Source organism: Streptomyces sp. SID486, from assembly GCF_009865385.1.
Classification (GTDB): domain Bacteria; phylum Actinomycetota; class Actinomycetes; order Streptomycetales; family Streptomycetaceae; genus Streptomyces.
The window spans coordinates 57,672-114,134 of sequence record NZ_WWJT01000809.1 but is presented as its reverse complement, the minus strand read 5'-3'; the positions used below and the strand labels follow the sequence as shown (position 1 = coordinate 114,134).

At 71.0% G+C, this 56,463-nt stretch carries 52 protein-coding genes, 1 tRNA gene and 1 riboswitch (1 of these 54 cut by a window edge); of the genes, 31 read left to right on the top strand and 22 right to left on the bottom strand.

The annotated features are described in order from the left end of the window. A protein-coding gene (locus GT045_RS38675; protein WP_161337055.1) for a bifunctional DNA primase/polymerase crosses the window boundary here: on the bottom strand, positions 1-170 show its 5' end (the start). 496 nt of this gene lie to the left of the window's left edge; only the first 170 of its 666 coding nucleotides appear in the window; the start codon lies at positions 168-170; the stop codon falls past the left edge of the window. A 612-nt stretch (positions 171-782) separates the two neighbouring features. Here GT045_RS38675 and GT045_RS38670 point away from each other — a divergent pair. Both GT045_RS38670 and GT045_RS38665 read left to right on the top strand, forming a co-directional pair. Beyond that, positions 783-2,219: a PP2C family protein-serine/threonine phosphatase gene (locus tag GT045_RS38670; RefSeq protein ID WP_161337054.1), complete on the top strand. Its 1,437-nt coding sequence runs from the start codon at positions 783-785 to the stop codon at positions 2,217-2,219. A gap of 189 nt (positions 2,220-2,408) precedes the next feature. Continuing rightward, a complete protein-coding gene (locus GT045_RS38665) occupies positions 2,409-3,893 on the top strand; it encodes an aminopeptidase P family protein (protein ID WP_161290833.1) in 1,485 nt (494 codons plus the stop codon). 229 nt (positions 3,894-4,122) lie between these two features. On the opposite strand, the gene GT045_RS38660 is transcribed toward GT045_RS38665, so the two are convergent. Next, positions 4,123-4,569 carry an ATP-binding protein gene (locus tag GT045_RS38660; protein ID WP_161290835.1) on the bottom strand — a complete coding sequence of 149 codons (447 nt, stop codon included), beginning with the start codon at positions 4,567-4,569 and terminating at the stop codon, positions 4,123-4,125. A 187-nt stretch (positions 4,570-4,756) separates the two neighbouring features. Between GT045_RS38660 and GT045_RS38655 the strand changes: the two genes are divergently transcribed. The 10 genes from GT045_RS38655 (at position 4,757) to GT045_RS38610 (ending at position 15,335) form a co-directional block, all read left to right on the top strand. After that, a complete protein-coding gene (locus tag GT045_RS38655; protein ID WP_202529515.1) occupies positions 4,757-5,614 on the top strand; it encodes a hypothetical protein in 858 nt (285 codons plus the stop codon). A gap of 183 nt (positions 5,615-5,797) precedes the next feature. After that, a complete protein-coding gene (locus GT045_RS38650; RefSeq protein WP_161290837.1) occupies positions 5,798-6,523 on the top strand; it encodes a YcnI family protein in 726 nt (241 codons plus the stop codon). A 102-nt stretch (positions 6,524-6,625) separates the two neighbouring features. Continuing rightward, a complete protein-coding gene (locus GT045_RS38645) occupies positions 6,626-7,279 on the top strand; it encodes an SCO family protein (RefSeq protein WP_161337053.1) in 654 nt (217 codons plus the stop codon). Further along, a complete protein-coding gene (locus tag GT045_RS38640) occupies positions 7,276-7,743 on the top strand; it encodes a copper chaperone PCu(A)C (protein ID WP_161337052.1) in 468 nt (155 codons plus the stop codon). Before GT045_RS38645 ends, GT045_RS38640 begins: the two co-directional genes overlap by 4 nt. Before the next feature lie 13 nt (positions 7,744-7,756). Further along, on the top strand, positions 7,757-9,928 hold the full coding sequence (locus GT045_RS38635) for a copper resistance protein CopC (RefSeq protein WP_161337051.1): 2,172 nt from the start codon (positions 7,757-7,759) through the stop codon (positions 9,926-9,928). An 8-nt stretch (positions 9,929-9,936) separates the two neighbouring features. Then, positions 9,937-11,226, top strand: coding sequence for an iron uptake transporter deferrochelatase/peroxidase subunit (efeB, locus tag GT045_RS38630; RefSeq protein WP_161337050.1), 1,290 nt, complete (start codon positions 9,937-9,939; stop codon positions 11,224-11,226). 80 nt (positions 11,227-11,306) lie between these two features. Continuing rightward, the gene (gene pheA, locus GT045_RS38625) at positions 11,307-12,239 is read left to right on the top strand and encodes a prephenate dehydratase (protein WP_161290848.1); all 933 of its coding nucleotides are present in this window, start codon (positions 11,307-11,309) and stop codon (positions 12,237-12,239) included. Between the two features lie 540 nt (positions 12,240-12,779). Further along, positions 12,780-14,096 (top strand): serine--tRNA ligase, encoded by a 1,317-nt coding sequence (serS, locus tag GT045_RS38620; RefSeq protein ID WP_161290850.1) that lies wholly within the window; start codon positions 12,780-12,782, stop codon positions 14,094-14,096. Continuing rightward, positions 14,093-14,893, top strand: coding sequence for an HAD family hydrolase (locus GT045_RS38615; protein ID WP_161290852.1), 801 nt, complete (start codon positions 14,093-14,095; stop codon positions 14,891-14,893). Before serS ends, GT045_RS38615 begins: the two co-directional genes overlap by 4 nt. A gap of 40 nt (positions 14,894-14,933) precedes the next feature. Then, positions 14,934-15,335, top strand: a complete 402-nt coding sequence (locus tag GT045_RS38610) for a hypothetical protein (protein ID WP_161337049.1) — start codon at positions 14,934-14,936, stop codon at positions 15,333-15,335. 122 nt (positions 15,336-15,457) lie between these two features. On the opposite strand, the gene GT045_RS38605 is transcribed toward GT045_RS38610, so the two are convergent. The 6 genes from GT045_RS38605 to GT045_RS38580 form a co-directional block, all read right to left on the bottom strand. After that, positions 15,458-15,544 (bottom strand) — tRNA-Ser (locus tag GT045_RS38605). A gap of 291 nt (positions 15,545-15,835) precedes the next feature. Beyond that, entirely contained in the window at positions 15,836-16,054 is a 219-nt protein-coding gene (locus GT045_RS38600) for a hypothetical protein (RefSeq protein ID WP_161337048.1), read from the bottom strand. 77 nt (positions 16,055-16,131) lie between these two features. After that, positions 16,132-16,851, bottom strand: a complete 720-nt coding sequence (locus tag GT045_RS38595; RefSeq protein WP_161290858.1) for an ABC transporter permease — start codon at positions 16,849-16,851, stop codon at positions 16,132-16,134. Between the two features lie 11 nt (positions 16,852-16,862). After that, positions 16,863-17,774 (bottom strand): ABC transporter ATP-binding protein, encoded by a 912-nt coding sequence (locus tag GT045_RS38590; RefSeq protein WP_161290860.1) that lies wholly within the window; start codon positions 17,772-17,774, stop codon positions 16,863-16,865. 52 nt (positions 17,775-17,826) lie between these two features. Then, positions 17,827-18,735: an ABC transporter permease subunit gene (locus GT045_RS38585; RefSeq protein WP_161337047.1), complete on the bottom strand. Its 909-nt coding sequence runs from the start codon at positions 18,733-18,735 to the stop codon at positions 17,827-17,829. Next, positions 18,725-19,690, bottom strand: coding sequence for an ABC transporter ATP-binding protein (locus GT045_RS38580; RefSeq protein WP_161337061.1), 966 nt, complete (start codon positions 19,688-19,690; stop codon positions 18,725-18,727). Before GT045_RS38580 ends, GT045_RS38585 begins: the two co-directional genes overlap by 11 nt. Positions 19,691-19,983: 293 nt before the next feature. Here GT045_RS38580 and GT045_RS38575 point away from each other — a divergent pair, with 293 nt between their 5' ends. From GT045_RS38575 to GT045_RS38550, 6 genes are all read left to right on the top strand, one after another. Further along, positions 19,984-20,826, top strand: coding sequence for a M24 family metallopeptidase (locus tag GT045_RS38575; RefSeq protein ID WP_161290864.1), 843 nt, complete (start codon positions 19,984-19,986; stop codon positions 20,824-20,826). Further along, the gene (locus tag GT045_RS38570; protein WP_345942888.1) at positions 20,823-22,577 is read left to right on the top strand and encodes an SDR family oxidoreductase; all 1,755 of its coding nucleotides are present in this window, start codon (positions 20,823-20,825) and stop codon (positions 22,575-22,577) included. Before GT045_RS38575 ends, GT045_RS38570 begins: the two co-directional genes overlap by 4 nt. A 21-nt stretch (positions 22,578-22,598) precedes the next feature. Then, on the top strand, positions 22,599-23,546 hold the full coding sequence (locus GT045_RS38565) for a MerR family transcriptional regulator (RefSeq protein WP_161337046.1): 948 nt from the start codon (positions 22,599-22,601) through the stop codon (positions 23,544-23,546). Positions 23,547-23,667: 121 nt separating this feature from the next. Next, entirely contained in the window at positions 23,668-24,216 is a 549-nt protein-coding gene (locus GT045_RS38560) for an RNA 2'-phosphotransferase (protein ID WP_161337045.1), read from the top strand. Positions 24,217-24,551: 335 nt separating this feature from the next. Further along, the gene (locus GT045_RS38555) at positions 24,552-25,454 is read left to right on the top strand and encodes an LLM class flavin-dependent oxidoreductase (protein ID WP_202529513.1); all 903 of its coding nucleotides are present in this window, start codon (positions 24,552-24,554) and stop codon (positions 25,452-25,454) included. Positions 25,455-25,589: 135 nt separating this feature from the next. Further along, entirely contained in the window at positions 25,590-26,462 is an 873-nt protein-coding gene (locus GT045_RS38550; protein WP_161290870.1) for an HAD-IIB family hydrolase, read from the top strand. Positions 26,463-26,713: 251 nt separating this feature from the next. Here GT045_RS38550 and cydD read toward each other — a convergent pair whose 3' ends face one another. The 3 genes from cydD to GT045_RS38535 are packed head-to-tail and all read right to left on the bottom strand — an operon-like array spanning position 26,714 to position 32,904. Beyond that, positions 26,714-30,301 (bottom strand): thiol reductant ABC exporter subunit CydD, encoded by a 3,588-nt coding sequence (gene cydD / locus GT045_RS38545; RefSeq protein ID WP_161337044.1) that lies wholly within the window; start codon positions 30,299-30,301, stop codon positions 26,714-26,716. Positions 30,302-30,360: 59 nt separating this feature from the next. Further along, complete coding sequence (cydB, locus tag GT045_RS38540) at positions 30,361-31,380, bottom strand: cytochrome d ubiquinol oxidase subunit II (protein ID WP_161289416.1); 1,020 nt, start codon at positions 31,378-31,380, stop codon at positions 30,361-30,363. Positions 31,381-31,395: 15 nt separating this feature from the next. Beyond that, a complete protein-coding gene (locus GT045_RS38535; protein ID WP_161337043.1) occupies positions 31,396-32,904 on the bottom strand; it encodes a cytochrome ubiquinol oxidase subunit I in 1,509 nt (502 codons plus the stop codon). A gap of 210 nt (positions 32,905-33,114) precedes the next feature. On the opposite strand from GT045_RS38535, the gene GT045_RS38530 reads away from it, so the two are divergent. Continuing rightward, on the top strand, positions 33,115-33,492 hold the full coding sequence (locus tag GT045_RS38530; protein WP_161337042.1) for a cyclophilin-like fold protein: 378 nt from the start codon (positions 33,115-33,117) through the stop codon (positions 33,490-33,492). 14 nt (positions 33,493-33,506) lie between these two features. Here the strand turns inward: GT045_RS38530 and hisC are convergent, their stop codons facing one another. Continuing rightward, the gene (hisC, locus tag GT045_RS38525) at positions 33,507-34,586 is read right to left on the bottom strand and encodes a histidinol-phosphate transaminase (protein WP_161289410.1); all 1,080 of its coding nucleotides are present in this window, start codon (positions 34,584-34,586) and stop codon (positions 33,507-33,509) included. Positions 34,587-35,040: 454 nt separating this feature from the next. Here hisC and GT045_RS38520 point away from each other — a divergent pair, with 454 nt between their 5' ends. The 3 genes from GT045_RS38520 (at position 35,041) to GT045_RS38510 (ending at position 38,543) form a co-directional block, all read left to right on the top strand. Then, on the top strand, positions 35,041-36,153 hold the full coding sequence (locus GT045_RS38520; protein ID WP_161289408.1) for a LacI family DNA-binding transcriptional regulator: 1,113 nt from the start codon (positions 35,041-35,043) through the stop codon (positions 36,151-36,153). Positions 36,154-36,417: 264 nt separating this feature from the next. Further along, complete coding sequence (locus GT045_RS38515) at positions 36,418-37,497, top strand: metallophosphoesterase (RefSeq protein WP_161337041.1); 1,080 nt, start codon at positions 36,418-36,420, stop codon at positions 37,495-37,497. A 182-nt stretch (positions 37,498-37,679) separates the two neighbouring features. Next, complete coding sequence (locus tag GT045_RS38510; protein ID WP_161289404.1) at positions 37,680-38,543, top strand: hypothetical protein; 864 nt, start codon at positions 37,680-37,682, stop codon at positions 38,541-38,543. Between the two features lie 52 nt (positions 38,544-38,595). Here the strand turns inward: GT045_RS38510 and thiC are convergent, their stop codons facing one another. After that, positions 38,596-40,380, bottom strand: a complete 1,785-nt coding sequence (thiC, locus tag GT045_RS38505; protein WP_161337040.1) for a phosphomethylpyrimidine synthase ThiC — start codon at positions 40,378-40,380, stop codon at positions 38,596-38,598. After that, a riboswitch (TPP riboswitch) is annotated at positions 40,373-40,550 on the bottom strand. It overlaps the preceding gene by 8 nt. Positions 40,551-40,621: 71 nt before the next feature. On the opposite strand from thiC, the gene GT045_RS38500 reads away from it, so the two are divergent. After that, the gene (locus GT045_RS38500) at positions 40,622-42,043 is read left to right on the top strand and encodes a YibE/F family protein (protein ID WP_345942887.1); all 1,422 of its coding nucleotides are present in this window, start codon (positions 40,622-40,624) and stop codon (positions 42,041-42,043) included. Between the two features lie 92 nt (positions 42,044-42,135). Here GT045_RS38500 and GT045_RS38495 read toward each other — a convergent pair whose 3' ends face one another. The 4 genes from GT045_RS38495 to GT045_RS38480 all read right to left on the bottom strand — a co-directional run bounded on the left by GT045_RS38495 (position 42,136) and on the right by GT045_RS38480 (position 44,552). After that, the gene (locus GT045_RS38495; RefSeq protein ID WP_161295221.1) at positions 42,136-42,573 is read right to left on the bottom strand and encodes an SsgA family sporulation/cell division regulator; all 438 of its coding nucleotides are present in this window, start codon (positions 42,571-42,573) and stop codon (positions 42,136-42,138) included. Positions 42,574-42,671: 98 nt separating this feature from the next. Next, the gene (locus GT045_RS38490) at positions 42,672-43,406 is read right to left on the bottom strand and encodes an IclR family transcriptional regulator C-terminal domain-containing protein (RefSeq protein WP_345942889.1); all 735 of its coding nucleotides are present in this window, start codon (positions 43,404-43,406) and stop codon (positions 42,672-42,674) included. A 481-nt stretch (positions 43,407-43,887) separates the two neighbouring features. Continuing rightward, on the bottom strand, positions 43,888-44,100 hold the full coding sequence (locus GT045_RS38485; protein WP_161295225.1) for a DUF5326 family protein: 213 nt from the start codon (positions 44,098-44,100) through the stop codon (positions 43,888-43,890). A 134-nt stretch (positions 44,101-44,234) separates the two neighbouring features. Then, positions 44,235-44,552 carry a cupin domain-containing protein gene (locus GT045_RS38480; RefSeq protein WP_161337038.1) on the bottom strand — a complete coding sequence of 106 codons (318 nt, stop codon included), beginning with the start codon at positions 44,550-44,552 and terminating at the stop codon, positions 44,235-44,237. A 105-nt stretch (positions 44,553-44,657) separates the two neighbouring features. Between GT045_RS38480 and GT045_RS38475 the strand changes: the two genes are divergently transcribed. From GT045_RS38475 to GT045_RS38455, 5 genes are all read left to right on the top strand, one after another. Further along, entirely contained in the window at positions 44,658-45,035 is a 378-nt protein-coding gene (locus GT045_RS38475) for a phage holin family protein (RefSeq protein WP_161295229.1), read from the top strand. Positions 45,036-45,042: 7 nt separating this feature from the next. Further along, positions 45,043-45,534 (top strand): low molecular weight protein-tyrosine-phosphatase, encoded by a 492-nt coding sequence (locus GT045_RS38470; protein ID WP_161337037.1) that lies wholly within the window; start codon positions 45,043-45,045, stop codon positions 45,532-45,534. After that, positions 45,531-46,679 carry a cystathionine gamma-lyase gene (locus tag GT045_RS38465; protein WP_161337036.1) on the top strand — a complete coding sequence of 383 codons (1,149 nt, stop codon included), beginning with the start codon at positions 45,531-45,533 and terminating at the stop codon, positions 46,677-46,679. Before GT045_RS38470 ends, GT045_RS38465 begins: the two co-directional genes overlap by 4 nt. 228 nt (positions 46,680-46,907) lie before the next feature. Then, a complete protein-coding gene (locus tag GT045_RS38460) occupies positions 46,908-47,813 on the top strand; it encodes a LysR family transcriptional regulator (protein ID WP_161337035.1) in 906 nt (301 codons plus the stop codon). A gap of 154 nt (positions 47,814-47,967) precedes the next feature. Continuing rightward, the gene (locus tag GT045_RS38455) at positions 47,968-48,450 is read left to right on the top strand and encodes an NUDIX hydrolase (RefSeq protein ID WP_161337034.1); all 483 of its coding nucleotides are present in this window, start codon (positions 47,968-47,970) and stop codon (positions 48,448-48,450) included. A 49-nt stretch (positions 48,451-48,499) separates the two neighbouring features. Here GT045_RS38455 and GT045_RS38450 read toward each other — a convergent pair whose 3' ends face one another. After that, positions 48,500-49,132 (bottom strand): HAD-IB family phosphatase, encoded by a 633-nt coding sequence (locus GT045_RS38450; RefSeq protein WP_161295239.1) that lies wholly within the window; start codon positions 49,130-49,132, stop codon positions 48,500-48,502. Between the two features lie 150 nt (positions 49,133-49,282). Between GT045_RS38450 and GT045_RS38445 the strand changes: the two genes are divergently transcribed. Continuing rightward, positions 49,283-50,149, top strand: coding sequence for a GNAT family N-acetyltransferase (locus tag GT045_RS38445; protein ID WP_161337033.1), 867 nt, complete (start codon positions 49,283-49,285; stop codon positions 50,147-50,149). Positions 50,150-50,221: 72 nt separating this feature from the next. On the opposite strand, the gene GT045_RS38440 is transcribed toward GT045_RS38445, so the two are convergent. Next, the gene (locus GT045_RS38440) at positions 50,222-50,641 is read right to left on the bottom strand and encodes a heme-binding protein (RefSeq protein ID WP_161295243.1); all 420 of its coding nucleotides are present in this window, start codon (positions 50,639-50,641) and stop codon (positions 50,222-50,224) included. Positions 50,642-50,775: 134 nt separating this feature from the next. Next, a complete protein-coding gene (locus GT045_RS38435; RefSeq protein ID WP_161337032.1) occupies positions 50,776-51,984 on the bottom strand; it encodes an MFS transporter in 1,209 nt (402 codons plus the stop codon). Positions 51,985-52,129: 145 nt separating this feature from the next. Here GT045_RS38435 and GT045_RS38430 point away from each other — a divergent pair, with 145 nt between their 5' ends. Together GT045_RS38430 and GT045_RS38425 are read left to right on the top strand one after the other, a co-directional pair. After that, on the top strand, positions 52,130-52,588 hold the full coding sequence (locus tag GT045_RS38430) for a MarR family transcriptional regulator (RefSeq protein ID WP_161295247.1): 459 nt from the start codon (positions 52,130-52,132) through the stop codon (positions 52,586-52,588). A 9-nt stretch (positions 52,589-52,597) separates the two neighbouring features. Next, complete coding sequence (locus GT045_RS38425) at positions 52,598-53,050, top strand: GNAT family N-acetyltransferase (protein ID WP_161295249.1); 453 nt, start codon at positions 52,598-52,600, stop codon at positions 53,048-53,050. 180 nt (positions 53,051-53,230) lie between these two features. Here GT045_RS38425 and GT045_RS38420 read toward each other — a convergent pair whose 3' ends face one another. Both GT045_RS38420 and dnaB read right to left on the bottom strand, forming a co-directional pair. Then, positions 53,231-54,616 carry a serine hydrolase domain-containing protein gene (locus GT045_RS38420; protein ID WP_161337031.1) on the bottom strand — a complete coding sequence of 462 codons (1,386 nt, stop codon included), beginning with the start codon at positions 54,614-54,616 and terminating at the stop codon, positions 53,231-53,233. Positions 54,617-54,688: 72 nt separating this feature from the next. After that, positions 54,689-56,167, bottom strand: coding sequence for a replicative DNA helicase (gene dnaB, locus GT045_RS38415; protein ID WP_161295253.1), 1,479 nt, complete (start codon positions 56,165-56,167; stop codon positions 54,689-54,691). Between the last annotated feature and the right edge of the window lie 296 nt (positions 56,168-56,463).

The window sequence follows — 56,463 nt, the reverse complement described above, 5'->3', positions numbered from 1 at the left end:
TCCGGGTCGGGGCAGGCGCAGCGGGACCGGCCCCGCGCGTCCGGTGCCACACCGGGGAGTACCGGCCACCCCCATTCCGCCGCGAAGGTCAGGGCCGCGCCGATCAGCTCGGGCCTCCCGCCGTTTCGCCTGGCCAGGAGCCTGCGTCGCCTTCCGAGGATCTCGCGCATGAGCGCTCGTTCCTTTCCGTTGCACCGCTGGCAACACCGTGGGCTACATCACACCATGTGTCGATCACTTCACTGTGCGTATCTGATGGCGCATCACACCCCCGTGCACGGCATGGGGAACCCCAAGGGGCGAGCGTCGGTCGCGTCCGCGTCCATGGTGCGTCTGTTCAAAGGCACGGGCGCGGCACTGGGGTGGCGAAGTCTGGCGTTTTGCCGTCGCGCGTGGTTCTCTCCGCCTCCGCCACGGGAGGATGGGGCTCGGCCGTCGGTGGCTATGACGCCCGGGTCCGTCGCCAGGTTCCGGGCGGCCCCCAACCACCCCTGGCCTTCACCGAGTACGTACCCATCACGACCGTTGTGACGCTCCGTGGAGCAAGGCCAGTCGACCGCAATGGACCGATACCTGAGGCAGTTTTGAGCCAACTTGGCGGTAACGCAAGGGGTTCGGGAAAAACCCTCTCCCGCCCCCTGGACACCAGGAATCCCCGCAGGACAATGCTGGACATCCCCTCACGAGTGCGTGTACATGTGGAGACACTGCTAGCGGCGCAGAATGACATGGGGGTTTGCGATGCTTCTGAGCAATACGCACCGGTCTGAGAGCCGGACGCCATGAACGCCCCCCACCCTCCGAAAGTGGCCGGAATCGATCCCACACTCTCCACTCCCGCACACACTGTCGCGCCCGCACCTCCCGCCCCGGGTACCGGTCCCGTCCCGGACACCGCCTCCGTCCCCGCGCCGGGCACCCCCGCCCCCGGTGCCCTCCTCCAGGACCGCCTGGCCGGCTGGGTCTCCGATCTCACGACCCTCCACGAACTCACCGAGCGCCTCTCCCGCACCAGCGCCCTCGACCCCGCGCTGCACGAGATGCTGCGCGCCGGGGCCGCCCTGGTCGGCGCCCGCCGCGGCCTGGTCGTCCTGGAGCCCGCCGACGGGCTCGGCCCCCGCTCCACCCTCGGCCTCGGCCTCGGCCGCGCCGACCTCGGCCACATCGAGACCGTCCCGCGCGGCGCCCTGCCGTACGACACCGGCGGCGCCGCCGAGCTGGTCCACGCCGACCTGTTCGCCGAGGACGGCCTCGACCCGCGCCACCGCGAGGTCGCCGCCCGCCTGGGTTACGCCGCCAGCTACGCCCTCCCCCTCACCACCGAGTCCGCCGGCCGCCTGGGCGCGGCCGTCTGGCTCTACGACGAACCGGCCGAACCCGACGAGCGGCAGCGCCACCTCGCCGGCCTCTACGTCCGGCACGCAGCCGAGCACCTCGCGCGGCTGGTGGAGGTGGAACGCACGCGTGCGCGCATGGCGACCCTCGCCGAGGAACTGCTGCCCTCCCGGCTGCCCCGGGTGGCCGGCGTCCAGCTCGCCGCCCGCCATCGCGCGGGCGCGCGCGGTGGCGGCGACTGGTACGACGCGCTGCCGCTGCCGGACGCGGCCCTCGGCCTCTCCGTCGGCTCGGTCACCGGCTCCGGCCCGAGCGCGGTGGCCGCCATGGGCCGGCTGCGCGCCTCCCTGCGGGCCTACGCCGTGATGGAGGGCGAGGACCCGGTGGCCGTCCTGTCCGACCTGGAGCTGCTGCTGCGGCTGACCGAGCCCGCCCGCTCGGCCACCGCCCTGTTCGCCTACTGCGAGCCCGCCCTGCGCAAGATCACTCTGGCCGGTGCCGGGCACAGCCCGCCGCTGCTGATCGGCGAGCGGCGTACCGAGTTCGCCGAGACCTCCGTCTCCGCGCCGCTCGGCATGCTCGCCTGCTGGGAGGCGCCCAGCGTGGAGATCGAGGCGGAGGCCGGGGAGACGGTCCTGCTCTACACCGACGGGCTGCTGCACCGTACCGGCGATCCGATGGACCGGGCCTTCGCCCGGCTGCACGCCGCCGCTGCGAGCGTCCCGCGCGCGGTGCGGCACGATCCGGGAGCCGTCGCCGACCACGTCCTGCGCGCCGTGCTGCCGGACGAGCCGGAGGCGGGGTCCCGGTCCGGCCGGGCGAAGCCGGGACCGGGGGACGACGGCGACGAGGACGTGGTCCTGCTGGCGGCCCGTTTCGACTGACCGCGGAGCGCCGCCGCCCGGCACGGCTCGTCGGGCGCGGGACGCCGCCGGTCGGCATGACCGGGCATAACAGGTCATCCGGCCCCGCCCGCCACCGGTACGACCGTACGATGATGGAGGTCCCCGCTCGGTCACGAGCAGGAGCGCGCGGACCCCGGGGGAGATCAATGGCGTATCGAGGAGGATCACGTGTCCGACGAGCTCAACCCGGCTGTGCCCGACTCCGCTACCGCGGAGGGCCCCGAGACCGAGTCCGAGGAGACCGTCAAGCAGCGGAAGAACGGCCTGTACCCGGGTGTCTCCGACGAGCTGGCCGAGAACATGAAGTCCGGCTGGGCCGACACGGAGCTGCGTGACCTGAAGCCGATCGAGCAGGCCGCTCACACCGCGCGCCGCCGCGCCGCGCTCTCCGCCCGCTTCCCGGGCGAGCGCCTGGTCGTCCCGGCGGGCAACCTGAAGACCCGCTCGAACGACACCGAGTACCCCTTCCGCGCGTCCGTCGAGTACGCGTACCTGACCGGCGACCAGACCGAGGACGGCGTCCTGGTGCTGGAGCCGAAGGGGGACGGCCACGAGGCGACGATCTACCTGCTGCCCCGCTCGGACCGCGAGAACGGCGAGTTCTGGCTCTCCGGCCAGGGCGAACTGTGGGTCGGCCGGCGCCACTCCCTCACCGAGTCCGCGGCCCTGTACGGCATCCCGGCCTCCGACGTGCGCGAGCTGGCGGACACGCTGCGCGAGGCCACCGGCCCCGTCCGCGTCGTGCGCGGCCACGACGCCGGCATCGAGGCGGCCCTGACCGACAAGGTCACGGCCGAGCGCGACGAGGAACTGCGCGTCTTCCTCTCCGAGGCCCGCCTCGTCAAGGACGAGTTCGAGATCGGCGAGCTGCAGAAGGCCGTCGACTCCACCGTCCGCGGCTTCGAGGACGTCGTGAAGGTCCTCGACAAGGCCGAGGCGACGAGCGAGCGCTACATCGAGGGCACGTTCTTCCTCCGCGCGCGCGTGGAGGGCAACGACGTCGGCTACGGCTCCATCTGCGCCGCCGGCCCGCACGCCTGCACCCTGCACTGGGTCCGCAACGACGGACCGGTCCGCTCCGGCGACCTGCTCCTGCTCGACGCCGGCGTGGAGACGCACACGCTCTACACCGCCGACGTCACCCGCACGCTGCCGGTCAGCGGCACGTACAGCGAGATCCAGAAGAGGATCTACGACGCCGTGTACGACGCCCAGGAGGCCGGCATCGCGGCCGTGAAGCCGGGCGCGAAGTACCGCGACTTCCACGACGCCGCGCAGCGCGTGCTGGCCGAGCGGCTCGTCGAGTGGGGCCTGGTCGAGGGCCCGGTCGAGCGCGTCCTGGAGCTGGGTCTGCAGCGCCGCTGGACGCTGCACGGCACCGGGCACATGCTCGGCATGGACGTCCACGACTGCGCGGCGGCGCGGACCGAGACGTACGTGGACGGCGTCCTGGAGCCGGGGATGGTGCTGACGGTCGAGCCCGGCCTGTACTTCCAGGCCGACGACCTGACGGTCCCGGAGGAGTACCGGGGGATCGGTGTCCGGATCGAGGACGACATCCTCGTGACCGAGGACGGCAACCGCAATCTCTCCGACGGCCTGCCGAGGCGCTCCGCCGACGTGGAGACGTGGATGGCCTCGCTGAAGGGCTGATCCGCACACACATGGCCGGGTACCGGGGAGGTGCCCGGCCTTGTCGTACGCCGGGTACCGGGAGAGGTGCCCGGCCTTGTCGTACGCCGGCGGACCGCGACCGGTCGCGGCCGTGCGACGGAGCCGCGGGCAGGCGCGGCGACCACCGCACCGAGACCGTCGGCCCGCTCGCGCTCGCCGCGCCGACCGACAGCCACGCCCACGACCTGCCACGGGCGCGCGTCGCCCGCTAGGCCGTGAGCAGCGAGGGATCCTTCTTCCACTTGAGGATCTTGTCGAAGCTGACCACCGTCCCGCCGCGCCCGGGCCTGGCCCCGATGTGGACGTGGTCGGCGAGTTCCCGGATCAGGCAGAGGCCGCGCCCGTGCTCGGCGTCCGTCCGGGCGGGCCGCAGGTCCTGGGTGGCCCGGGTGAAACCGGAACCGGAGTCGGACACCTCGATACGGCACTTCTCACCGTCGAGGTACGCGGTCACCCGGTACGCCTCCGAGGCCCCCGGGCACGGGTTCCCGCCGTGCTCGACGGCGTTCGCGCACGCTTCGCTCAGGGCCACGGACAGGTCGTAGGAGATCTCCGGGTCGACGCCCGCCGTCTCCATCGTGCCGATCAGCAGGCGGCGCGCGAGCGGCACGCTCGCGGCCTCGCGCCGGAGATGGAGTGACCACCAGATGCTCATGCTCCAGCCTCCCGGCCGCGGCTCGACATACCGTTACCTATTGCCGCCCGTAGGCGCCCGTAAGCACTCAGTTGACGTGACTCCGCCCATACGGCCGATGCGCGGCGACCGGAATCGGTGTATGAGGGACGCCTGAGGCGACCTGCCGTATGCCACCGGTGAAGGCAGTGGGATGATGAGCCCCGCCATGACAGCCCCCCACCCGCGCACGGCGCGTCCCGGAGCCGGACTCCGGATACTGCGGGCCGCGGTGTTCGCCGCGGTCTGCGTCGCGCTGGCCGCGTGCGGGCACACCCTGGCCTCCTGCGCGGGCATGCCGCTGTGGACGCTCGGGGTGGGTTTCCTCGGATCCCTGCTGCTCGTGGCGCCGCTCGCCGGGCGCGCCCGCTCGCTGCCGGGCATCGCCGCGCTCCTCGCCGTCGGCCAGACCGTGCTGCACACGCTGTTCGGGCTGGGGCAGCACGGTGCGATGGCCTCCGCCGGCATGCCGGCGGGGTCCATGGCCCCGACCGGGACCGGCGGTCTCACGGGCGTGCTGAGCGACAGTGCGCTGGTGGAGCGCGCGGCGCGGCTGGTGTGCGGGTCGGCTCCGGCCTCCCTCACCCCGGGACACGCCTTCCGGCTGCTGCTGGACGCGCGGCTGATAGACCGCTCCGGCCGGCCGACGGCCGTCCCGGCCGGCATGGAGCATCTCCACGACGCCGCCGGAGCCTCGGCCGGTCTGCTGCCCTCGCTGCCGATGCTGCTCGGCCATGTGCTCGCGGCCGTGGCCGCCGGCTGGCTGCTGCGCCGCGGCGACCTGGCCGTGCTGCGGCTGATCGAGCTGTCGGCGCACGGAGTCACGGAGGGGGCGCTCGTCCGTTCCTTGCGCGCCGCTCTCGCTCTGGTGCGCGCCCTGTGCGCCGGCCCGCTGTGCGTCACCGGGACCGGTCCGCGCGGCCGTCGCCGGGAGAGGGACGACGCCCCGGCCCCGCACACCGCCGTACTCCAGCACACGGTGATCCGGCGCGGCCCGCCCGCCGCCGAGTTCCTCCTCGCCGCCTGACACGACGCGACCACCGCTCCAGCGCACCCGGGAAACGGAGAGCCGGACGGGAGGGCCGCCGTCGTGCGGCACGCACGTGTGCGCACACCGACATCGGTCCGGTCCACCACGAGTGGTACGGCCCCGCGCACGCGTACTCCTGATCACCAGCGCAACTCACCCGGAGTGGAGTACCCAACCGCCATGAAGGCTTCTCGCATCGCCGCCGCCACCGTCGTCGCCGGCTCGGCCGTCCTCGCCCTGTCCGCCCCCGCCTTCGCGCACGTCACCGTGCAGCCGGAGGGCACCGCGGCCAAGGGCGGTTACGCGGTCGTCGACTTCAAGGTCCCGAACGAGCGTGACGACGCCTCGACCACCAAGATCGAGGTCAACCTCCCGGCCGAGCACCCGATCGCCTCGGTGATGCCGCAGCCCCTCCCCGGCTGGAAGATCGACATCACCAAGTCCAAGCTGGACAAGCCGCTCACCATGCACGGCGAGAAGATCGACGAGGCCGTCACCAAGGTCACCTGGACGGCCGACGGCAAGGGCATCGAGCCCGGGTACTTCCAGAAGTTCCCGGTCTCCCTCGGCGCACTGCCCGAGGACGCCGACCAGCTCACGTTCAAGGCCATCCAGACGTACTCCGACAAGGAGATCGTGCGCTGGATCGAGGTGGCGCAGAAGGGCCAGGACGAGCCGGAGAACCCGGCCCCCGTGCTGGAGCTGTCCGCCGCCGCCGACGACCACCACGGCTCCGTGACCCCGGCCGCCGACGACAAGGCCGACAAGTCCGAGCAGGCGGCCGCCGACGACTCCGACGGCGGCACCGACAACACCGCGCGCGTGCTCGGCGTGGCCGGCATCGTCATCGGCATCGCGGGTGTGGCCTACGGCGTCCTCGCGGGCCGCCGCCGCACCGCCGCCTGAGCCCCGCGTTCCGCAGCGCACCGGGGCTCGTACGGCGCCTCCCACGGCGTCCCCGTACGACCCCGGTGCGCGCCGGATTTCACACTTCTGGGACATTTTCCTATGCGCAAGAAGACGTTCGCCGCGGCCGCGCTGTTCGCCGCCGCCACGCTGACCCTCTCCGCCTGCGGCAACGGGGACGACGACTCCTCACCGGTCGCCGTGGCCTCGGGCGGATCCGGTTCGAACCAGGTCGCCACCGTGCTCGACCAGCCGTTCACCAAGCCGGACCTGGTCCTGACCGACACGCACGGCAAGAAGTACGACCTCCGCGAGGAGACGAAGGGCCACCCCACCCTGGTCTACTTCGGCTACACGCACTGCCCGGACATCTGCCCGGCGACGATGAGCAACATCGCCGTGGCCAAGAAGGCACTGCCCAAGGCCGAGCAGGACGACCTGCGGGTCGTGTTCGTCACCACCGACCCCGGCCGTGACACGCCCGCCGAACTGGGCAAGTGGCTCCAGGGCATCGACTCCCGGTTCGTTGGCCTGACCGGCGACTTCCGCAAGATCCAGGCCGGTGCCCGGTCGGTCGGCATCTCCGTGGAGCCGACGACGAAGGACAAGAACGGCAAGCTCGTCTCGGTGCACGGCACCCAGGTCATCGCCTTCTCGCCGAAGACCGACGCCGGTTACGTCCTCTTCGGCGAGTCCGCCACCGCGGACGACTACACCAAGGACCTGCCCAGGATCGTCGAGGGAGCCAAGCCGTGAGGCGTCTCGCCCTGCTCACCGCCGGCGCGCTCGCCGGTGTCCTGGCCCTCACCGGCTGCTCCGGATCCGGCTCGAAGCCGGCGGCGGGCACGGCGGAGCTGTCCGTCAGCTCCTCCTACATGCCGCAGCCCGTCTCCGCCGACATGGCGGCCGGCTTCCTGACGATCACCAACGACGGCGGCACCGACGACGAGCTGACCTCGGTCAGCAGCGACGCCGCCGGCCAGGTCACCATGCACAGCACCGTCGGCGGGGCCATGACGGAGAAGTCGTCCTTCCCCATACCGGCCCACGGCCGGCTCGTGTTCAAGAGCGGGGGCAACCACCTGATGTTCGAGAAGCTGAAGCGTGCGCCGAAGCAGGGCCAGACGGTCGCCGTGCAGCTCACCTTCGCCAAGTCCGGGCCCGTCACCGTCGAGATGCCGGTGAAGTCCGCGACGTACAACCCGTCGACCGGCCACTGAGGGAGGGACCACCGTGACCCGGACCATCGCCCCCCGCCTGCGGACCCTGTTGCTGCTGTGCCTCGCCGTCACCGGCGCGCTGCTGGCGGGCGCCGGACCGGCCTCCGCCCATGCGGCACTGACCGGCAGCGACCCCGCGCAGGGGGTGGTGGTCGACAAGGCGCCCACCCAGGTGTCGCTCACCTTCTCCGAGAAGGTGGCCATGAGCGACGACTCCCTGCGCGTCCTCGACCCGCGCGGCAAGCCGGTCCAGACGGGCGGCCCCGCCAACGTCAGCGGCACGACGTACGCCGTGCAGCTCAAGAGCGGCCTGTCCAAGGGCACCTACACCGTCACCTACCAGGTCGTCTCGGCGGACAGCCACCCCGTCGCCGGTGCCTTCACCTTCTCCGTCGGGGCGCCCTCGCAGACCGTCGTCTCCGCCGGCGCACCGGCCGTGGGCGGCGGAGTCGTCGGCTGGCTCTACGCCGTCGGGCGGTACGTGTCGTACGCCGGCTTCATCGTGCTCGCCGGCGGCGCGGCCTTCGTGCTCGCCTGCTGGCAGCGCGGCGCCGGGGTACGAGCCCTGCAGCGGCTGGTCGTCGGCGGCTGGGTCGCGCTGACCGCGGCCACCCTGTGGCTGCTGCTCCTGCGCGGCTCGTACACCGGAACCGGCAGGCTCGCCGACGTCTTCGACCTCGACCTGCTCGGCCAGGTGCTGCAGACCAAGACCGGCGCCGCACTGGTCTCCCGGCTGCTGCTGCTCGCCGCGGCCGCGCTGTTCGTCGCCGTCCTCTTCGGGACCTACACCCGCCGTGAGGAGGGCACCGAGAAACGCGACCTGGCCTTCGGTCTCGCCGTCGGCGGTGTGGTCGTCGCGGCCGGGCTCGCCACCAGCTGGGCCATGGCCGAACATGCCTCCACCGGGCTCCAGCCGGGCATCGCCATGCCGGTGGACGTCGTCCACCTGCTCGCCGTCGCCGCCTGGCTGGGCGGCCTCACCGCCCTGCTGGTCGCGCTGTACCTGGCGCCCGCCGAGACCCCGGTCGAGGCCGCCGCCGTACGGCGGTTCTCCCGGCTGGCCCTGGGCTCCGTCCTCGCGCTCGTCGCCACCGGCGTCTACCAGTCCTGGCGCCAGCTCGGCTCCTGGTCGGCGTTCACCGGGACCCGCTACGGCCAGCTGCTGCTGGTCAAGATCGGGCTGGTGGCCCTGCTGACCGGCCTCGCGGTGGTGTCCCGGCGCTGGACGAACCGGCTCACGGACCGGGCCGTCACCGCCAAGGCCAAGAAGGCCCAGGCCCGGGCCCGGACGCAGGCCCAGCCCCGGACCGAGACCCAGAAGGAACAGGTGCCGGCCTCGAAGTCGCTGGGCAAGGGGTCCGGGAAGGGTGCCGCGAAGGGCGGGGTCAGCACCGCGAACGCCAAGGAGACCGGGAACGGAGAGAGCAGCACCGCGAACGGCAAGAGCGGCACCGCGAACAGCAAGGAAGCCGCGAACGGCAAGAGCGGCACGGGGAACGACCGGGTCGGCGCCGGGAACGGCAAGGAAGCCGCGAGCGGCAAGGGCAGCGCCGGGAACGGCCGGGTCGGCGCCGGGAACGGCAAGGGTTCCGGTTCCGGTGACTCCCAGCGCGCCGCCCAGCTCGCCCGGCAGCGCGCGGCCGTCGACGCCGCGCAGCGCAAGCGGCTGCGCGACGCCGACCCGAACCGTTTCGGGCTGCGCCGCTCGGTGCTCGCCGAAGCCGGTGTCGCCGTCGTCCTGCTCGCCGTCACCACCGCGCTCACCCAGACCGAGCCGGGCCGCACCGAGCAGGAGGCCAGGGCAGCCACCTCCACGTCGGCCGGCTCCGGTACGGCGGCCTCCGGTGCGCTCACCCTGGACATGCCGTTCGACACCGGCGGCACCGACGGCAAGGGCGTCGTCAGCATCGACCTGGACCCCGCGCGCGTGGGCGGCAACGAGATGCACGTGTACGTCCAGCGGCCCAACGGCCGGGCCTTCGACGTCCCGGAGGTGAAGGTCGCCTTCACCCTGGAGGCGAAGAAGATCGGCCCGCTGCCCGTGAACCCCGACCACATCACCACCGGTCACTGGTCCGCGAACGAAGTGCAGATCCCGATGGCCGGTGACTGGAAGGTCGCCGTCACGGTACGCACCTCCGACATCGACCAGGTGACCGTCTCCAAGAACGCGCAGATCGGCTGATCCACACCATGCCTGACCAGTCCACCCAGGAGACCCGTACGCCCGGCGCACCGGGCGCGCCGGGCGCGCGGCCCGCATCCGACCCGAGCGGCTTCTCCCGGCGTGCCCTGCTCGGCACCGCCGGCGCCACCGGGCTCGTGCTCGGCGCGGCCGGCGGGGCCGTGGGGTACACCGCCGCGCCCGCCGCCGCCACACCGCTGACCTCGGTGGGCTCCGGCCGGGCGATGTTTCACGGGAAACATCAGCCCGGTATCACCGAGGGGCTCCAGGCGAGCGGCCACCTCGTCGCCTTCGACCTGGCCCCGGGCGCCGGGCGCCGGGAGGCGGCGGCCCTGCTGCGCCGCTGGTCGGCGACGGCCGAGCGGCTGATGGCGGGGGAGACCGCCCCGCACGACGACACCGGCGTGGCCCGGGACGCCGGGCCGTCCTCGCTGACGGTCACCTTCGGCTTCGGACACGGTTTCTTCGGCCGGACCGGCCTGGAGAAGCAGCGGCCCGCGGCCCTCGACCCGCTGCCGCCGTTCTCCTCCGACCGGCTCGACAAGACCCGCAGCGACGGCGACCTGTGGGTGCAGATCGGCGCGGACGACGCCCTGGTCGCCTTCCACGCGCTGCGCGCGATCCAGAAGGACGCCGGCTCCGCCGCGCGGGTGCGCTGGCAGATGAACGGCTTCAACCGTGCTCCGGGCGCCACCGCCCGCCCCATGACGGCCCGCAACCTCATGGGCCAGCTCGACGGCACCCGCAACCCCAAGCCGGCCGACGCCGACTTCGACCAGCGGATCTTCGTGCCCGCCACCGGCGAACCGGCGTGGATGGCCAACGGCTCCTACGCCGTCGTCCGCCGCATCCGCATGCTCCTGGACGACTGGGAGAAGCTGTCGCTCACCGCCCAGGAACAGGTCATCGGGCGCCGCAAGTCCGACGGGGCGCCGCTGTCCGGCGGTGACGAGACGACCGAGATGGACCTGGACAAGGCGGATGCCGAGGGCGGCTACGTCGTCCCGCTCAACGCGCACGCCCGCATCACCCGACCCGACCGCAACGGCGGCGCGGCCATGCTGCGGCGTCCCTTCTCCTACCACGACGGCATCGACGCGGACGGCACACCCGACGCCGGTCTGCTCTTCGTCTGCTGGCAGGCGGACCCGCTGCGCGGCTTCGTCCCGGTGCAGCGCAAACTCGACCGGGGCGACGCCCTGTCGGCGTACATCCGGCACGAGGCGAGCGGCCTGTTCGCGGTGCCGGGCGGGGCGGCGGAGGGCGAATACGTGGGTCAGCGGCTCCTGGAGGGGTGAACCGGATCCAAACCACCCGGTCGGGTGGAAAACCTGAGACGCGGAGGACGGCTCCCCCTGCGGCCATTAGGGTGAGGGACATGCCAGCGAGCTACGCCTATCTCGGCCCGGAGGGCACCTTCACGGAGGTCGCCCTGCGCACGCTCCCGGAAGCTGCCACCCGGGAGCTGAACCCGTACGTCTCGGTGCAGTCCGCGCTGGACGCGGTCCGGACGGGCGAGGCCGAGGCCGCGTTCGTGCCGATCGAGAACTCCGTCGAGGGCGGCATCACCACGACCCTGGACGAGCTGGTCGCGGGCGAACCGCTGATGATCTACCGCGAGGTGCTGCTGTCGATCACCTTCGCGCTGCTGGTCCGCCCCGGCACGAAGCTCGCCGACATCAAGACGGTCTCCGCCCACCCCGCGGCCCAGCCGCAGGTGCGCAACTGGCTGCGCGGCCACCTCCCGGACGCCCTCTGGGAGTCGGCGGCCTCCAACGCGGACGCCGCCCGTCTCGTCCAGGAAGGCCGCTACGACGCCGCCTTCGCGGGCGAGTTCGCCGCCGCCCGGTACGGCCTGGAGGCGCTGGAGACCGGGATCCACGACGCGGAGAACGCGCAGACCCGGTTCGTGCTCGTCGGCCGCCCGGCCCGGCCGGCCGCGCCCACCGGTGCCGACAAGACCTCGGTGGTGCTGTGGCAGCGGGACGACCATCCCGGTGCCCTGCGCGATCTGCTCGGTGAGTTCGCCTCGCGCGGCATCAACCTCATGCTGCTCCAGTCCCGGCCGACCGGCGCCGGGATCGGCAACTACTGCTTCTGCGTCGACGCCGAGGGCCACATCTCCGACCGGCGGATGGCGGAGACGCTGATGGGCCTGCGACGGCTCTGTCTCCAGGTGCGTTTCCTCGGTTCCTATCCGCGCGCGGACATCACCCCGGGCGAGGCCCGGCCGATGCTGCCGGGGACGTCGGACGAGGAGTTCATGGCGGCGGCCGACTGGGTGGCGCGCTGCAGGGACGGCTGGGTCTAGCCGGTCGTACCTGCATACGAACGTTATCCACAGAAGTTTTCCACAGGTGCCCTTCTCGACCTGGGGACAAGTCGACAGGACCGGGTCATCGGGTCGACAAATCGCCCTGTACGGCCCCGCCGAGGCCATCAGCCCCTGAGTCACCCTTCGTCCACCCGTTTCCTTTGGTTCATCTTTTGGGGCGACCGTTTTCCACCCGAAAGTGGGTGTCGACTGGGTTTGACCCGGGAATTCTTCAGCCGGTCCGGACTTTCCGGAGTGATCAATTCCGGAGTCCACAGACCTTCCACACAGCCTGTGGATAACTCTTCGGAGGGTGTGGATCTCTGTGGACAACCGGTCCGCCAAATCCCCTTCCGCACAAGGGAATCAGGTCAACCGGGCACCCGGGACCTGCCCCGTCCCAGGGAGTGAGACGCTTTTCCCTTGACGCCGGGAACACGCTCGGCAATAACCGCATAACGGAACGTAAGCCACGAATCCCGACTCCCCGGAATAGTGATTCGGTGGCCGCCACCCCGCACCGGTAGCCTTGGCCTCGTGATTGACCTTCGCCTGCTCCGTGAGGACCCCGACCGTGTGCGCGCGTCGCAGCGCGCCCGTGGAGAGGACGTCGCGCTCGTCGACTCCCTCCTGTCTGCCGACGAGCGGCGCAGGTCCTCCGGCGTCCGCTTCGACGAGCTGCGCGCCGAGCAGAAGCAGCTCGGCAAGCTGATCCCCAAGGCCTCTCCCGACGAGAAGGCCGAGCTGCTCAAGCGTGCCGAGCAGCTGAAGGCCGACGTGAAGGCGGCCGACGCCGAGCGCGACGCGGCCGACGCCGAGACCCAGGAACTGCTGCTGCGCCTCGGCAACCTCGTCCACCCCGACGTGCCCGTCGGCGGCGAGGAGGACTTCGTCACGCTGGAGACGCACGGCACGATCCGCGACTTCGGCGCCGAGGGCTTCGAGCCCAAGGACCACCTGGAGCTGGGCCAGCTGCTCGGCGCGATCGACGTCGAACGCGGTGCCAAGGTCTCCGGCTCCCGCTTCTACTTCCTCACCGGCGTCGGCGCCCTGCTGGAGCTCGCCCTGGTCAACGCGGCGATCGCCCAGGCCACCGCGGCCGGCTTCACGCCGATGCTGACGCCCGCCCTGGTCCGCCCGGGGTCCATGGCCGGCACCGGCTTCCTCGGCCAGGCCGCCCAGGACGTCTACCACCTCGACAAGGACGACCTCTACCTGGTCGGCACCTCCGAGGTCCCGCTGGCGGCCTACCACATGGACGAGATCATCGACGCGGACAAGCTGCCGCTGCGCTACGCGGGCTTCTCCCCGTGCTTCCGCCGCGAGGCCGGTTCGCACGGCAAGGACACGCGAGGCATCTTCCGCGTGCACCAGTTCGACAAGGTCGAGATGTTCTCGTACGTCGCTCCCGAGGACTCGCAGGCCGAGCACCAGCGCCTGCTGGCATGGGAGAAGCAGTGGCTGGAGTCGCTGGAGCTGCCCTTCCGGGTGATCGACGTCGCCTCCGGTGACCTCGGCTCCTCGGCCGCCCGCAAGTTCGACTGCGAGGCGTGGATCCCGACCCAGGGCAAGTACCGCGAGCTGACCTCGACCTCGGACTGCACCGAGTTCCAGTCCCGTCGGCTGTCCATCCGGGTCCGCGAGAAGTCCGGCGGTGGCGACGCGGCCTCCGGCCGGGCGACGGGCGGGCAGGTCAGGCCGCTGGCCACGCTCAACGGCACCCTGTGCGCCGTACCGCGCACGATCGTGGCGATCCTGGAGAACCACCAGCTGGCCGACGGCTCCGTCCGGGTCCCCGAGGTGCTGCGCCCGTACCTGGGCGGCCGCGAGGTCCTGGAGCCGATCGCCAAGTGACCGGGTTCCCCTACCGGCTGATCGCCACCGACCTCGACGGCACGCTGCTGCGCTCCGACGAGTCGGTCTCCCAGCGCACCCGTGACGCGCTCGCCGCGGCCACCGCGGCGGGCGCCGCGCACATCGTCGTCACCGGCCGCGCGGTCCCGTGGACCCGGCACGTCCTGGACGACCTCGGCTACGACGGCCTCGCCGTGTGCGGCCAGGGCGCCCAGGTCTACGACGCCGGGAGCCACCGCCTGCTGACCTCGGTCACCCTGGACCGGCAGCTGGCAGGCGTTGCCCTGGCCAAGATCGAGGCCGAGGTGGGTCCGCTGTACCTGGCGGCCAGCCGCGACGGCCTCGACGGCGAGGTGCTGGTGGGCCCCGGCTACGCGGTCACCGGCAGGCTGCCCGCGACGCCGTTCACGGACGCCGCCGACCTGTGGACGGCGCCCCTCAACAAGATCTACATACAGCACCCGACGATGGGCGACGACGAGCTGGCGGAGGCGGCCCGGCAGGCGGCCGGCGGCTTCGTCACGGTGGCCATGGCGGGCGAGGGCGTCGTGGAGCTGCTCCCGCTCGGGCTGTCCAAGGCCACGGGCCTGTCCCTGGCGGCCCGCCGCCTGGGCCTGAAGGCCGCCGACACGATCGCCTTCGGCGACATGCCCAACGACATCCCGATGTTCGGCTGGGCGGCCCACGGTGTGGCCATGGCCAACGCCCACGAGGAGCTGCGTGCGGTGGCCGACGAGGTGACGTCCTCGAACGAGGACGACGGCATCGCGGTGGTGCTGGAGCGGTTGCTGGGCTGAACGCACCGGCCGTCCACGGAGGTTGATACGTTGGGCGGCCATGCGATCACGTGATTACGACCTCGACTTCCGCGACCGCTCGTCCCGCATACGTGCCTGGGGGATCGGGCTGCTGGCCGTGGCGGGGCTGCTGTGGACCTGGTGCGCCGTCCTGCTGCTCACGCCGTACGAGGCGGACCGTGAGGAGGGGGACCGGTACCCCGCCCAGTGCGAGTCCCGCCTGCTGACGGACCGTGGCACCGCCAACGAGGGCGTCCGCAAGGGTGACTACTGCGCGAACGAACGCGACTGGCCGGAGGTGCTGGCGGTCCTCGGCCTGTCCGTCCCAGTGTCACTCGCCGGCGCGGTCCTCTTCACGACGGGCACGGTGAACCGCATGATGAGCGCCCACGCGGAGGCGATGCGGGAACTGGACAAGATCGCCGACGCCCGGGCGGCCTGACCGCCGCCACGGAGGGCGGTCGTCGCGCGGGGTGGTGCGGGGAGTCGCGCGCGGTCGGTGCGGGGTGGTGCGGGGGTCGCGCCCCGGTCCCGCGGGATGCCGGGCCTGGTGGCGTCGTCTTGCGGAGGATGCACGAATCGAACGTGCGCGGGCTTTGAGACCCGACCATGGCTTAGCAAGCCAGTGCCTTACCACTCGGCCAATCCTCCGGGTGGGCGGCCCACGCGAGAGCGACATCGCGTGCTCGAAGCGGCCGCCCCGGGCAGCTCCCGTGGCATCACGGAGAGGTAATGAGTCTCTCCGGAGCCGGCCTCGGGCTGCCCTGTCGGGAGCCGGGCGTACTGCCGTGCATCGACATCGCCCACCTCCACTCCCGGTACGCGGCGCCGGGACGGTCCCGGCGGACGGGGCACAACCACTCTGCCTTCCCGCCGAGTTGCCCGCCACCGAATAAAGCCGCCATCGAGCGGAGGCGGGCCGCCACCGGTGGGCGGGTGACGCTAACGGCGGCGCCACCGTCGTCTGCGTGCCTTGCTGAAGAACCATCCCGCCGGCGGCTCGTCGGAGCGCCAGGGCTCCGGCTGCGGCTCCTCGGCCCGCCAGCGGGCGGCGAGCATCCGGGCCCGGGCGGACGGTTCGCGGGACCCGGCGGAGCGTATGAACTCCTCGTCGAGGACGATCCCGTCCCACTCGTCGGCGGGCAGCGCCTCGTCAGCCATGTCCGTGCCTCCCAGCAGTACGTCCCTGGAACCAGGGTGCCCTGACGGAGGTGAAGGCCCCGTCAGGGCGGTGCCGGCTACTCCTCGCCCGCCAGCGTCAGCGAGCGCAGCTTCTGGCCGGCGTACCAGGTGGCCAGGACCGTGACCACCACCAGCAGGACGGTGGCCGTCGGCAGGCTCACGTCCGAGGTCACCAGGTCCCCGCCGGTGACCTTGTGGGCGACGGCGAGCGACCACTGCTGGATGCTCAGCGTGCGCGCGCCCGGCACCAGGGAGCCGAACAGCGCCTCCCAGACCAGGGCGTAGACGAGCCCGAAGACCACCGCGTGCCGGGAGACCGTGCCCAGCAGCAGGAAGACCGCCGAGTAGGCGATGGAGGAGATCAGCGCGGCGACCGTGTAGGCGACCGCGATCTGCTGGCCGTTGCCGTTCAGGACGAGGCCCGCGATCAGGGTCGGCACCGCCGAGAAGGCCATGGTCACGGCGATGGCGACGATCAGCTTGGTGAGGATGATCGTGGGCCGCTTGAGCGGCTTGGACAGCAGGTAGACGACGGAGCCGTCGTCGATCTCCGGGCCGATCGCGCCCGTGCCGGCGATGACACCGATGATCGGCACCATGGTGGCGAGCGCGAAGCCGCCGAGGACGTCTGCCGCCGTCTGGTCGTCGGCCCCGGTCAGGCCGCGTACGGCAACGGAGATCACGATCAGCAGCAGCGGCAGCGCGCCGAGGATGAGGGCCCGGCGGCGGCCGAGCAAGGCTCGGTAGGTGAGCCGGGCGACGGTGGGGTCGTACATCTTTCGGCCTCCTACGCCGCGACGAGATACGAGAAGACGGACTCCAGGGACTCGTCGGACGGCGAGACCGTGAGCAGCCGGATGCCGTGGTCCCGGGCGACCTTCGGCAGCAGCGCGGTGAAGCGGCCGAAGTCCACGGCCTGGATGCGCAGGGCGCCCTCGGCGTGGTCGACCTCGATGCCGGCCGTCGACGGGTCGGCGATCAGTGCCGCCGCGAGGGCGCGGTCGTCGCTGGAGCGCACCAGGTAGCGGTGCGGACGGTCGGTCATCAGGCGGCGGATTCTGCGGAAGTCACCGCTGGCCGCGTGCCGTCCGGCGACGACGACCTCGATGTGCCGGGCGAGCTGTTCGACCTCTTCGAGGATGTGCGAGGAGAACAGCACCGTGCGGCCCTCGTCGCCCATCTTCCGCAGCAGGTCCATCAGTTGCATGCGCTGGCGCGGGTCCATGCCGTTGAACGGCTCGTCCAGCAACAGCAGCGACGGGTCGTGCACGAGGGCGCTCGCCATCTTCACGCGCTGCCGCATGCCCTTGGAGTATGTGGCGATCTTCCGGTCCTGTGCGTACTCCATCTCCACCGTGGCCAGGGCGCGCTGGGCGGCCTTGTCCCCGAGGCCGTGCAGCTCCGCGTTGGCCACGACGAACTCGCGGCCGGTGAGGAAGTCGTACATCGCCTCCCGCTCGGGGACGATGCCGATGTGCCGGTAGATCGTCTCGTTGCGCCACACGGGCTGTCCGTCGAGGGTGACGGTGCCGGTGGAGGGGGCGAGGAAGCCGCCCATCATGTTGATCAGGGTGGACTTCCCGGCGCCGTTGGGGCCGAGCAGACCGGTGACCCCGGGGCCGATGGTCATGGTGATGTCGTTGACGGCGACGACGTTGCCGAACCAGCGCGAGACGTGGTCGATGGTGAGAGTGCTCATGGGCGCGGCCCGTTCCTTGGAAGGGTGGAGGCGGGAGACGGACTGGGCTCGGTCACAGGCCGACCTTCCGGTAGCGGCGGACCAGCAGGGCGTAGCAGGCGGCGATCAGGCCCAGGACGAACACGGCGTAGACCACGCCCTCGCCGCTGGACGGGCCGGCCTGTCCGGGGAAGGCCGAGCTGCCGCCGAGGAAGGCCGACTGGACGCCGTCGATCAGCGTGATCGGTGAGAACAGGCCGATCCACGGGACGGCGTCACCGCTGCCCTGGACGTCGGCGATGGCCTGAAGGGTGGAGACCGCGCCGTAGGAGATGGTCAGCACGGCGATCACGGCGGCGATACCGAACCCGCGGCGCGGGGTGACGGCCGCGATGACCAGGCCGATTCCGGCGAAGAGCAGCGAGAGCAGGGCCACGGAGACCAGTCCCTGGGCGAATTCCTCGGTCTGGTGGGCGAAGCCCATCTTGGACAGGAGCGCGCCCACGTACATCACGAGCAGGGGGGCGGCGGTGAGGACGAACAGTGCCGAGGCGAGTGCCGCGAACTTGGCGCGGACGTAGTCGGCGGTCTCGATGGGCCGCGAGAAGTACAGCGGCACCGTCTTGAAGCGCAGGTCCCGCGAGACGGCCTGCGGTGCCTGGGAGGCGACGTACAGGCTGATCACGGCCTGCATGATGATCGCGTACCGGGTGTAGGACACCGGCAGTTCGTGCGCCTTGGTGGCGACGGCGACGGCGACCATGATGGCGGCGGGCACGCACATCACCGCGAACAGCAGCATCGGCAGCACCTTGGACTTCACCGAGCGGCCGAGGCCGTAGGCGCCGCGCAGGGACTGCGAGTACAGCGAGCGGCGGGCGTACGCGCGGCCGAGGCGGGGGCCGTCGTAGCCGCGGTAGCCGATGTCGTGGATGCGGGACTGGTCGCCGGTGGGCGTTGCCAGGGGATGCTCAACCGCCATGGCCGACGGCCTCCTTCCGCTGTTCGTCGTTGCTGATGAACACCTCGGAGATGCGGTGCCGGCGCTGTTCCATGCGCACCAGGCCGAGGCCGAGGTCGGCGACCACGTCCCGGACGAGGTCGTACGTCTCCTCGCCCGTGGCGGTCAGCAGCAGGATGTGTCCGGCGCCGGGCAGACCGCCGGGCTCCGCGTGCGTGGTCGCACCGCGCGCGTGGAGCGCGTCGCGGACGGCGCGGGTGCCGTCCGGGTGCGCGTCGCTGTCGGTGACCTCGATCGCGAGAGTGGTCGTGGTCTGGGTGAAGTCCGTGGTGGAGCTGGAGCGCAGGAGCTTGCCGCCGTCGACCACGACGACGTGGTCGCAGGTGCGTTCCAGCTCGCCCAGCAGATGGGAGGTGACCAGGACCGAGATGCCGAAGTCGGTGTGGATGCGGCGGATCAGGCCGAGCATCTCGTCGCGGCCGACCGGGTCGAGGCCGTTGGTCGGCTCGTCCAGGAAGACCAGCTTCGGGTCGTGCACCAGGGCCTGGGCCAGCTTCACGCGCTGCTTCATACCGGTCGAGTAGCCGCCGATGGGGCGGTAGCGCTCCTCGTACAGACCGACATGGCGCAGGGTGTCGGCGGTCCGTTCGCGGGCGGCGGCGGGCGGCAGGCCGGACATCCGGGCCATGTGCACGACGAACTCGGTGGCCGAGACGTCGGGCGGCAGGCAGTCGTGCTCCGGCATGTACCCGACCCGCTCGCGGATGGCGGCGCCCTTGGTGGCGACGTCGAGGCCGAGCACCTCGGCCCGGCCTTCCGTCGCGGGGGACAGCCCCAGCAAGATCTTGATCAGGGTGGACTTGCCGGCGCCGTTGGCTCCGACGAGTCCGGTCACACCGGGCCCGATGTCCACGGACAGCCGGTCGAGCGCGGTCACCCGGGGGAACCGCTTGCTCAGGCTTTCGGTCGCGATCACAGTCACGCCTCCGACGGTAGTGATCCGGACCACGTCCGTCGTCAGACCTCAGAGCCGTTTCCTCGTCAGCCCCAGGTATTACGGGGCCCTAGGGGGCGCCCACCCAAGGGTGGTCCGCGAGCGTCGGGCGGCCGTCGTCCACAGCCCTCGACCCGGCCTATTGACGCCGCCTCTAACAACTGTCACATTCACCAGTGTCAAGTTACGGACGCGTACCGCGGTCGGCCGGGCGGGTCGACGGGACAGGTCGCCGGCGCGACGGACGAGTCGTCGAGGCGACGGGACGGGACGGCATGACGACGGCAGTGAGCAGCGAACTGACCGCGGAACTGCGGGGGTTCGGACGGGTGCAGCGCCTCGCCTACGAGTGCGCGGAGGCGGTCGCGGCACGCCTGCAGCCGGGCGTGACCGAGCGCGAGGCGGCGCGGATGCAGCGGGAGTGGCTGCGCGAGCGCGGGGTGCGGGACTGGTTCCATCTCCCCTTCGCGTGGTTCGGCGACCGCACGGCGTTCGTGAACTTCCGCGTTCCGCTCCAGTTCTTCCCGACCGGCCGCGCCCTGGAACCGGGGATGCCGTTCATCCTCGACATGGCACCGGTGTACGAGGGGTACACCGCGGACATCGGGTACTCGGGCTCGCTGGGCGTGAACCCGGTGCAGGACCGGCTGATGGCCGATCTGGAGGCGCACCGGGAACTGATCCTGCGCGAGGTGCGCGAGCGGCGCCCGCTGCGGGAGATCTACCAGGACGTGGACCGGCTGATGGTCCGCCAGGGCTACGCCAACCGGCACCGGGCCTACCCGTTCGGGGTGATCGCCCACAAGGTGGACCGGGTGCGGGAGCGCCGCTGGTCACCCCGTCTGTTCGGGTTCGGCACGCAGTCCCTGAAGGGGCTCGCCGCCGACGTGCTGCACGGCCACCGCGACGGCTGGTCGCCGCTGTGGTCGCCGTACCGCTTCTCGGATCACCCGCCGCAGCCCGGGCTGTGGGCGGTCGAGCCGCACCTCGGCTTCCGGGGCACGGGCGCGAAGTTCGAGGAGATCCTGGTGGTCACCGACTCGCGGGACCCCGGGGAGAGTGCGTTCTGGCTGGACGACGACCTGCCGCACGTGCGGCGCTGGGCGGAGGAGAAGTGACACTGGAAGGCGCGCGTGAGCGCTGGGTGCGCACCGGCGGGGTCGAGCTGTGCGTGGCCGAGCTGGGCGATCCGGAACAGCCGACGGTCGTCCTGGTGCACGGCTACCCGGACAGCAAGGAGGTCTGGTCGGAGGTCGCGGCCCGGCTCGCCGACCGCTTCCACGTGGTCCTCTACGACGTCCGGGGCCACGGCCGCTCCACGGCCCCGCAGCCGCTGCGCGGGGGGTTCACGCTCGCCAAGCTCACGGACGACTTCCTGGCCGTCGTGGACGAGGTCAGCCCGGACCGGCCGGTGCATCTCGTCGGGCACGACTGGGGCTCGGTGCAGTCCTGGGAGTTCGTCACGGTGGGCCGCACGGAGGGCCGTATCGCCTCCTTCACCTCGATCTCCGGGCCCTGCCTGGACCACTTCGGGCACTGGATCGGCGCGCGCGTGAAGCGCCCGACGCCCCGCCGGGTGGGCCAGCTCCTCGGCCAGGGCGCGAAGTCCTGGTACGTCTACCTCCTGCACACGCCGGCCCTGCCGGAGCTGGCCTGGCGCGGTCCGCTCGGCAAGCGCTGGCCGAGGATCCTGGAGCGGGTCGAGCGGGTCCCCGGCGGGGACTACCCGACCGGGTCCCTCCCCTCCGACGCGGCGCACGGTGCCTGGCTGTATCGGGACAACGTCCGCGCGCGCCTGCGCAGGCCGCGTCCCGACGCGTACGCACACGCGCCCGTGCAGCTCATCACGCCCCAGGAGGACGCCTTCCTCTCGGAGCGGCTGTACGACGACCTGGACCGGTGGGTGCCCCAGCTGACCCGCCGCACGCTTCCGGCGAAGCACTGGGTTCCGCGCACCCGTCCCGACCAGGTCGCCGCCTGGATCGAGGAGTTCGTCACCACCGTGGCGGGCGGCCGGCCCGCCCCGGCCCCCACCGGCCGCCATGCCGACCGGTTCGCCGGGCAGCTGGTGCTGGTCACCGGCGCGGGCAGCGGCATCGGACGGGCGACGGCGTTCGCCTTCGCCGAGGCCGGAGCCCGGGTGATCGCCGTCGACCGCGACGCCGAGGCCGCGGCCCGCACCGCCGAGCTGTCCCGGCTGGCCGGCGCGCCGCAGTCCTGGGCCGAGCCGGCCGACGTCTCCGACGAACAGGCGATGGAGAAGCTCGCCGAGAAGGTCCACCACGAGTACGGCGTGCTGGACGTGCTGGTCAACAACGCGGGCATCGGCGTGTCGGGGTCCTTCTTCGCCACGACGACGGACGACTGGCGCAGGGTGCTGGACGTGAACCTGTGGGGGGTGATCCACGGCTGCCGCCTCTTCGGGGCGCGCATGGCCGAGCGCGGCCAGGGCGGCCACATCGTCAACACGGCCTCGGCGGCGGCGTACCAGCCCTCCCGTGCCCTGCCTGCCTACAGCACCTCGAAAGCCGCCGTGCTGATGCTCTCCGAGTGCCTGCGCGCCGAACTGGCTTCCCAGGGCATCGGTGTCACGGCGGTCTGCCCGGGCTTGGTCAACACCAACATCACCTCCACGACCCGCTTCACCGGGGTCGACGAGGCGGAGGAGCGGCGCCGGCAGCAGCGCAGCGCCCGCCTGTACGGACTGCGCAACTATCCGCCGGAGAAGGTGGCCGACGCGATCCTGGACGCGGTGGCCCGGAACACGGCGGTGGCCCCGGTGACCGCGGAGGCCAGGGGCGCCCACCTGCTGTCCCGCTGGGCACCGGGGCTGCTGCGGAGGATCGCCCGGGTCGAGCCCAGGTGGTGAGGCGGCGGAGGGGAGTTGACCATGTCCGGCCCCGCGGCCCGGAATGACTACCGCATCGAGGACCTCGCCCACCTCACCCGCACCACGGTCAGGACCATCCGCGCCTACCAGGACCGCGGTCTCCTCCCCCGCCCCGAGCGCCGGGGCCGCGCCAACCTCTACTCCGACGCCCACGTCGCCCGCCTGCACCAGATCGCCCACCTCCTCGACCGCGGCCACACCCTGGCCTCGATCAAGGAGGTCCTGGACGCCTGGGACACCGGGCGCGGCCTGGCCGGCATCCTCGGCCTGGTCGCCGAGGTGGAGGGCCCCTGGACGGACGAGCGGCCCGACCGCGTCACCCGTTCCGAACTGGACGCCCGCTTCGGCGGCACGTCCGACGACGACGCCGTGGCCGAGGCGGTCGACCTCGGTGTGCTGGAGCCGGTCGCCGGTGACCCGGACACCTTCCTCGTACCGAGCCCCCAAGAACTGTCGGTGGCGGCCGAGTTGCATGCCGCAGGGGTCCCGCTCGGCGCGATCTCGGACCACCTGCGGGAGTTGAGGGGGCAGGTGGAACACATCGCCGCCCGTTTCCTGGAGTTCACCACGGAGTACGTGTTCGCGCGCTACCTGTCCGACCCGGGCCACCGCACGGACGCCCATGCCGCCGAGGCAGCCGCTCTCGTGCGCCGCCTGCGCCCGCTCGCCCAGCAGACGGTGGAGGCGGAACTGGGCCGTGCGATGCGGGCGTTGGCCACGAGGCAGCTGCGCAGACATCTCGCGGCACCGCAACCGCCCGAGACGGCCGACGGCACTCGCACCGTGCGCATGCCCGCCGACACGATCGCCGCCGTGGAAAGGCTCGTCGGACGGGATCGCGTTCCGGACTTCATCACACTGGCGGCCGAACGGGAGGTGAGAGCACGGGCTTTGGACGACATGGCAGCAACGCCGTTTTCCCATACAGATGTTCATGAAATACCTTGAAGGGCATCATGGTTGTCCACAACTTCGCCAATTGGTCTGTGGATAAACCCAGTTGGCTGTGGATCAAACATCGGGACAAAAACAAGCTGCGTGATCCGTGTCTCTCCCACACGCTGGACCCATGGACGAACGACGTACCGTGAAGGTGTCCAAATACCTCTCCAGACACCTGCGCCACCAACCCGAGCGCATCGGGCTCACACCGGATCACGGCGGCTGGGTGGAGATCGACACGCTGATCGGCGCGGCCGCCGCACACGGCTTCCGGTTCACGCGCGACGAACTGGACCACGTGGTCGCCACGAACGACAAACAGCGCTTCGTGATCGACGGCGACAGGATCCGCGCCAGTCAGGGACACAGCATCGAGGTCGACCTCGGTCTGCCCCCGACACCCCCGCCCCCGCACCTCTACCACGGGACGGTCACCCCGAACCTGGCCGCTGTCCGGGCTGAGGGTCTGCTCCCCATGACCCGGCACGCCGTCCACCTCTCCGCGGACCGGGAGACCGCCACCCGCGTCGGCGCACGCCGGGGCCGCCCGGTGGTGCTCACCGTCGACTCCGGCGCCATGCACCGCGACGGTCACGTGTTCCACGTCAGCGCCAACGGTGTCTGGCTCACAGCCGCCGTACCGCCGCGCTACCTGAGCTTTCCGGACCCGTCCTGACCAGCACTCACCGGTGGCGCCCCTGGGCACCGCACGGCGACGACCCCGGCAGCGCCCGCCCCGGCCCCGAGCAGCGCACGGTGACCCCAGCCCCCTGCCCCGAGCACCGCACGGCGACCCCACTCACTCCCTGCCCCGGCCCCGAGCGCCGGACGGCGAACCCAGCACCGCCCCCCTGCCCGAGCGCCGGACGGCGGACGCATCCCCCTCGCGCCCTGGGGTGCCGGGCTGCGGCCCCCTCCCTCCTCACCCCGTAGCGCTCACGCCGCGGCGCCGGACGGACGCTCACGGTGACCCTTTCGTCCCTGGCCGGCCGGCCGCTTACGCTCGGACGCATGAGTCTGCGTCTGAGCACCGTGATCCTTCCGTACCGCCGCTGGCACGAAGGCGCCCGTGCGGCCTGGGAGCGCGCCGAACAGCTCGGTTTCCACACGGCGTACACCTACGACCACCTCTCGTGGCGCAGCTTCCGTGACGGCCCCTGGTTCGGCGCGATCCCCACGCTGACGGCGGCAGCGGCGGCGACCGAGCGGCTGCGCCTGGGCACCCTGGTCACCTCACCGAACTTCCGCCACCCGGTGACCCTCGCCAAGGAGCTGATCTCCCTGGACGACATCTCCGGCGGCCGGGTCACCCTCGGCATCGGCGCCGGAGGCACCGGTTTCGACGCGACCGCCCTCGGCCAGGACCCCTGGACCCCGCGCGAGCGCGCCGACCGCTTCGCCGAGTTCGTGCCCTTGCTCGACCGGCTGCTCACCGAGGACACGGTGACCCACGAGGGGCGGTACTACTCGGCGTACGAGGCCCGCGACATCCCCGGGTGTGTGCAGCGCCCCCGGCTGCCGTTCGCGGTGGCGGCCACCGGCCCCCGCGGGCTGAAGCTCGCCGCGCGGTACGGCCAGGCATGGGTGACCACCGGTGACCCCAAGCTGTACGAGACGGGCACGCCGGAGCAGTCCGTCGACGCCCTGCGCGGCCAGATCGGCAAGCTCTCCGAGGCGTGCGAGGGAGCCGGGCGGGACATCGCCGAACTGGACAAGGTCCTGCTCACCGGCTTCACCCCGGACCGCGGCCGGCCACAGGCGTCCCTGGACGCCTTCGTGGACTTCGCCGGACGCCACCGCGATCTGGGCTTCACCGAGATCGTCGTCCACTGGCCCATCCCGGACTCCGACTTCGCCGCGGACGAGAAGGTCTTCGAGCGGATCGCCATGGAGGCCCCGGCCCAGCTGGCCTGAGCGGCCCGGACGGCCGGGGTGAAGCGAGGAGGCGAGGAGGTCGGCTCCGCGCGGCCGGCGACCTGAGGCATCGACTGCGTCTCATCTGTGCGGACCGCCGCACGACCGTGCGGACGCCTGCGCGAGAATGACCGGGTGACCTCAGCGACCAGACAGCCCGGGACCCCTGCCGCCGCCCAGCCCGCGCGGCTGATCGCCACCGACCTCGACGGCACATTGCTGCGCGACGACAAGTCGGTCTCCGCGCGGACCGTCGCGGCCCTGGCCGCCGCCGAGGAGGCCGGGATCGAGGTCTTCTTCGTCACCGGCCGGCCGGCCCGCTGGATGGACGTGGTCAGTGACCACGTCCACGGCCACGGCCTGGCGATCTGCGGCAACGGCGCCGCCGTGGTCGACCTGCACGGCGGTCCCGGCGCCCACCGGTTCGTCAAGGTCCGCGAGCTGGCCCGGGAGAACGCCCTGGACGCCGTGCGCCTGCTGCGCGACGCGGCCCCCGGCACGGTGTTCGCCGTCGAGCAGACGTACGGCTTCCACCAGGAGCCGGACTACCCCAAGCTGCACATGGAGATACCCGACCACCTCCGGCCGGCGGAGGAACTGCTCGCGCCCGACGGTCCGGACGCCGACCAGCCCGTACTGAAGATCCTCGCCTACCACCCCTCCCTCGACCCCGACGCGTTCCTCACCCTGGCCCGCCTGGCGATCGGCGACCATGCCAACGTCACCCGCTCCAGCCCCAGCGCCCTGCTGGAGCTCAGCGGCCCCGGCGTCTCCAAGGCCAGCACCCTCGCCCTGTGCTGCGCCGAGCGCGGCATCTCGCACGAGGAGGTCGTGGCCTTCGGTGACATGCCCAACGACGTCGAGATGCTGACCTGGGCCGGCCGGTCGTACGCGATGGGCAACGCCCACCCGGACGTCATCGCCGCCGCGTCGGGCCGGACGGTCGCCAACAACGATGACGGTGTGGCCGTGGTGATCGAACAACTTCTCGCGGACCGCGCGCCGTAGCCGCCCGGCCCGGGTGTCACCCGAGGGAGCGCTGGAGTTCCTCTCCGTGGGACGCCCCCGACCCGCGGAGGGTGCCTCCGACCCGACCCGTGGGGTCCCCCGGCCCGTCCCATGGGGTCCCCCCGACCTGCGGGAGTGCCCCCGACCCGCGGAGGGTGCCTCCGGCCCGTCCCGTGGGGCCCCCCGACCCGTCCCATGGGGTCCCCCCGACCTGCGGGAGTGCCCCCGGCCTGCGGGGGTTACCCCACGGTTCACCGCGCCCCGACCAGCGTCTCCGTCTCGGTCTCCCGCCGCGCCATCTCCCGCAGCGGCCCGTCCTCGGCCACCAGCCGCTCGTACGGCCCCCGCTGCACCACTCGCCCCGCATCGAGCACGATCACCTCGTCCACCGCGTCGAGCCCCGCGAGCCGGTGGGTGATCAGCAGCGTGGTCCGGCCCTCGGTGGCGGCCAGCAGGTCTGCGGTCAGGGCGTCCGCCGTCGGCAGGTCCAGGTGCTCGGCGGGCTCGTCCAGGACCAGCACCGGGAAGCCGGCCAGCAGCGCACGGGCCAACGCCAGCCGTTGCCGCTGCCCGCCGGACAGGCGTGCCCCGTGCTCGCCGACGAGCGTGTCCAGGCCGTCGGGCAGCGAGTCCACCCAGTGCAGCAGCCTGGCCCGGGCCAGCGCGTCGCGCAGGTCCGCCTCGGTGGCGTCCTTCCGGGCCAGCAGCAGGTTCTCGCGCACCGAACTGTCGAAGAGGTGCGCGTCCTGCGCGCACAGCCCGACGAGCCGCCGCACGTCGTCCCCCGCCAGCGCGCGGGCGTCCACGCCGGCGAGGGTGTAGGTGCCCGCCACCGGATCCAGGAACCGCAGCAACACCTGGGCGAGGGTCGTCTTGCCCGAACCGGACACCCCCACGACGGCGATGCGGCGCCCCTGCTCCAGGGTCAGGTCAAACCCGGCGAGCGCCTCCCGCCGCTGCCCCGCATGGCGGGCGTCCACACCCTTGACGACCACGGGGAACGGCGAGGACGGCGCCCGTCGGGGCGACTCGGGCTCACGCACCGGCTCGGCGGCGTCCAGCACCTCGTACACACGCTCCGCGCTGCGCCGGACCCGCTGCCGGTACCGCACGGCCAGGGGCAGCCCGAGTACGGCCTCGAAGGCGGCCAGCGGAGTCAGGACGACCACGGCCATCGCGACGCCGTCCAGCCGGCCGGCCGCCACCGCCTCTGCCCCCAGCATCGCGGTGACCACGACGGTCAGCCCGGAGAGCAGCGCGGTGAGCCCGTCGCCGAGACCGGTGACGGCGGCGGAGCGGGCGGCGGTCCGGGTGAGGGTGGCGTCGGCGCGCCGGGCCGCGTCGGTACGGGCCGACAGCGCACCGGCGACGGTCAGCTCGGCGGTCCCGGTGAGCAGATCGGTCACGCGGGTGGCGAGCACCCCCCTGGCGGGCGCCAGCCGTCGCTCGGTCCGCCGGGCCGCGGTGGCCGTCACCAGCGGCACGCCGACCCCGGTCGCCAGCAGGCCCGCGGCGAGGGCGGCACCGGCCCCGGGCAGCAGCCAGGCCGTGAAGCCGACGGACGCCGCGGAGACCGCGAGGGCGACTCCGGCGGGCAGCAGCCAGCGCAGCCAGTAGTCCTGGAAGGCGTCCACGTCCGTGACCAGCCGGGTGAGCAGATCACCGCGCCGGGCGCCGCGCAGTCCCGCGGGGGCGAGGCGTTCCAGACGCCGGTACACCGCGACGCGGGTGTCGGCGAGCATCCTCAGGACGGCGTCGTGCGACACCAGTCGTTCGGCATACCGAAAGACGGCCCGCCCGATCCCGAAGGCCCGGGTCGCGGTCACGGCCACCATCAGATAGAGCACCGGCGGCTGCTGCGAGGCACGCGAGATGAGCCACCCGGAGGTCGCCATCAGCCCGACGGCACTGCCCAGCGCCAGACCGCCCAGCGCCAGGGCTCCCACCAGCCGCCCACGCGATCCGCCACCAAGCCCCCGGACCCGCCCCAGCACCCGCCGGGACCTACCCGTCCCCCCTTGCATCCGGCCCGGCCGTTCCCCGCCCGGTCCACCGCTCCGAGCCCCGGCCACCTCACGGGTGATCCCACCGGACCGGGCCCCCGATGCCTCACCACTCGGTCCACCGGGCCGGGCGACGGGCGGGCGGGGGCCGGGGCCCAGGGGGAGTGCCCCGGACGGCCACGCGTCCCCCACGTGCCCCTCGAGCTCCGCCCCCTCCAGCCGTACCACCCGGTCGGCCACCCCCAGCAACGCGGGCCGATGCACGACGAGCAGCACCGTGCGCCCGGCGGCGAGCCTCCGCACCGCAGCCACGACCTCCCCCTCCGTCGCCCCGTCCAACGCAGCCGTCGGCTCGTCCAGCAACAGCACGGGCCGATCCGCGAGAAACGCCCGAGCCAGCGCCAACCGCTGTCGCTGCCCCGCCGACAGCCCCGCCCCGTCCTCGCCTAGGACGGTGTCGGCGCCTTCCGGCAACGCCTCCACGAACTCCAGCGCACCCGCATCCCGCAGAGCCCGGCGTACGGCGCCGTCATCGGCCTCGGGCCGGGCGAGCCGTACGTTCTCCGCGATGCTTCCGGCGAACAGGTGCGGCCGCTGCGGCACCCAGGCGACGCGCGAGCGCCACTCGACCAGATCGAGACCGGCGAGGTCGGCTCCCCCGATCCGCACCCGCCCCTCGGTGGGCCGCACGAACCCCAGCAACACGCTCAGCAGCGTCGACTTGCCCGCCCCGCTCGGCCCGACCAGTGCGACGGTCTCACCAGGTGCGACGCTGAACGACACCCCGTTCACCGCGTCCACGGAACGCCCCGGATAGCGGACGCCGACCCCTTCGAAGCTCACGGCCCCCGCAGGCACCGCACCCGTACCGGCCTCGGGCACCGCCGTCTCCAGCACCGAGAAGATCTCCTCCGCCGCGGCAAGGCCCTCCGCCGCCGCGTGGTACTGCGCGCCCACCTGCCGCAACGGCAGATACGCCTCCGGCGCCAGCACCAGGATCACCAGGCCGATGTACAGGTCCATGTCGCCGTGGACCAGCCGCATCCCGATCGTCACCGCGACCAGCGCGACCGACAGCGTGGCCAGCAGCTCCAGCGCGAACGAGGAGAGGAAGGCGATGCGCAACGTCCGCATGGTCGCCTGCCGGTACTCGCCGGTGATCCGGCGGATGGACTCGGCCTGTGCCTTGGCCCGGCCGAACACCTTGAGCGTGGGCAGTCCCGCGACCACGTCCAGGAAATGACCCGACAGCCGGGACAGCAACCGCCACTGGCGGTCCATCCGGGACTGCGTCGCCCAGCCGATCAGCATCATGAAGAGCGGAATCAGCGGCAGGGTGCCGACGATGATCGCCGCCGACACCCAGTCCTCGGTGACGATCCGCGCCAGCACCGCCACCGGCACGACGACGGCAAGCCCCAGTTGCGGGAGGTAGCGCGAGAAGTAGTCGTCCAGGGCGTCCACCCCGCGCGTGGCCAGCGTGACCAGCGAACCGGTGCGCTGTCCGCTCAGCCACCCGGGACCGAGCGCCACCGCCCGGTCCAGCAGCCGCCCGCGCAGCTCCGACTTCACGGCCGCGCTCGCGCGATGCGCGGCGAGTTCCGTGAGCCACGCGACCATCGATCGCCCCACCGCCACGGCGGCCAGCAGGAGCAGGGGGGTGCGCAGGCCGGCGGCCGACTGCCCGTGCTGGAAGGCTCCGACGACGATCTCGGCGACAAGCATCGCCTGGGCGATGACCAGCCCTGCACCGACGGCCCCCAGGCCGACGACGGCCACGAGGAAGAGTCGGGTGGCCCGGGCGTAGCGCAGAAGGCGGGGGTCGATTGGTTTCACGTGAAACATGCCCTTCCGTACGGAGGGTGCGTTTCACGTGAAACACACCCTCCGCGGACTCAGTGCGCGGCGCCGGCGGCAGCGTCAGCAGCGATGTGCTGCGTGCCGATCCGCTTGCGGAAGACCCAGTAGGTCCAGCCCTGGTAGAGCAGGACGAGAGGTGTGGCGATCGCCGCCAGCCACGTCATGATCTTCAGGGTGTACGGGCTCGACGAGGCGTTGGTGACCGTCAGACTCCAGTCCCCGTTCAGGGTGGACGGCATGACGTTCGGGAAGAGCGAGAGGAAGAACATCGCCACCACGGCCACGATCGTGACGCCGGACAGCGCGAACGACCATCCCTCCCGCCCCGCCTGGTTCGCCACCAAGGCGGCCACGAGCGCTACGACAGCGGCGATCAGGGCCACCAGGCTCTTGCCGTTCCCGGTGTCGGCCTGGGTCCACAGCAGGAACGCGAGCGCCACACCGGCCGCGACCAGGCCGACCCACCGGGCCAGTCGCCGCGCCCGCACCCGGATGTCACCGACGGTCTTGAGTGCCGTGAACACCGCCCCGTGGAAGGTGAACAGCGTCAGCGTCACCAGGCCGCCGAGCACGGCGTACGGGTTGAGCAGGTCCCAGACGGTGCCGACGTACTCGAAGTTCCGGTCGATCTTCACGCCGCGCACGATGTTCCCGAAGGCCACGCCCCACAGGAACGCCGGGAGCAGCGAGGTCCAGAAGATCGCGGTCTCCCAGTTGCGCTGCCAGTTCTCCTCCGGCCGCTTGGCCCGGTACTCGAAGGCGACGCCCCGGACGATCAGACAGACCAGGATGAGCAGCAGCGGCAGGTAGAAGCCGGAGAAGAGGGTGGCGTACCACTCCGGGAAGGCGGCGAAGGTCGCGCCGCCCGCGGTGAGCAACCACACCTCGTTGCCGTCCCAGACCGGGCCGATGGTGTTGATCAGCACCCGGCGCTCGGGCCGGTCCCGGGCCAGCAGTTTGGTGAGGATGCCGACTCCGAAGTCGAAACCCTCCAGGAAGAAGTAGCCCGTCCACAGGACGGCGATCAGGACGAACCAGACGTCGTGAAGTTCCATGACTGTTCCCCCGGCCTAGTACGAGAAGGCCATCGGCTTGTCGGCGTCACGTGTGTCGCCGCCGATCTTCGTGGGCGGGTTGAGGTCGGCTTCGGTCAGCTCGGGCGGACCGGCCTTGACGTACTTCGCGAGCAGCTTGACCTCGACCACGGCGAGGATCGCGTACAACGCGGTGAAGACGGCCATCGAGGTGAGGACCTCGCCCTGGGAGACACCGGGGGAGACCGCGTCCCGGGTCTGCAGGACGCCGTAGACGACCCACGGCTGGCGGCCCATCTCGGTGAAGATCCAGCCCCAGGAGTTGGCGATCAGCGGGAAGGCCATGGTCCAGGTCGCGATGCGCCAGTACCAGGGGGTGAGCTGCGGGCTGAGCGCCTTGTTCTTGAACAGCACCAGGTGCGGTACCTCGTCGTCGCCGACCCTCAGGTGCTGCGGGAGCATGAACTTCTTGCGGGTCAGCCAGAGTCCGGCCAGGCCGATGGCGAAGGAGGCCATGCCGAAACCGATCATCCAGCGGAAGCCCCAGAAGGCCACGGGGATGTTGGGCCGGTAGTCGCCGGGCCCGAACTTCTGCTGCTCGGCCTTGTTGACGTCGTTGATGCCGGGGACGTAGGAGTTGAAGTTGTCGTCGGCGAGGAAGGACAGCACGCCGGGTATCTCGATGGCCACACTGTTGTGCCCCTTCTCCACATCGCCGTAGGCGAAGATCGAGAACGGGGCCGGCTTCTGGCCGTCCCACAGTGCTTCGGCAGCGGCCATCTTCATCGGCTGCTGCTTGAACATGACCTTGCCGAGAGTGTCGCCGCTGATCGCGGTGAGCATGCCGGCGATGACCACGGTGATCAGCCCGAGCCGCAGCGAGGTCTTCATCTCGCGGATGTGCTTCTTGCGGGCCAGGTGGTAGGCGGAGATGCCCACCATGAAGGCACCGCCGGTGAGGAAGGCCGCGGCAAGGGTGTGGAATGCCTGGCTGAGAGCCGTGTTCTGGGTCAGCACGGCCCAGAAGTCGGTCAGCTCGGCCCGTCCCCTCGCTTTGTCGATCTTGTAGCCGACCGGGTGCTGCATCCAGGAGTTGGCCGCGAGGATGAAGTAGGCCGACAGGATCGTGCCGATCGAGACCATCCAGATGCACGCCAGGTGGATCTTCTTGGGCAGCTTGTCCCAGCCGAAGATCCACAGGCCGATGAACGTGGACTCGAAGAAGAACGCGATCAACGCCTCGAAGGCGAGCGGCGCACCGAAGATGTCACCGACGAAGCGCGAGTAGTCCGACCAGTTCATGCCGAACTGGAACTCCTGCACGATGCCGGTGACCACACCCATCGCGATGTTGATCAGGAAGAGCTTGCCCCAGAACTTCGTCGCTCTGAGGTACTTCTCCTTCTCCGTGCGCACCCAGGCCGTCTGGAGCCCGGCCGTGAGTGCGGCCAGGGAGATCGTCAGCGGGACGAACAGGAAGTGGTAGACGGTGGTGATGCCGAACTGCCAGCGCGCCAGTGTTTCCGGCGCCAAAGCCAGGTCCACGTCGTCACTCTCCTTACTACGCCGTGGTACAGCGGCGGTTTGCCCCCTTTGTCAGGCACATACAGGGAGCAAACGGGACGCGCTTGTGAACGCGTTCACATTCACAAGCCATTATGACGCACTGATTTTCGGCCGTCGAAGGGGGGTCCCCCCTTCGCCTTCACGTCAAGACCTTGGCAGCGACTTCAACATCTTGTTGAATTGCGCGCCATGCAGATACGCATTTCCTGGCCCGCCGGCCACCTCACCGCGACCCTCGACGCGACCACTCCGACCTCGCAGGCCCTCGCCAAAGCGCTGCCGCTCGTCTCGACCGCGAGCATATGGGGCGAAGAGGTGTATTTCGACACAGGCATCTCCGTTTCACGTGAAACGGACGAACGTCAGGTCGTGGAACCAGGCACGGTGGCCTTCTGGACGGACGGCGACGCGCTCGCCCTCCCCTACGGCCCCACGCCGATCTCGCGAGGCTCCGAATGCCGCCTCGCGAGTCCCTGCAATGTCCTCGGCAGCGTGGACGGGGACGCCCGCCTCCTGGCGACCGTGCGGGCCGGCGACCCCGTCCGGGTGGAGCTGATCGAGGAGTAGCGCTCCCGCCGGCCTCAGAGCTCCTTGCGGAACGCCTCCGCCGCCTTCAGAAAGATGTCGTTCGCCTCGGCCTCGCCGACCGTGACCCGCACACCCTCGCCCGGGAACGGCCGGACCACCACACCGTGCTCCTCGCAGGTCTGCGCGAACGCGACCGTGCGCTCCCCCAGCCGCAGCCACACGAAGTTGGCCTGCGTCTCGGGCACCGTCCAGCCCTGGGCCCGCAGCGCGTCGACCACGCGCTTGCGCTCGCACACCAGCGAGCCCACCCGGCCCAGCAGCTCGTCCTCGGCCCGCAGCGAGGCGACCGCCGCTTCCTGCGCGAGCTGGCTCACCCCGAACGGCACCGCCGTCTTGCGCAGCGCCGCGGCCACGGGCTCATGGGCGACCGCGAAACCGACACGCAGCCCGGCCAGCCCGTACGCCTTGGAGAAGGTCCGCAGGACACAGACGTTGGGCCGCTGCCGGTACAGCTCGATCCCGTCGGGCACCTCGGGGTCGCGGATGAACTCCCGGTAGGCCTCGTCCAGCACCACCAGCACATCGCCGGGCACCCGGTCGAGGAACCGCTCCAGCTCGGCCCGCCGCACCACCGTGCCGGTCGGGTTGTTGGGGTTGCAGACGAAGATCAGCCGCGTCCGGTCGGTGATCGCGTCCGCCATCGCGTCGAGGTCGTGCACCTCACCCGGTGTCAGCGGCACCTGCACCGACCGGGCGCCGCTGACCTGCGTGATGATCGGGTACGCCTCGAACGACCGCCAGGCGTAGATCACCTCGTCACCGGGTCCGCTGGTGGCCTGGATCAGCTGCTGGGCGACACCCACCGAGCCGGTCCCGGTGGCCAGATGGGAGAGCGGCACGCCGAAGCGCTCGGACAGCTCGTTCATCAGCCCGGTGCAGGCCATGTCCGGGTACCGGTTGAAGTCGCAGGCCGCCGCGGACACACTCTCCAGCACACCCGGCAGCGGCGGGTAAGGGTTCTCGTTGGAGGACAGCTTGTAGGCGACCGGTCCGCCGGCCGAGGCCGGCTTGCCCGGCTTGTAGGTGGGGATACTCTCCAGCTCGGCGCGCAGCTTGGGGCTCGTCTCGCTCACCGCAGTCCTCCTAGCGACCACCGGCGACCCGTCGACATCGCCGGCTTCCAATACTTCTCACCTTATGAGGATTCGGCGCCGCTGCGTACAGGTGCGCGACGACCCGGAACACGGGACCCGTCCCGGGGAGGAAGCGGATCCCACCTTCCCCACCGGCATCAGGGGCAACAGCGTACGAAGGCGTACGTTTCGGGGGGCGCGCCGTACATATATCTACGCGCCGGTGGCTTGCGCCGTGGCGCGCGTCCCTCATGAAGGTGAGTTGAGACCTCTTCGAGACATCGGGCACTTGGCAGGTCCATACGCGTCGACAAGACACGTCTTACTATTGGATCAGTCAACCTCCTTTCTTTCCAAAGGAGTTGGCGCTGTTTGACCATGCAGAAACGTGCCTGTCAACGGGTGCATATGCGTCCGCACTACCCCACCGCATGAGCCCTACTATCGGCTCGCCATGACAGCAGCAGGGAAGCACCAGGTGAGCCGCGCGGAAACCTCCCGTCGAGGCAGCCGGCCGGGCCGGGCGGGCATCAGGGACGTCGCCGCCGCCGCCGGAGTCTCCATCACGACCGTGTCCGACGCCCTCAACGGTAAGGGCCGGCTCCCGGATGCCACCCGGCGTCACGTCCGCGAGGTGGCGGACCGGCTCGGGTACCGCCCCTCGGCCGCTGCCCGCACCCTCCGTACCGGCAAGTCGGGCCTGATCGGCCTGACCGTGACGACGTACGGGGATGAACCTTTCACCTTCACGGAGTTCGCGTACTTCGCCGAGATGGCCAGAGCCGCCACGTCGGCCGCGCTCGCCCGCGGCTACGCCCTGGTCATCCTGCCCGCGACCTCCCGCCATGACGTCTGGTCCAACGTCGCCCTGGACGGCACGGTCGTCATCGACCCCTCCGACCAGGACCCGGTCGTCAGCGAACTCGTCCGGCAGGGACTGCCGGTCGTCTCCGACGGCCGCCCGGCCGGCGCCCTCCCCGTCACCGCCTGGGTGGACAACGACCACGAGGCCGCCGTGCTCGGCATCCTCGACCACCTCGCCGACGCCGGCGCCCGCCGGATCGGCCTGCTCACGGGCACCTCGACGGACACCTACACCCACCTGTCGACCACCGCCTACCTGCGCTGGTGCGACAGGGTCGGCCAGGATCCGGTCTACGAGGCGTACCCGGCCCACGACCCGTGTGCCGGCGCCGTGGCCGCCGACCGGCTGCTCGCCCGCCCCGACCGCCCCGACGCGGTCTACGGACTGTTCGACCCCAACGGCACCGACCTGCTCGCCGCGGCCCGCCGCTACGGCCTCCGCGTACCCGACGACCTGCTGCTGGTGTGCTGCAGCGAGTCCACCGTGTACGCCAGCACCGAACCGGCCGTCACGACGCTCTCGCTGAAGCCGCGCCGCATCGGCACCGCCGTCGTCCAGCTCCTCATCGACGCCATCGAGGGCGTCGAGTCGGACCAGCCGGTCGAGCAGGTGATACCGACCGAACTGATCGTGCGCACCTCCTCGCAGCGGCGGTCCCCGCGCACGACCGTCAGCCCGCCGCGTACACCGGACGAGAAGTAGCGCTCCGTGCCGTTCCGGCCGGTGCACGACCCGGCCGGAACGGCACGGAGCCGGCCGGGCGAGGGCCCGACCGGTCGGCAACCGGCCGCACACCTGCCCAAACGGGGCGAAAGCCGCGGTGAACTGGAGTCTTGTTCCGATTCACCACCCCTGGGTCATCACACGGCGCGACGCGCATTCCTATGATGGGCCCACGACACCGCGGACCGCTGCGACCAGGCAGTCCGAAGCGGTGCAGATGCGGCGCGATGGTGGAGGGGTCTGATGACTCAGGGGGCCGGTCAGGGACCCGAGACGGAGCGGACGGCGACGCTGCGCGACTTCCGGGTACCCGCGTACGTCCATGAGACCGGCCCGTACGTCAGCAGCGTCCACCCCGGCGACGCCGTCCCGGCCGTCGACGAGGCGTACCCCGAGGGGTACACGCCCACCCAGCGCGACCTGCCGGTCATCAACCGCGGCGACACCGTGCAGGTCCCCGTCGAGCCGGCTTCCGCCGCCGCTGCTCCGCAGCCCGTGGCGGGGCCCGGGCCGCTCTACGTCGTCGGTGACGTCCACGGCTATCTGGACGAGCTGGTGACCGCCCTGCGGGAGCAGGGCCTGATCGACGACGAGGGCCAGTGGTGCGCCGGCACCACGCGCCTGTGGTTCCTCGGCGACTTCACCGACCGCGGTCCGGACGGCATCGGCGTCATCGATCTGGTCATGCGGCTGTCCGCCGAGGCCGCGGCGGCGGGCGGCTACTGCAAGGCCCTCATGGGCAACCACGAACTGCTGCTGCTCGGCGCCAAACGGTTCGGCGACACCCCCGTCAACTCGGGCGCGGGCACCGCCACCTTCCAGGCGGCCTGGCTGCTCAACGGCGGCCAGAAGACCGACATGGACCGCCTCCAGGACCACCACCTGCAGTGGATGGCCCGGCTGGACGCCGTCGAGCTGGTCGACGGCTACCTGCTCGTCCACTCCGACACCACCGCCTACCTCGACTACGGCGACTCCATCGAGGCGGTCAACGACACCGTCCGCGAGGCTCTGACCCATAACGACGCCGACGAGGTCTGGGACCTCTTCCGCAAGTTCACCAAGCGCTTCTCCTTCCGCGACGAGGGGGGCGTCGAGGCCGTGCGTTCACTCCTCGATACGTACGGCGGCACCCGGGTCGTTCACGGGCACAGTCCCATTCCCTACCTGCTCGGCGAAGTCGGGTCCGAGGAGGGCGAAGAGGACGCCGGCCCGGTCGTGGAGGGTCCGCACGTCTACGCCGACGGGCTCGCCATCGCCATGGACGGCGGGGTGACCATGGCCGGAAAGCTCTTGGTCCGTCAACTGCCCCTGGATATCTGACCGGTTGCCGGGCAGACGTCCCTCCGACTGCGTACGCGCAGGCCGTGACGCGATTTCCGGCAATCCCCTGTCACCGCGCGCCGTCACGGCTCTACCATCGGCTTGTCCGTAGCAGGCTCCCCTCCGTTTCTGCCCGACGGCTCGCCGGCGTGCGAGCCCCAAGCCCTACGGAGCATCGGGGGATGCACATGAACAGCGTTCCGCAGCATCTGCAGAGCGAGGACCGCCAGGAATTCGAGCGGCTCCTCGATGAGGCGCTGCGCTCCGCACCGCACCGACCGGAACTGGCCGCTGTCGGACAGCGCCTGAACTCCGCGCAACTGCGCACCATGGCACTCAACGCCTCCGCCCTGATCACGGCGGCCGCCTCGGCCGAGTACGAGCGTTACCTCGGGATCCGTGACGAGCTGCGCCACCCGGTCCTCTCCGCACCTGCGGTCTCCGTCGACTCCGCCGCCGGCGAGTCCGGTCCGGCCGACACGGGACTCGTCACCACCCTCGGTGAGGCCGCCGAGAGCACCGGCGCCGGCGCCATCGCGGTCATCGCCGTCCTGGCTCCCGTCCTCTCCGGGACCGCGGCGGCGGTCTTCCTGCTGGTGGGCTACATCCTGAAGATGCTGGACCCCGGGCACACTCTCGCCCGGACCCTGCTGACCACCGGCTGGGTGTTCGGCGCCATGACCGCGGTGGCGATCCTCGTCGCGGCCGTCGGACTGCTGCTCACCGCCCTTCGCAACAGCGGCTCGGCGGACGCCCGGGCCCGGGACGCCGCGAACGAGGAACTGGCCAGAGCCAGGGAGGCCTGGCAGGACGCTCTGCTGGAGCGCGGCATCCTGCCCTTCCTCCGCGAGGCACTGGCCGAGCCCGGCCCGGCCACCGGCCACCGCACGGCCCCTCCCGCACCGCCCGGCCGCATGCCCCGCCTGGGCTACGACCGCCCCGGTTTCAGCAGCCCCGGCGACGGCACCGAGTCGGACCGGCCGAGTTTCAGCAGCCCTGACTACACGAGCCCGGACTTCGGCGGACCGGAGCACCGGCCCGAGTGATCCGGCCGCCGCCGGCCGGAGCGGAACCAGCGGCGGATCCACCTCATGCGGTTCAGTCGGCGATGGGCAGATACACCCGGTTGCCCGCGGCCGCGAACTCCTGCGACTTCCGCGCCATGCCGTCCTCGATCTCGGCCCGGTTGCCACCGTGCTCACGCCGGATGTCCTGCGAGATCTTCATACTGCAGAACTTCGGACCGCACATCGAGCAGAAGTGGGCCGTCTTGGCGGGCTCGGCCGGCAGGGTCTCGTCGTGGAACTCCCGTGCCGTGTCCGGGTCCAGTGCGAGGTTGAACTGGTCCTCCCACCGGAACTCGAAGCGGGCGTCGGAGAGCGCGTCGTCCCACTCCTGGGCACCGGGGTGCCCCTTGGCGAGGTCCGCCGCGTGAGCGGCGATCTTGTAGGTGATGACACCGGTCTTGACGTCGTCCCGGTTGGGCAGGCCGAGGTGCTCCTTGGGCGTGACGTAGCAGAGCATCGCCGTGCCCCACCAGGCGATCATCGCGGCACCGATGCCGGAGGTGATGTGGTCGTACGCCGGCGCGATGTCCGTGGTCAGCGGGCCGAGCGTATAGAACGGAGCTTCATCGCAGATCTCCTGCTGAAGGTCGATGTTCTCCTTGATCTTGTGCATCGGGACGTGCCCGGGGCCCTCGATCATCGTCTGTACGTGGAAACGCCTGGCGATCTGGTTGAGTTCCCCGAGCGTGCGCAGTTCCGCGAACTGCGCCTCGTCGTTGGCGTCGGCGATCGATCCCGGCCGCAGGCCGTCACCCAGCGAGTACGTGACGTCGTAGGTGGCGAGGATCTCGCACAGCTCTTCGAAGTTCTCGTACAGGAACGATTCCTTGTGGTGCGCCAGGCACCACGCCGCCATGATCGAGCCGCCTCGCGAGACGATGCCGGTCTTGCGGTTGGCGGTGAGCGGGACGTACGGCAGCCGCACGCCCGCGTGGACGGTCATGTAGTCCACACCCTGCTCGGCCTGCTCGATGACGGTGTCCTTGTAGATCTCCCAGGTCAGTTCCTCGGCCTTGCCGTCGACCTTCTCCAGGGCCTGGTAGAGCGGCACCGTGCCGATGGGGACGGGGGAGTTGCGCAGCACCCACTCGCGAGTGGTGTGGATGTTGCGTCCGGTGGACAGGTCCATGACCGTGTCGGCGCCCCAGCGGGTCGCCCAGGTCATCTTCTCGACCTCCTCCTCGATGGAGGAGGTGACCGCGGAGTTGCCGATGTTGGCGTTGACCTTCACCAGGAACCGCTTGCCGATGATCATCGGCTCGATCTCCGGGTGGTTGACGTTGGCCGGCAGCACGGCCCGGCCCGCCGCGATCTCCTCGCGGACCACCTCGGGCGAGACGTTCTCCCGAAGGGCCACGAACTCCATCTCCGGGGTGATCTCGCCTCGGCGTGCGTACGCGAGTTGCGTCACCGCTTGCCCGTCACGACCCCTGCGCGGCTGACGCGGGCGCCCGGGGAAGACCGCGTCCAGGTTCCGCAGCCCGCCGCGCGGCGAGGTGTGCTTGACCCCGTCGTCCTCGGGGCGGACCGGGCGACCCGCGTACTCCTCGGTGTCGCCACGGGTGATGATCCAGTTCTCCCGCAACGGCGACAGGCCCCTGCGGACGTCCGTGTCGGCGGACGGATCGGTGTACGGGCCGGAGGTGTCGTACAGGGTGACCGACTGCCCGTTGGTGAGGTGCACCTGACGGACCGGCACCCGCAGGTCGGGGCGCGAGCCCTCGACGTATGCCTTGTGCCAGCCGATGGACTTCCCGGCCTCCCCGGACTTCTCGTCCTGGGCGGAGGCAGGCGTGCGTGCGTCCTTGTTGGTCATGAGACCTACTCCCTACGCCGGCATTACCCGGTAACAGGTTCGGCGGTCGACGCAGCGGTTTCCGTCTGCCGACATTCCCTGTGGAACAGCGCTCGTTCCACGTGAAACATCGCGTCTACGGAGGTCAGCGCCCTCTCAGCCCGGTGCTCCGAGCTCCCGCGTGTGCAAAGGTGCCTCCACGCTAGCGTCATGTGTGGCGTGCTGAACAGTGGGCCCCCGGCGTTCTTGGGATGATCGGGCGGTGACCAGGATGGAGCAGTACCCCCACCAGCCGCCGGAGCCGCCCCGCCGAAGCGGCTCGGAACAGGGCACCGGACACGGCCACCGCGCCCACGACGGCGGTGGTGGCGACGGTCCCGGTCCCGGTCACTCGCACGGTCACAGCCACAGCCACGGCCCCGCCGCTCCTGTCTCCCAGCACCTGCGCAAGGTCATCGCCGCGATCCTGGTCCCCTTCACCGCGGCGGTCCTGGTCGGCCTCGTGGTGCTCTGGCCCGGACAGGCCCCCTCCCACAAGCGCACCGGGGTCGGCTTCGACCGGCAGACCCAGCAGGCCACGGTCGCCCGGGTCGTCGAGGTGAGCTGCAAGTCGGTGAACGCCTCGGGTGTGCCCCCGACCGGTGACGGCTCTGACGGCACCTCGGCTCAGCAACGGGCCCCCGGCGCCTGCAAGAAGGCGACCGTCCGGGTCGACACCGGCAAGGACAAGGGCCGCACGTTCACCGAGATCGTGCAGCCGGACCAGACGCGGCAACTGCACCAGGGCGAGAAGGTCGTGGTCGCCTACGAGCCGTCGGCGCCGACGGACCTGCAGTACTCGGTGACCGACGTGAACCGGAAGTTCCCCATGGCGCTCCTCGCGGGGATCTTCGCCGTGGCCGTCGTCGTGGTGGGCCGGCTGCGCGGCGTCATGGCGCTGGTCGCACTGGCCGTGAGTTTCCTGGTGCTGACGCTGTTCATCCTTCCCGCGATCCTGGAAGGGGCGAATCCGCTGCTGGTGGCCGTGGTCGGGGCGAGCGCCATCATGCTGATCGCCCTGTACATGTGCCATGGCCTTTCGGCCCGTACCTCGGTGGCGGTGCTCGGCACACTGATCTCCCTATCGCTGATCGGTGTGCTCGGCTCGCTGTTCATCGGCTGGGCCGCGCTGACCGGGAACACGGACGACAACACCGGCCTCATCCACGGCCTGTACCCGTCGATCGACATGAGCGGCCTGCTCCTGGCCGGGGTCATCATCGGTTCGCTCGGCGTCCTGGACGACGTGACGGTGACACAGACGTCGGCCGTGTGGGAGCTGCACGAGGCGAACCCGTCGATGGGCTGGCGCGGTCTGTACCGGGCGGGTATCCGTATCGGCCGCGACCACATCGCGTCCGTGGTCAACACCCTGGTGCTCGCCTACGCGGGTGCCGCACTGCCGCTGCTGCTGCTGTTCTCGATCGCGCAGAGCAGCGTCGGGACCGTGGCCAACAGCGAGCTGGTGGCCGAGGAGATCGTGCGCACGCTGGTGGGCTCCATCGGTCTGGTCGCATCGGTGCCGGTCACCACGGCGCTGGCCGCACTGGTCGTCTCGGCCGACCGCCCCGCTCCGCAGACGGCACCCGCCGGGGCCCGGACCGCGCCGGCGCGCGGCGGCCGGGGCCGGCGCCGGAAGCGGTGAGTACGGCACGGGCCGACGCCCCCCAGGAGAAGCGTTCCTGCACAGTTCTCGGGGGCATCAGGAGACCTCTGGGGGCCCCTGTCGGCGGAGCTTCAGCCGGCGCTCTGTTCCTCGGCCAGGATCCGGTCCAGGGCCTCGTCGAGGTGAGCGTCGAAATCGGCCAGCGCACCCTCCTGGCCGAGCGGCACGAGCTTGTCCGTGCGGTCGAGGAACGCCACGAGCGGTGGCGCCGACGAACGGAACAGCGCCCTGTCGGAGCCCACCTGAAGCCTGATCAGCACCTCGCCCAGCACCTCGGAATCGGCCGGGGCGATCCGCACGTCACCCTCCCCGCAGGGGCGGCCGACCCCGTCGATCAGCAGTTCACGGCCGAACGCCCAGGTCACCGGCGCATCTCCGGGGAGGTGGAAGGTGAGCCGCACGGCGTAGGGATCGCGGGTCTCGTAGCGCAACTCCACCGGAATGCGGAAGGAGAGCTCCTCCGACACGAGAAAGCTCATCATGACTTCTGCCTGTACGGACTCGCGCATCGCCTACCCCGTCATATGACGTCGACTGGCCGGGATTGATCCTCTGACCGTGGTCAAATCTTGCTTAAAGTGCACGACAGATCACAAGGAGTAAGTTTTCAGATACTGATAGAGAAGGCCAGGGAGCCCAGATTCCGCCCGATCTCGGCCTGCAGCCGGTGCGCGGCGGGCAGCAGGCGGTCGGCCTGGTGGACGGGGAGCGAGATGGCCACGGTGGCCACGGTGGTGCCCGCCGTGATCGGGACAGCCGCGCAGACGGTCCCCACCGCGTACTCCTGGCGCTCCACCACGGGCTCCATCCGCCGTGTCCGCGCCAGCCGGCGCAGCAGCGCGTCGTTGTCCCGCACCGTGTACGGCGTGACGGGCTGCACGGGGTACCGGGCGAGATGGTCGCGTCGGGCGTCCTCGTCCAGTTGGGAGAGCAGGCACTGACCGATCGCATGCGCGTGGCCGGTCTCGCGGAAGTCCGCCCACTCAGGGACCGCGGGTGTCTGTGGGGAGTCGGAGACGTGCACGACCTCGATCTCCCCCTCCCGGTACATCGCGTAGTACACCGGTACTCCGATGCGGTCGCGCCAGTGCGCCAGCGTCTCCGCCACCGTGCTGCGACGTTTCTGCCGCGCTCCACTGCGTCCCAGCCGTTCCGCCGCATCACCGAGGAAGAACAGCCCCTTCTCCCGGCGCAGATAGCCCTCGTGCACCAGGGTGCGCAGGAGGTGGTACGTCGTGGGCAGGGCGAGGCCGGTCTCACGGGCGAGCTGTTTGGCGGGGGCGCCGTAGGCGTGCGTGGCGACGGTCTCCAGCAGGCGCATGGCCCGCTGGACGGATCCGATGAGCGTGGCGGTGGACCTGTCCGCGGGGGTGGACGCGTCGGCCGCCCGGGGCTCCGGCCGGCCGGCGGGCGGCCGTGGAGCGGGGAGGTCCGGCCTTGGCGCGGGGAGATCCGGCCGTGGTGCGTGGAGATCCGCCGGAGGCGCGGGGAGGAGGAGGTCCGCTGTGGGGCCCTGCGGCTGGCCCGGGACGGCCAGGGAAGCCGGCCGCTGGGCGGGGGGAGCGCCGGAATGTGGTGCGGCGGGTGCGTCGGGGTCTGCCGGGGCGGTGTCGACCGTGGCCAAGGGTAGGTCACTCCCGAAGGGCGAGGGGGAGCCCGTGCGGGGGAAGAGCACGGATGGGGGCTGCGCCGTCCACGGCGCCGAAACCCGTGGGAGTTCCGGACTCTAATCGCCCGCCGGCGCTCTCAGACGCCCCAGGGGGAAACTTCCCTCCCCCGAGGGAACCGATCCTCCCGGCATCGAGCACCGGTTCCCTGCTGCCTCACCAGTCGCTGCGCGACGAGGAGTTCCCCATGAACTTGCGTACGACGTAGATCAGTCCGCCGACCAGGGCGACGAAGATCAGTGCCTTGAACAGCAGGCCGATCACGAAGCCGACCACGCTCGCTATCAGGCCGCCGAACACGACCAGGGCGATGACCGGCACCGCGACCCACTTAACCCACCACGGCAGCCCCGCGAAGATCTCCCGCATCGCCCTCGTCCTTTGTGTTGTCGTGCGTTGTCGGTGTTCTGCACTCGATGCTAGGGCCGTGAAGTGCCTGCGCGGGGGCCCGGCATCCCTTGTCCTCCCCTGACCTGTCCCCTAGGGAACCCTGGTGTCCGGCGTCACGCCTCGGGCGGAGAGAACACGACGAGCACCCTGAGGTCCTCGCTGATGTGGTGGAACTTGTGGGCGCTACCGGCGGGCACGTACACGACGCTGCCCCGCGCCACCTCGGTCGTCTCCAGGCCGACCGTGATGGAGGCCCGGCCGCTGACCACGAAGTACACCTCGTCCTGGTCGTGCGGCTTCTGCGGGTCGTGCTCGCCCGCGCTCAGGGCGTACAGGCCGACCGACATGTTCCGCTCACGCAGGAACTGCAGGTAAGCCCCCTCGTTGGCGGCGCGCTCCGCCTCCAGTTCGTCCAACCGGAATGCCTTCATCGCCGCCGCCGTCCTCGCCTCACCGTTCACCGTTCCCGTGCACGCCGTCCACCTGCTCGCCGCCCGTCCGGTCACTGTCCCGTCCGGTCTGCCACGATCAGACACATGAAGAATTTCGTAGTCAAGACGATCGCCAACGCGGGCGCCCTGGCCGTCGCCGTGTGGCTGCTCGACAAGATCACCCTCACCGGTGACAACACCGCCAAGAAGGCCGGCACGCTGATCGTCGTCGCCCTGATCTTCGGCTTGGTGAACTGGCTGGTCAAGCCGGTCGTGAAAGTGCTCACCTTCCCGCTGTTCATCCTCACCCTGGGCCTGATCACCCTGGTGGTGAACGCACTGATGCTGCTGCTGACCTCCTGGGTCTGCGGCAAGCTCGACCTGAGTTTCCACGTGGAGGGCTTCTGGACGGCCGTCCTCGGCGGTCTCATCGTCTCCGTCGTCTCCTGGGCGCTGCACGTCGTCCTGCCGGACGAGGACTGAGCACACCATGGCCTACCGCGTCTGCTTCGTGTGCACGGGCAACATCTGCCGCTCCCCGATGGCCCAGTCCGTCTTCCGCGCGCGTGTGGCGGAGGCCGGACTGGAGGACCGGGTGGTGGCCGACAGCGCCGGTACCGGCGGCTGGCACGAGGGCGAGCCGGCCGACCCGCGCACCGTCTCGGTCCTGGCGGAGCACGGCTACGACAGCGAGCACACCGCCCGCCGGTTCCAGCCGTCGTGGTTCGCCGGCCTCGACCTGGTGATAGCCCTCGACACCGGCCATCTCCGGGCCCTGCGACGGCTGGCACCCACCGAGGAGGACGCACGCAAGATCCGCCTGCTGTCGTCCTACGACCCCGCCGCAGGCGACGACCCCGACGTGCCGGACCCCTACTACGGGGGCCGCGAGGGCTTCGAGGAGTGCCTTGAGAGGGTGGAGGCGGCGAGCACCGGCCTGCTCGCCGCCGTACGGGAAGAACTGGAAGGACGGGCCGCATGAGCGATGGCACGAAGGACGCAGACCGCCCCGGCGACGGTACCCGCGCGGTACGGGCGGGCCTGCCCGAACCGGTCAAGCACGAGCCGACCCTGCCCGGACCGGTCTTCGCGGCCCACTTCCACCTGCCCGGCGAGGTGACGGGGCCGTACCTGTACGGCCGTGACGACAACCCGACCTGGACGCTGCTGGAGCGGGCCGTCGGCGAACTGGAGGCCCCCGGCCGCGAGGACGCCGAGACCCTGGTGTTCGCCTCAGGCATGGCCGCGATCTCCTCCGTGCTGTTCTCCCAGCTGCGCGCCGGGGACGCCGTGGTACTGCCCTCGGACGGTTACCAGGTGCTGCCGATGGTCGGCGCCCAGCTGGAGGCTTACGGCATCGAGGTGCGCACCGCCCCGACCGGCGGCGACGCCCAGCTGGAGCTGCTGGACGGGGCACGGCTGCTGTGGATCGAGTCCCCGTCCAACCCCGGCCTCGACGTGTGCGACATCCGGCGGCTGACGGAGGCCGCGCACGCGCGGGGCGCCCTGGTGGCCGTCGACAACACCCTCGCCACCCCGCTCGGGCAGCGTCCGCTGGAGCTGGGCGCCGACTTCTCCGTGGCCAGCGGCACCAAGCAGCTCACCGGGCACGGCGACGTGCTGCTGGGCTATGTGACCGGCCGGGACGCCGAGGCGATGGCCGCCGTACGCCGCTGGCGCAAGATCGTCGGCGCGATCTCCGGCCCCATGGAGGCATGGCTGGCGCACCGCTCCATCGCCACGCTCCAACTGCGCGTCGACCGGCAGAACGCCACCGCCCTCGCCGTCGCGGAGGCGCTGCGGCAACGGCCCGAGATCTCCGGCCTGCGCTATCCGGGCCTGCCCGACGATCCCTCGCACAAGATCGCGGCGCAGCAGATGCACCGCTACGGCTGTGTCGTCTCCTTCACCCTGCCCAGCCGCGCGCGTGCCGAGCGTTTCCTCGCGGCGCTGCGTCTGGTGGAGGACGCGACGAGCTTCGGCGGAGTACGGTCCACGGCCGAACGCCGCCGGCGCTGGGGTGGGGACGACGTCCCGGAGGGCTTCATCCGCATGTCTGTCGGTGCGGAGGACCACGACGACCTGGTGGCCGACGTCCTGCGCGCTCTGGACGAGTCCGCCGGATAGGCGCTTTCCGTACTTCCCGGCGATGCCACGAGGACGGTCCGAGCCTCCCCCCTCGTGGCTCGGACCGTCTGCGGCTTCCGCAGGGGAAACACCGCGTGAACAAGGCTAGTTGACTCTGCGTCAGTGTCCAATCACCGTAACGACAGCGGCCTATCGACATATTTATAGTTGGTGCCTGCCTGGAGGCCGGAGGAGGGCGCGGAGGGCAGGGACAGGGGAGGACGTGCCATGGATCTGGCCTTGCTGCGGACCTTCGTCGCCGTGCACAGGGCCGGCTCCTTCACCCGTGCCGCCGCCCTTCTCGGCCTTTCCCAGCCGGCTGTCACCTCGCAGATCCGGATCCTGGAGCGCCAGCTGGGCAGACCCCTGTTCCTCCGTCAGGCTCGCGGGGTGACCCCGACGACGATCGGTGACGAACTCGCGCACAGAGCGGCACCGCATCTGGACGCCCTGGCGGGGATAGCGGAGAGCGGTCTGGGCGAGGAGCCCTCGTGGCGGACGCTGCATCTGGCCGGCCCTCCCGAGTTCACCGCCGAGCGGGCGCTGCCCGCCCTCCTGGAACTGACCGGGGAAGACGGTCCGGGCTTCGCGCTGCGCGCCGTCTTCGGGACGGCCGAGGAGGTGCTGGACGGACTGGCCTGCGGACACCACGACCTGGCCATCAGCACGGCGCGGCCCCGCGGCCCCCTGCTCACCGCCACTCCGCTCTGCGACGAGGAACATGCGCTGGTCGCGGCCCCGCGCTGGGCGGATCGGATCGGCCCGGACGCGGTGCGGCTGAAGGGGGCACAGGCCCTGGAGGATCTGCCTGTCGTCGAGGTCCACGAATCGCTGCCCTTCGTCTCCCGCTACTGGGCCTCCGTCTTCGACTGCCGTGCGACCGCCACGGGCTCGGTGATCGTTCCGGATCTACGGGCTGTGCTCGCCTGTGCGGTCGCCGGGGCGGGACTGGCGGTCCTGCCCCGATATCTGTGTGCCTCGGCCCTGGAGCAGGGCACGGTCGTCGCCCTGGCCGACCCGGCGGTGCCGCCGTTGCGGACGTACTTCCTGGTGGTGCGCACCGGCACCCTCGCCATGCCTCATGTCGCCCGGGCTCACGAGTGGCTCCAGAGATCCGCCACGGTCTGGTGCTGACGCCGTTCGAGCGGGATGCACGTGTCTGTGACCACGCCGTTCGAGGGGGATGCGCGTGCCGTGGGCACGCCGTTCGAGGGGGATGCACGTGCTGTGGCCACGCCGTCGCCCTTCGCGATGTTTCACGTGGAACCAGCCGGGCCACATTTCTCCCATGACCGTCCGACCCGTGGTCAAGCGCACCGCCCGTGCCGTTCTCCTGGACGGTGACGACCTGATCCTGATCAAGCGCACCAAGCCCGGCGTCGATCCCTACTGGATCACGCCCGGTGGCGGGGTCGAGCCAGGCGACTCGACCGTCGTCGACGCCCTGCACCGGGAGGTGCACGAGGAACTCGGCGCGAAGATCGCCGATGTGGTGCCGTGTTTCGTGGACACGGTGGAACACATCGGCGAGGACGGCGGTGCGACCGGCGTGAAGGTGCAGCACTTCTTCGTCTGCCGGCTGGAGTCCATGGACCCGGCCCAGCGCCACGGCCCGGAAGTGGACGAGCCGGCCGGTGAGTACGAGATCGTCCGCATCCCTTTCACCCGTGTCGGCATCGCCTCCGTCCACCTCGTCCCCTTGTCCCTGCGCCACTACCTGGACGGAAACATCGAGGGAGTGCGCGCCATGCACGCCCCTGATCTCGGATGAGCCGGTTCGATCGGCCGTGGGCGCGGGGTGGCGGTGCCGTCGGTGTCGGCTACCGTGCGGGGCCGACCAACGCATAGGCATCCCACAGGTCCTGCCCTGTGTAGGAATGAGTCGCGAGGCCGGTCAGGTGGGCATCGGCGTTGACCGCCACGGAAACCGGTACGGCAGCGAACAGATCCCTGTCCGACGAGGAGTCGCCGTAGGCCACGCAGTCCGCTCGAGCCACGCCGAACTCCTCGCAGAGCCGCTGTGCAATGGTCACCTTGGCCGCGGCGTTGAGCGCTCCGGACGGGTCGACGGGCTGGGTGAACGGCACGGCCGGGAAGAGGGAGCCATGGGCAGCGTGGGCACCCCAGCCCAGGAGGCGTTCCACGAAGAAGGAGGGCGAGAGAGACACCACCGCGCAGTAGTCGCCCGCGCTTCTGATCTCCGCCCAGACCTCACGGATCCGGGCCAGCCAGGGCGCCGCCTCGAACGCGGCCCGCACATGTGCCTCGGTCAGATCGGCCCACAGGTCGTACACCTGCGCCGCGTACTCCGACGGGCTGATGCGCCCCTCCGCGATCGCCTGGTCCAACGCCACCGTCTCGGCCTCCAGGCCCAGCTGGCGGGAAATCTCCACCGGTGCCGTGGTCCCGTGCAGCAAGGTGCCGTCAAGATCGAAGAGATGAAGTCTGGCCATGACGGGGAAGGCTAGTCGGCCGCCGTTGTTTCACGTGAAACAGGGCCGGTATCCGCGACCTGTACGCATGGCCACGAGATGGCCAAAAGGACGTACGTCCGTCTCGAAACGGGTGGACGGCAAGGGGGCCGGTCGGACAGCCTGACCTGCGTGCCAACTCCTTCCCTCGCCACTCTGCCCATCCGTCGTCTGACGCTTCGCGATCTGAGCGCCTGCGCCGACCTGTCCGAAGACCGGGGGTGGCCACGCGAAGAGCACAAGTGGGGCTTCCTCCTCACAGCCGGGAAGGGATTCGGCATCGACGACCCCGGCGGCGGCCTCGTCGCCGCGTGCGTGGTCACCGAGTACGGCGGATGGGGGCGGCCGGATCTCGGCGCCGTCGGCATGGTGCTGGTCGCCGGGCGCCATGCCCGCCTCGGGGTCGGACGCCGTCTGATGCGGCACGTCGTGTCGAGCATGGGGACCACTCCGCTCACGCTGCACGCCACCCCTCATGGCCGCCCCCTCTATGAGGAGCTCGGCTTCAAGGCCGTGGGCCGGGTGGAGATGCTCATGGGCCGCTTCAGTCCCGGTGGTCCGGACACCGGGATCGTCACGCGCGCCGCCACCGCGGAAGACCTCCCCACGATCCTGCGCCTCGACGAAGAGGTGTTCGGTACCGATCGCACGCCTCTCATCACCCGGCTGCCCGCTTTCGCCGATCAGTTGCGGGTGGCCGAGGAGGACGGCCGGCTCATCGGCTACACGGCCGCATGGCCCAACATGGACACGCATGTCGTCGGCCCGCTGATCGCCCGGGACACGGAGACCGCCAAGGCCCTCATCGCCTCGCTGGCGGCCCGTACGGAGCGGCCCCTGCGTACCGACATCGACGTACGGCACGAGGAGCTGCTGGCCTGGGCCAAGGAGCGGGGACTGAACTCGGTGGCCTTCAACGCGGTGATGACCTACGGCATCCCGGAGCTTCCGGGAGACTGGACCCGTCGGTTCGCGCCCCTGACGGTCGCCGCCGGCTGAGCTTCCTACGACGCACGTCGGCCCCGCCGCTCGAAGCGGCGGGGCCGACGCCCGTTCAGTCCGGCCGCGGGCTCAGGCGAGTGCCTTCACGGCCGCGGTGGCGAAGCCATGGTCCTGCTCCGGCGCGCCGCCGCCGACACCGATCGCGCCGATGAGCCGGCCGTCCCGGTGGACGGGGACACCGCCCGCGATGAACAGCAGGGGCCGGTCGAGGGCGGTGGGCAGCGTGTGGAAGAGACCGCCGGGCTGGACGGCGTCGACGAGGTCGGCCGTGGGCGTGTTCAGCTGGAGCGCCGTGTAGGCCTTGCGGGTGCTGGTCTCGCCGGAGATCAGCACGGCCCGGTCGTCCCGGCGGAAGGCGAGCAGGTGACCGCCGGCGTCGAGGACGGTGACGCTGACGGTGACTCCGGCCTCCTCGGCTGCCCGGCGGGCCGTCGCGACGAGCAGTTCGGCGTCCTCGGTGGTGATCGGGGTGACGGCGGTGGTGCTCATGGAGGTGTCTCCTCGGTGGTGCTGTAGGGGTGCTTGCCGTGCCGGAGCAGACCCCCGGCACGGACGTCTGGGGTGGGTGAGGGCGTCCGCGGGGCGGCCGGCCCAGGGATGGACGGGCCCGCGGGGCGGCCGGCTCAGTGGTGGACGGGCGTCCGCTGCCCGGCCGGCGCCCCGGAGGCGGCCGCGGTCTTCTGCGTCCGGTCGCGACGCTCCAGTGCGGCGGAGAGGACGGCGAGGACCAGGGCGGCGGCGGCGAGGGCGGCACCGACCCAGTTGGGCGCCGTGTAGCCGAAACCGGCCGCGATCACCATGCCGCCGAGCCAGGCGGACAGCGCGTTGCCCAGGTTGAAGGCACCGATGTTGACGGCGGAGGCGAGCGTCGGGGCGCCATGGGCCTGGTCCAGGACGCGCTTCTGCAGGGGCGGCACGGTGGCGAAGCCCAAGGCACCGATCAGCATGATCGTCACGGCAGCGGCGATCTTGTTGTGGGCGGTGAGGGTGAAGAGCGCCAGAACGACGGCCAGGGCACCCAGCGAGACGTACAGCATGGGCATCAGGGCACGGTCGGCGAACTTGCCGCCGACGAGGTTGCCACCGACCATGCCGAGGCCGAACAGGACCAGCAGCCAGGTGACCGAGCCGTCGGCGAAACCGGCGATGTGGGTCATCATCGGCGCGATGTAGGTGATGGCTGCGAACACGCCGCCGAAGCCGAGGACGGTCATCGCCATGGCCAGCAGGACCTGGGCGTTCTTGAAGGCTGCCAGCTCGTGCCGCAGGTGTACGCCTTCCGGACGCGGCAGGTCGGGAACGAGCTTGGCGATGCCGGCGAGACCGACCACGCCGAGCCCGGCGACGATGGCGAAGGTGACGCGCCACCCGACGCTCTGTCCGATGAGCGTGCCCAGCGGGACGCCGACGACGTTGGCGACGGTCAGACCGGTGAACATCATGGCGATGGCGCCGGCCTTCTTGTCCGGTGCGACCAGTTCGGCCGCGACGACCGAGCCGATGCCGAAGAAGGCGCCGTGGGCGAGCGAGGCGATCACCCGTCCGATCAGCATGATCCCGAATGCGGGGGCCACGGCGGAGAGCAGGTTTCCGGCGATGAACAGGCCCATCAGCAGCATCAGCATCCGCTTGCGCGGGACCTTGGTGCCGAGAACGGTCATCAGCGGGGCACCGATGACCACGCCGAGCGCGTAGCCCGTCACGAGCAGGCCGGCCGTGGGGATGGAGACCCCGAAGTCACCCGCGACCTCGGGCAGCAAACCCATGATCACGAACTCGGTGGTTCCGATTCCGAAGGCCCCGATCGCGAGGGCCAGAAGCGCGAGAGGCATGAGGGGGTACACCTTCCCAAACGATTGCAGGAGCGCTTTGCGTTCGTTCACAATAGTTGCAGACGCGGGCTACTTGCAAGCGACGACTATTGCGGGGGTGCTCTACGCTTGTCGTGCAGCTGCTCCGGGACGGAGGACAACGCCAATGACAGCGACGGACCCTGCGCTCACCGCCCTAGCCCAGGGCTGGTGCGCCCTTTCTGCGCTGCACGGCCGGATCGAGGCGCACATCGAGCGCGCCCTGCAGGCCGAGCACGACCTGAGCGTGCGCGAGTACTCCTTGCTCGACGTGCTCAGCAGGCAGCACGCCGGCGAGGGCGGACATCTGCAGATGAAGCAGGTGGCCGACGCCGTGGTGCTCAGCCAGAGCGCCACCACGCGTCTGGTGACCCGACTGGAGGACCGCGGGCTGCTGGAGCGCTACCTGTGCCCCACCGACCGGCGCGGCATCTACACCGACGTCACCGCGGCCGGCCTGCGTCTGCTGGAGGAGGCGCGGCCCACCAACGACGCCGCACTCCGCGAGGCCCTGGACGGTGCCGCCAAGAACCCCGAACTGGCCCCACTGGTCCGGGTGGTGGAGTCGCTGAGCGTCCCCACATAGGGTGCCCGTATGGGAGATATCGACATACGCGCCGCGACCACCGACGACCTTCCGGCGATCGTGGCGATGCTCGCCGACGATCCGCTCGGTGCCCAGCGCGAGTCACCCGACGATCTGACTCCGTACCGGACCGCACTGGAACGTCTCGCGGACGACCCGAACCAGCATGTCGTCGTCGCCGTGCGGGAGGGCCGGGTGATCGGGACGCTGCAACTCACGATCATTCCCGGGCTCTCGCACAAGGGAGCCACGCGCGCACTCATCGAGGCCGTGCGTATCCACGCGGACGAGCGGGGCAGCGGACTGGGCGGCCGGCTGATCGAGTGGGCGATCGACACCTCCCGCCGGCTCGGCTGTCGGATGGTGCAGCTCACCTCCGACAAGGCACGCGTCGATGCCCACCGTTTCTACGAGCGGCTGGGCTTCACGGCCTCGCACGAGGGCTTCAAGCAGCACCTCTGACGTGACCTGACGACGTCATCCCCCGCCTGTGACCGGGGCCCGGAGAGGCGGGGGAGATCCCCGCTACGACGGCGCGGAGAGGGCCGCGCCGGGGCCTCTGCCGGGCGGCCGGAACGCTGAAGCCGCAAGGGGCGGGCGCAGGGTGTTTCACGTGAAACTCGCCCCTTGGGCGGCTCAGGGCTAGCCGATCCCCCGCCATCCCTCGGGGTCCACGCCACCGGGAACCGGAGCACCAGGGTCGTACGGCTGCCGGGTGAACACGAACGAGCCCAGGTCGAGATGGCTCACGGCCCCGTCCGGACGTCGTACCGGGCGCAGCACCTCGCCGGCGTAGTAACCCTCCAGGCCGGTCCAGGTGCCCTCCCCGTCCGCACGGAAGCGGGCCCTGCGGCCACCGCCGTTCAGCGGTGCCAGCGTGAGAAGGCCGTCGGCCCCCGCACGCAGACCGAAGGCATAGGTGCCCCAGTACCACTGCCCCACGAGTTCCAGAACCCCCGGATCGACTTCACGCAGAGGCCGCCACGGCTCGGGGATACGCGGCTCCGCCTCGGCGACGATCCGGACGAGGTCCGCTCCGACGGCACCCAGCAGCGGTCCGCTGGTGCAGTTGGCGAGCACCACCGCGGCCACGTCGTCCTCCACACTGATGGTGAGGTTCGCCAGAAAGCCCGGCAGTGAACCGGAGTGCCCGACGAGCAGCCGGCCGTCACGGCGCTGGAGCTGCATGCCCAGGCCGTAGGTGACCCCGTCCACCACGTCCGCGGCTTCGGCCGGCGCAGCCGGAGTGCGCATCTCCTGCACCGAACGCGCGCTCAGGACCCGGTCGTCTCCCCGGGCCAGGAACACGGCGAACCGCGCCAGGTCCCCCGTGGTCGACCAGAGCTGGCCCGCCGCCGCCATCAGGCCCAGGTCCTCCATCGGCTCGGGCAGCATCGCATCGGCCCACGGGTGCACGGCCCAGCCACTCGCGTGCGGGGGCTGAGGCATCGTGCTCGTCCGCCGCAGACCGAGAGGTACCAGGATCTCCTCACGCAGCACCTCCTCCCACGGAGCGCCGCGCAGTTCCTCCACGAGGGCACCGAGCACGGTGTAGCCGGGGTTCGAGTAATGATGCCGTCGGCCGACGGGATGCATGAGCGGCTGCTCCCCCAGGACATCGCTCAGCTCGGGCCGCAGCGAACCGGGCGTCCGCTCCCACCAGGGGGCGGGTGATTCGGCCGCCAGCCCGGCCGTGTGAGCGAGCAGGTCGGCGATCGTCGCCTCTCCCGCGCCGGTACCCGGCAGATGCTTCTCCAGCGGATCGGCGAGGTCGAGCAGGCCCTCGTCGCGCAGCCGCATCACCAGGACCGCGGTGAAGGTCTTGGTGATGGACCCGATCCGGTACTGCACGGTCTCATCCGGTCCGTGCCCGTCCACCGAGGTCCGCGCCCCGTGCCACACGGCCTGCCCGTCCCGCACCACGGCGGCGACCAGCGACGGCGCCCGCCCTTCTGCCTGCGCCACGGCGATCCGGTGCAGAAGGGCACGCCGGGTGCCCGGGAGCAGCTGTCCCTGAGTTGTCGTCATGGGCACAGTCCACCCGCTGCGACGACGGGCGTCGAATCCATTTGCCGTGGCCGCGTGGGCCTGCCGGGCGGATCAGGTCTGGGCCATGTCCACGAAACGGGAGTAGTGGCCCTGGAAGGCGACCGTGATCGTGGCGGTGGGACCGTTTCGGTGCTTGGCGACGATCAGGTCGGCCTCGCCCGCGCGCGGTGACTCCTTCTCGTAGGCGTCCTCGCGGTGCAACAGGATGACCATGTCGGCGTCCTGCTCGATGGAGCCGGACTCACGCAGGTCGGAGACCATCGGCTTCTTGTCGGTGCGCTGCTCGGGACCACGGTTCAGCTGGGAGAGCGCGATGACCGGGATCTCCAGCTCCTTCGCGAGCAGCTTGAGGTTACGGGACATGTCCGAGACCTCCTGCTGCCGGCTCTCGGCGCGCTTGGAACCACCGTTCTGCATCAGCTGGAGGTAGTCGATGACGACCAGCTTCAGGTCGTTGCGCTGCTTCAGGCGCCGGCATTTGGCCCTGATCTCCATCATCGACAGGTTCGGTGAGTCGTCGATGTACAGCGGCGCGGCCGACACGTCCGGCATACGGCGGGCGAGCCGCGTCCAGTCCTCGTCGGTCATCGTGCCGGACCGCATGTGGTGGAGGGCGACGCGTGCCTCGGCGGACAGCAGACGCATCGCGATCTCGTTGCGGCCCATCTCGAGCGAGAAGATCACGCTCGGGAGGTTGTTCTTGATCGAGGCGGCCCGCGCGAAGTCCAGTGCGAGGGTGGACTTACCCATGGCGGGGCGCGCCGCGATGACGATCATCTGCCCGGGGTGGAGGCCGTTCGTCAGCGAGTCGAAGTCGGTGAAGCCGGTGGGCACGCCCGTCATCTCGCCACTGCGGGAGCCGATCGCCTCGATCTCGTCGAGGGCGCCTTCCATGATGTCGCCGAGCGGGAGGTAGTCCTCGCTGGTGCGCTGCTCGGTGACGGCGTAGATCTCGGCCTGGGCACGGTTGACGATCTCGTCCACGTCTCCGTCGGCCGCGTATCCCATCTGCGTGATACGTGTGCCGGCCTCGACCAGGCGGCGCAGGACGGCCCGTTCGTGGACGATCTCCGCGTAGTACTCGGCGTTGGCCGCCGTCGGCACGGTCTGGACGAGGGTGTGCAGATACGCGGCGCCGCCGACCTTGTTGATCTCACCGCGTTTGGTGAGTTCGGCAGCGATCGTGATGGGGTCGGCCGGCTCGCCCTTGGCGTAGACGTCCAGGATGGCCTGGTAGATCGTCTCGTGCGCGGGCTTGTAGAAGTCGTGGCCCTTGAGGATCTCGACGACGTCGGCGATGGCGTCCTTGGACAGCAGCATGCCGCCCAGCACGGACTGCTCGGCGTCCAGGTCCTGAGGCGGCACCCGCTCGAAGGAGGAGCCTCCGCCGTCCCAGCTGTCGCTGTCCCGGCCCCGGTCGTGCTGTTCGTCACGGCCCCGGCCGCCGTCACCGCGCCGACGGGAAGCCGGCAGACGATCACTGGGCCCGCTGTCGGCCCACGGATCGTCCAAGGGCTCGGAAATGCTCACCGAGCCACCTCCTCCCGTCCGCACGGCGGACCTCGCCGTGGCCTCTTTTGTACGGCACGACACTGACAAATAAGAGGCCCAACTCCGGTTCTGACGCGTCGGATTTATGACGGTTCCCGGGCCGGACGAAGGACACGCACCGGGCCGGGAGAAGGAGCGGGCGCCGGACAACGGTAGGCCCGTCGGCACCGTCAGCCAATCTGGTTATCCACAGGCCATGTGGACGACCGCCCCGATGCTGTGGAGAACTCGGCGAAACCTGTGCACGACCCGGTGGACAGCCCTGTGAACAAGCC

What these genes read in the sequence shown, in the direction of transcription:
- GT045_RS38595 (WP_161290858.1), bottom strand. Translation starts at nt 16,851, where the DNA reads ATGTACGACCCCACCGTCGCCCGGCTCACCTACCGAGCCTTGCTCGGC.
- GT045_RS38470 (WP_161337037.1), top strand. Translation starts at nt 45,043, where the DNA reads ATGGCCTACCGCGTCTGCTTCGTGTGCACGGGCAACATCTGCCGCTCC.
- GT045_RS38645 (WP_161337053.1), top strand. Translation starts at nt 6,626, where the DNA reads ATGCGCAAGAAGACGTTCGCCGCGGCCGCGCTGTTCGCCGCCGCCACG.
- GT045_RS38655 (WP_202529515.1), top strand. Translation starts at nt 4,757, where the DNA reads ATGACAGCCCCCCACCCGCGCACGGCGCGTCCCGGAGCCGGACTCCGG.
- GT045_RS38565 (WP_161337046.1), top strand. Translation starts at nt 22,599, where the DNA reads ATGTCCGGCCCCGCGGCCCGGAATGACTACCGCATCGAGGACCTCGCC.
- thiC (WP_161337040.1), bottom strand. Translation starts at nt 40,380, where the DNA reads ATGACCAACAAGGACGCACGCACGCCTGCCTCCGCCCAGGACGAGAAG.
- GT045_RS38560 (WP_161337045.1), top strand. Translation starts at nt 23,668, where the DNA reads ATGGACGAACGACGTACCGTGAAGGTGTCCAAATACCTCTCCAGACAC.
- GT045_RS38430 (WP_161295247.1), top strand. Translation starts at nt 52,130, where the DNA reads ATGACAGCGACGGACCCTGCGCTCACCGCCCTAGCCCAGGGCTGGTGC.
- GT045_RS38530 (WP_161337042.1), top strand. Translation starts at nt 33,115, where the DNA reads ATGCAGATACGCATTTCCTGGCCCGCCGGCCACCTCACCGCGACCCTC.
- cydB (WP_161289416.1), bottom strand. Translation starts at nt 31,380, where the DNA reads ATGGAACTTCACGACGTCTGGTTCGTCCTGATCGCCGTCCTGTGGACG.
- GT045_RS38435 (WP_161337032.1), bottom strand. Translation starts at nt 51,984, where the DNA reads ATGCCTCTCGCGCTTCTGGCCCTCGCGATCGGGGCCTTCGGAATCGGA.
- GT045_RS38440 (WP_161295243.1), bottom strand. Translation starts at nt 50,641, where the DNA reads ATGAGCACCACCGCCGTCACCCCGATCACCACCGAGGACGCCGAACTG.
- GT045_RS38670 (WP_161337054.1), top strand. Translation starts at nt 783, where the DNA reads ATGAACGCCCCCCACCCTCCGAAAGTGGCCGGAATCGATCCCACACTC.
- GT045_RS38460 (WP_161337035.1), top strand. Translation starts at nt 46,908, where the DNA reads ATGGATCTGGCCTTGCTGCGGACCTTCGTCGCCGTGCACAGGGCCGGC.
- GT045_RS38475 (WP_161295229.1), top strand. Translation starts at nt 44,658, where the DNA reads ATGAAGAATTTCGTAGTCAAGACGATCGCCAACGCGGGCGCCCTGGCC.
- GT045_RS38485 (WP_161295225.1), bottom strand. Translation starts at nt 44,100, where the DNA reads ATGCGGGAGATCTTCGCGGGGCTGCCGTGGTGGGTTAAGTGGGTCGCG.
- GT045_RS38555 (WP_202529513.1), top strand. Translation starts at nt 24,552, where the DNA reads ATGAGTCTGCGTCTGAGCACCGTGATCCTTCCGTACCGCCGCTGGCAC.
- pheA (WP_161290848.1), top strand. Translation starts at nt 11,307, where the DNA reads ATGCCAGCGAGCTACGCCTATCTCGGCCCGGAGGGCACCTTCACGGAG.
- GT045_RS38660 (WP_161290835.1), bottom strand. Translation starts at nt 4,569, where the DNA reads ATGAGCATCTGGTGGTCACTCCATCTCCGGCGCGAGGCCGCGAGCGTG.
- GT045_RS38520 (WP_161289408.1), top strand. Translation starts at nt 35,041, where the DNA reads ATGACAGCAGCAGGGAAGCACCAGGTGAGCCGCGCGGAAACCTCCCGT.
- efeB (WP_161337050.1), top strand. Translation starts at nt 9,937, where the DNA reads ATGCCTGACCAGTCCACCCAGGAGACCCGTACGCCCGGCGCACCGGGC.
- GT045_RS38425 (WP_161295249.1), top strand. Translation starts at nt 52,598, where the DNA reads ATGGGAGATATCGACATACGCGCCGCGACCACCGACGACCTTCCGGCG.
- GT045_RS38480 (WP_161337038.1), bottom strand. Translation starts at nt 44,552, where the DNA reads ATGAAGGCATTCCGGTTGGACGAACTGGAGGCGGAGCGCGCCGCCAAC.
- GT045_RS38450 (WP_161295239.1), bottom strand. Translation starts at nt 49,132, where the DNA reads ATGGCCAGACTTCATCTCTTCGATCTTGACGGCACCTTGCTGCACGGG.
- GT045_RS38495 (WP_161295221.1), bottom strand. Translation starts at nt 42,573, where the DNA reads ATGCGCGAGTCCGTACAGGCAGAAGTCATGATGAGCTTTCTCGTGTCG.
- GT045_RS38590 (WP_161290860.1), bottom strand. Translation starts at nt 17,774, where the DNA reads ATGAGCACTCTCACCATCGACCACGTCTCGCGCTGGTTCGGCAACGTC.
- GT045_RS38610 (WP_161337049.1), top strand. Translation starts at nt 14,934, where the DNA reads ATGCGATCACGTGATTACGACCTCGACTTCCGCGACCGCTCGTCCCGC.
- GT045_RS38455 (WP_161337034.1), top strand. Translation starts at nt 47,968, where the DNA reads ATGACCGTCCGACCCGTGGTCAAGCGCACCGCCCGTGCCGTTCTCCTG.
- GT045_RS38650 (WP_161290837.1), top strand. Translation starts at nt 5,798, where the DNA reads ATGAAGGCTTCTCGCATCGCCGCCGCCACCGTCGTCGCCGGCTCGGCC.
- GT045_RS38585 (WP_161337047.1), bottom strand. Translation starts at nt 18,735, where the DNA reads ATGGCGGTTGAGCATCCCCTGGCAACGCCCACCGGCGACCAGTCCCGC.
- GT045_RS38465 (WP_161337036.1), top strand. Translation starts at nt 45,531, where the DNA reads ATGAGCGATGGCACGAAGGACGCAGACCGCCCCGGCGACGGTACCCGC.
- GT045_RS38515 (WP_161337041.1), top strand. Translation starts at nt 36,418, where the DNA reads ATGACTCAGGGGGCCGGTCAGGGACCCGAGACGGAGCGGACGGCGACG.
- GT045_RS38420 (WP_161337031.1), bottom strand. Translation starts at nt 54,616, where the DNA reads ATGACGACAACTCAGGGACAGCTGCTCCCGGGCACCCGGCGTGCCCTT.
- GT045_RS38575 (WP_161290864.1), top strand. Translation starts at nt 19,984, where the DNA reads ATGACGACGGCAGTGAGCAGCGAACTGACCGCGGAACTGCGGGGGTTC.
- GT045_RS38510 (WP_161289404.1), top strand. Translation starts at nt 37,680, where the DNA reads ATGCACATGAACAGCGTTCCGCAGCATCTGCAGAGCGAGGACCGCCAG.
- GT045_RS38600 (WP_161337048.1), bottom strand. Translation starts at nt 16,054, where the DNA reads ATGGCTGACGAGGCGCTGCCCGCCGACGAGTGGGACGGGATCGTCCTC.